Raw genomic sequence first — 57,671 nt, forward strand, 5'->3', positions numbered from 1 at the left:
AGCTGGGCGACGGCCAGATGGTGGAAAGCGTGCTGTTGCCCCGCGATGGCCTGTGCGTCTCGAGCCAGGTCGGTTGTGCGGTTAGTTGCGTGTTCTGCATGACCGGCAAGAGCGGCTTGCTGCGCCAGCTGAGCAGCGCCGAAATCGTCGCCCAGGTGGCGCTGGCCAGGCGCTTTCGCAGCGTCAAGAAGGTGGTGTTCATGGGCATGGGCGAGCCGGCGCACAACCTCGACAACGTGCTGGAGGCCATCGACCTGCTCGGCAGCGAAGGCGGCATCGGCCACAAGAACCTGGTGTTTTCCACGGTCGGCGACATGCGAGTATTCGAGCGCCTGCCCCAGCAGCGGATCAAGCCGGCGCTGGCGCTTTCCCTGCACACCACCGACGCCGAGCTGCGCCGACAGTTGTTGCCGCGGGCGCCGCAGATCGATCCTGAGGAGCTGGTCGAACTGGGCGAGGCTTATGCCCGCACGGTCGACTATCCGATCCAGTACCAATGGACCCTGCTCAAGGGCATCAATGACAGCCAGGAAGAAATGGACGGCATCCTGCGCCTGTTCAAAGGCAAGTTCGCCGTGCTCAACCTGATCCCCTACAACAGCCTGGAAGCCGACGAGTTCCAGCGCCCCGAAGGGGATCGCATCGTACAGATCGTCCGCTACCTGCACAGCCGGGGCGTGCTGACCAAGGTGCGCAACTCGGCCGGTCAGGATATCGACGGCGGCTGCGGCCAGCTTCGCGCCCGGGCCGCAGCGCTGCCCCCCGCCAGCGACGCTCAGACTGAGTCGAACCGCCCGCCTCGCGGAACACCTCAAGGCGCCTGGAGCTCTTGCTTCGCTCAACAGGGGGCGAGTACCCGCGCCTCCTCCTCCAGCCAGTCATGCAACTGCCTCGGCATCTGTACGCCGTAGCCCTGCACGTAATCCACGCCCATCTCCGCCAATCGAGCACGTATCGAAGGGGTCTCGACGTACTCGGCGACCGTTCGCCGCCCAAGGGCATGGGCGATCTCGTTGATCGAGCGGACCATGGCCAGATCGCTCGGCGAGCGCTCGATTTCCTTGACGAAGCTGCCGTCGATCTTCACGTAGTCCACTGGCAGGCGCTTGAGGTAGTCGAAGGAGGAGAACCCGACGCCGAAGTCGTCGATCGAGAATGTGCAGCCGGAGCGCTGCAGATGGCGTACCAGGTCGGCGGTCTTGGCAAGGTTGGCGACGGCGGCCGTCTCGGTCAGCTCGAAACAGATGCGGCGCGGATCGACGGCGTAGCGCTCGAACAGGCTTTCGATGAACCCCAGCAACCTGTCGTCGTTCAAGCTGCTGCCAGACAGATTGATAGAAAGGCCAGAGCAACGCTCCCACAGCTGCGGATGACGCTCCAGCTCGATGAATATCCGCCTGAGCACCCAGCGATCGACCTTGGTCATGCGATGGTAGCGTTCGGCCGCCGCGATGAAATCCTGCAGGGACAGCTCGTTCTGCATTACCAGCAGCAACTCGTAATGCGGCAGCTCCTGGGAGTCGGGCGACGCCGGGGCAATCTGCTGCACGCGCAGCGAGAGATCCTCGCGCTCGACGATATCATCGACCCGCGCGGCAATCGCCAGCAGGCCGGCATGACTATCGTCTTGCGCCGAATTGAAACAATGCACACGGTTGCGCCCGCCCTCCTTGGCACTGTTGCAAGCACTCTGCAGGTCGAAGAACAGATTGGCGACATCGTGCCGCTCGGCGGCCTCGACTACGCCGATGCTCAGCGTCAAACCATGCTTGTGACCCTGCCATTCGAAGCCCTCGGCTTCGATACCCAGCCGTAGCGCCTCGCCAAGCTCGGCGGCGCGTTTCTCTGCGCAAGCCGGCAAAACCGCGGCGAACTCCACCCCGCCGACACGCGCCATGCAGCTGGCAGCAGGCAGATATTCACTCAGTCGGCTGGCGATCTGCCGCAGGCAGGCGTCCCCAGCCACAGGCCCGGCATGGCCATTGATCAGGCTGAACTGGTCGATATGCGCCATCAGGAAGGACGGCGCCACGCTGGCGGACAGGCTTTCCGCCAGCGCCCCTTCGAAGCTACGCCGATTGAGCAGACCGGTGAGCTCGTCATGACTGCGGGCATGGGCTATCTCGCGATAGAGCTTGCCCACCATGTCCTGCAGGGTACGCTGGACCAGGCCCTCATCCGCCCCACCCTTGTCGCCGACCAGCAGCGCACCTTCGGCGAGCTCCCTGGCCAGGCCGGCCAGGCCATAGCTGCCCTTCTCGCTTCCCTGTGCGTCGACGAGTACATAGTGATCCATCTGCGCATTGCGCCAGATCAGCTGCAGAGGCTGGCCGTCAGCGGTACGCAGCCAATCGCCCTGCTTCAACCCCTCGATCTGCTCACGCCAACGCAGCAAGGCGCTGGGCATCGCCGGTTTAGGCTTGGACAAGCGAGGGGGCGCAACCAGCTCCACAGGTTTCATACCGAACAGTTGCTCACGCATCCGCACCAGTACCGAGGCGTGCTGAAAATGCCCGACGCTGAACTCGTCCATGCGCCGACGCAGCACCTTCAGCAAGTGCTCGATCTCATAGGCCCAGCCCGCCTGACTGGCATCACCTTGCGCAGCTTCGGCCTCGCGCAGGCGCTGCATGAGCAACTCCGTGAGGGCCGAATCGCCCCTCCAGGTGTCCTTGTCACTGCCTGCGCTGAGCTCTTCGTGAACCAGCAAATCGCGCCAACCGACGTCCAGCCACTCCAGCATGACCTTGGGAACCTGTTTGCCGCATAGCCGGGCCAGCTTGATGGCTACCTTGCGCTGCGCGGTCTCCAGAATGTCGCGACCGCGATGCGACTGCATCACGCGCTCGGCGCTGCGGCGATAGGCACGTTGCTGCATGTTCAGCAGCTCATCCAGCTCGGCATCGCAGGCGGTGAATGCCGCTAAATCTCCGCGATATTCACCTGCGATGCGCTCCACCAGCTGTTCCAAACGGGCCTCGAGCACCTTGTTCGGCGGCTCACAGTAATCACACAGGCGCAAGATGCGATCGAGTGACGCCCGCACCGGATGCCCGGCATCGGCGATAGCCCCAGGCTCCTGCAAGGTGGCGGTCAGGACCGGCAACAGCAGACGCTGCAACACCGGCTGCAGTGTCGGCGCCACCTCGGCCTGTCGACTCAGCGCCTGGAACACCTCGCTTACCAGATGGGCATCCTCGTGCTGACGAGGGGTCAAAGCGCAGCCTTGCTGGTCGAGCCGCGCCAACACTGCCTCGGCCGCCCAACCACCTTTCGGGGCTCGCTGACTGAGCAGCCCGGTCAGCGCTTCCACGACCGGGACGGGGCTTACCTCTTGTTCCAGCTCCATCGCGCCCGACAGCTCTGTCGAAACCGCACGGCGCAGGTGCCGAATGGCCCGGTAGGTGGCCTCGGAATCTGCGGTGGAAATCGTACGCGGTGCCTGAGGCACAGCTACCAATAGTTTTGGTTGCGCCAGCGGCTGCACCTGGGCGGCGTCGAACTCGGCTACCAGGGCCTGCAGGTATGGCAACAGAGCCGTGGCTAAAACGCGACTGGCCTCCGCCTGGAACAGGACTCGAACGGGCAAAGGCTGTATGCGCATCTGGAGTCCGGCCTGAAGCTGGCGCAGCAGGAATTCCAGCGACAATGGGTGGTCGGCATCCGCCACATAATGGCCGACCAGACGATTGAAACAACCACAAACGCGCCCTTCGAGCTCGCCAACATTCTCCCGCAAGCGGCCGACGACACGTCGAGCCATCAATAGGTCCTCGACCTCCTCGTCGTCCACCAGGCGCCATGCGCTGAGATTGCCCGGCATCGTCGACTCATCCGCGCTCTCCGGTGACAGGCAGCGAAGAACCGACGAGCAAGTGCTCACCAGTACTTGCTTGCCCTGAACCTTGCAGTAGCGCAGGAAGTCCTCGCAGGCCTGCACGTCCTGATTGGACAGCTCCCTGCAGTCCTGATCGACCAAGGCCTGGCTGAGCGCCTGAAGCAACTCGCGCAATGCCTCGGGAAGATGGCGGCGAATGATCGATTCAAGCGCTGACGCTAGCGGAGTGGAAATCAAACGCACGCCCCCTGCATGTCATAGCGTTCCGGCTGAGACTATAGCTGCTTCCAGGCGTCTAGCAGAGCCCTCTGCGAAAGCATAGACGCGCCTCGACCTGCTCGCGACCAGCCTGGCCAGCGTTTCCGCCAACTGAGGATCGACGGCTGGCAAAGCCTCCGATCCCTGGCAATAATGACCGCCCGCAATGCTCATGAAGGTACAGGGAATGACCGAATACAGTGTCCAGGTCGTATGGGAACGTGCCGACCAAAGCTTCCTCGATAATCGCTACAGCCGCGCCCACCGCTGGCACTTCGATGGTGGCCTGGAGGTGCCCGCGTCCTCTTCGCCCCACATCGTGCCGCTGCCCTGGTCTGACGCCCGGGCGGTTGACCCGGAAGAGGCCTTCGTTGCATCACTATCGAGCTGCCACATGCTGTGGTTCCTGTCGCTGGCCGCCGCCCAGGGGTTTCAGGTAGATCGCTACGAAGACCAGCCCCTCGGGATCATGGCCAGAAATGCCGAGGGTCGACTGGCCATGACCGAAGTCGAGTTGCGCCCACGCACCACCTTCGCTGGCGAACAGCAGCCGAGTATCGAGCAACTTCTGGCCCTGCATCACAAGGCCCATGACGAATGCTTTATCGCCAACTCGGTAAAGAGCGAAGTACGCTGTAATCCGGTGATTGGTTAGGGCCGCGCAGCTATCCGGAATTGCGCCCGGCACGCCCAGGCGCGCCGGCTGCGCAAAGGCGCGACGATGGCTCAGGGCGCAACACCCATGCTGGATACCGGGAGGGGACCATGACCGACAAGCACGACCAGGACGCACGACCTCTGACTTGGCGGGAAATGCTGCGCAGCGTGTTGGCCGCCGCCTTTGGCGTTCAGAGCAGCAAGCAGCGGGCCCGGGACTTCAGTCGCGGCAAACCGAGCCACTTCATCATCCTCGGCGTGCTCTGCACTCTGGCATTCGTACTGCTGCTGGTTGCCGTCACCAAGTTGGTGCTGCACTTCGCCGCCCCATGATCACTCCAGCAACGGCTGCACCGAGAAGCTGTAGTTGGTCATGCCGGGCTGCTGGAGGGCACTGAACTTGCGAAAATCGATTCCGTAGCCCGGCACCTGCAGTCGCTTCGACAGGACCGCAGCCTGCTCGGCGTCGAGCAGGCTGAACACCGGATCGACGCGGTCCTTGCCGCCCCGCTGCGCGAAATCCTCTCCGGCATGGTAGTCATGCAGCAGCACCATGGCCCAGCCGCCCAGGGTGAAATGCCCGCCCACCAGCGCCGCCAACTGGCCCGAAGCCCGCGCCTGGAGCACCTCCTGCGAGTTGTTCAATGCGGAAAAATGCAGGTCCTTGCCCGGCTGCCGGCCAAGCTCCTGCGCCGCGCGCATCGCGCCGAAGGCCATTTCATCATTTGCGGCCCACACCAACTGCGTATCGGCGTAACGCGGCAATAGCAACAACGCCTGCTGGTAAGCACGCTGACGGGCCCACTCGCCGTAGACCAGTTGCCGCAGCTTGACTTCAGGATGCTCCGCCAGGGCCCGGTGCAGCCCTTCCTCCCGCAGGGTGGCGGAAGGGGTATGGCGGACACCGGAAAACGCCAGCATCTGCGCGGGACGGCCATCGAGCTTGGCGATCAAAGCCTTGCCCATGAGGTAGCCGGCCTCGCGATCATTGGGGATCAGGCTGCCGATCCAGTGCCGGTAACGCTCGCGCGTACCGCCCATCAGCCCCTGTTGCTCGGGCGTCAGAGTGCTGTGCAGGGCGAACAGCCTGACGGGGCTGTTTGCGAACAGTCGGAGCAACTCCGGCCCGGTATACATTTCATTGACGAAGATCAGGTAGTCCGGTTGCTCGGGTTCGGCCAGCACCTGCCGCGCGTTGTTCAGCAGTCGCTCGCGATCTCGTTCGCCGTAGATCACGCGCAGGCGCATACCAAGGCTGTCGGCAGCCGCCTGCATGAAATCGCTGTAGCCGACCCAGAACGGTTCCTTGGAATAGCCCGGATTGAGAAACACGACGGAGGCATCCGATCCCCCGGAGCCGCCTTTCTCGGTTGCAGCTTGCGCCATGCCCAGCACAGCGGCCAACGCGATGACGAAGAAAACCCTCACCCCTGATACGACCATGCTGCGCGCCCCAAAAATAACCGCGCTCAGTATAAAGGCAGGGTTGGAGGCAGCGTGCCACCTCCCGTCAGACGCGCCAAACAGGGCTGGCTGCCAAACCCGGAAACCCGCCCTGCCCCCACGACAACTATTGCTGGCTGACCCAGAAAACCGCAGTACCGACGACTATCAGGATCAGGACGAAAATGGCCCTGGCGTCGACGACGCTGTCGCGGTTGTCCGGCTGGGTGTGTTCGGTCATTGGCTAGCCCCTTTTTGTGCTTATGGTCGGTTTGCCCCTGCAGTTAAGACCAGCGCAACGCCATGCTCAAGCGGTGGGGTTATGCTCCCCCTCTACTTAGCGTTAAAGGTTCTTTCCATATACTCAAACATCACTTTTGCGCATAACCCTGAGCTGGTATCTTCCCCCGACTCCTTACGGAGAGCGCGGCCGTGCGCGCTGATTTGCTGCAAGCAGCCTGATAACAGGACCCTTCATGTACGTATACGACCAGTACGACCAAACCATCATCGAGGACCGCGTCAAGCAGTTCCGTGATCAAACCCGCCGTTATCTGGCTGGCGAGCTGAGCGGCGAAGAGTTCCGCCCGCTGCGCCTGCAAAATGGCCTGTACATTCAGCGCTATGCGCCGATGCTGCGCGTCGCCGTGCCCTACGGCCTGCTGTCCTCGGCGCAGGTGCGCATGATGGCCAAGATCGCGCGCGACTACGACAAGGGCTACGCCCATATCAGCACCCGGCAGAACGTCCAGTTCAACTGGCCGGAGCTGGAAGATGTGCCGGAGATTCTCGCCGAGCTGGCCACCGTGCAGATGCACGCGATCCAGACCAGTGGCAACTGCATCCGCAACACCACCACCGACCAGTTCGCCGGCGTGGCCAAGGACGAGATCGTCGATCCGCGCCCCTGGTGCGAGATCATTCGCCAGTGGTCGACCTTCCACCCCGAATTCACCCACCTGCCACGCAAGTTCAAGATCGCAGTGAACGGCGCCGTCAGCGACCGCGCCGCGATTGAAGTACATGACATCGGCCTGGAAGCGGTGAAGAACGACGCCGGCGAGCTGGGTTTCCGCGTGTCGGTCGGCGGCGGCCTCGGTCGTACCCCGGTGGTCGGCAGCTTCATCAACGAGTTCCTGCCCTGGCAGCACCTGATCAGCTACCTCGATGCCATCCTGCGGGTCTACAACCGCTACGGTCGCCGCGACAACAAGTACAAGGCGCGCATCAAGATATTGGTCAAGGCCCTGACGCCCGAGGTGTTCGCCGAGCGCGTCAACGCCGAGTGGGCGCACCTGAAGGACGGGCCCACCACCCTGACCGAAGCCGAAGTGGCCCGCGTTGCCGCCCATTTCGTCGACCCGGACTACCGGGACCTGCAGGACCAGGAGGCCAGCCTGGCACAGCTCGACAGCGAGCACCCGGGCTTCGCCCGCTGGCGCCAGCGCAATACCTTCGCCCACAAGAAGCCCGGCTATGTCGCCGTGACCCTGTCACTCAAGCCAACCGGGGTCGCTCCGGGCGACGTCACCGACAAGCAGCTGGACGCCATCGCCGACCTGGCCGACCGCTACAGCTTCGGCGAGGTGCGCAACAGCCATAACCAGAACATCATCCTCGCCGATGTCGAACAGGCGCAGCTGTTCACCCTCTGGGGCGAACTGCGCGAGCAGGGCTTCGCCACGCCGAACGTCGGCCTGCTGACCGACATCATCTGTTGCCCGGGCGGCGACTTCTGCTCCCTGGCCAACGCCAAGTCGATCCCGGTAGCCGAGGCCATCCAGCGCCGCTTCGACGATCTCGACTACCTGTTCGACATCGGCAACATCGACCTGAACATCTCCGGCTGCATGAACGCCTGCGGCCATCACCATGTCGGCCATATCGGCATCCTCGGCGTGGACAAGAAGGGCCAGGAGTTCTACCAGGTCTCCCTCGGCGGCAGCTCCGGTCGCGACGCCAGCCTGGCGCAGATCCTCGGCCCGGCCTTCGCCCAGGACGACATGCCGGACGTGATCGACAAGATCATCAAGGTCTATGTCGAGCAACGCAGCGAAGAAGAAAGTTTCCTCGACACCTTCCGTCGTGTCGGTGTCGCACCGTTCAAGGAGCGCGTATATGCAGCGAATCATTAAGAACGGCCAGATAGTCGACGAAACCTGGCACCTGCTGCCCAAGGACGCCAGCTTCGACGAACTGCCCAACTGCGACGACCTGATCGTGCCCCTGGCCATGTGGGTCGATCATGGCCATGCCCTGAAGGCCCGCGACGGCGGCCTGGGCGTATGGCTGGAAGCTGGCGAGGAGATCGAGGAGATCGCCGATCAGCTGGACAACTTCCAGGTGATCGCCCTGAACTTTCCGGCCTTCACCGATGGCCGTCACTGCTCCACTGCCTACCTGCTGCGCACCCGCTATGGCTACAAGGGCGAAGTACGTGCCATCGGCGACATCCTGCGAGACCAGCTGTTCGCCCTCAAGCGCTGCGGCTTCGATGCCTTCGCCTTGCGTGAAGACAAAGACCCGCAGGATGCCCTGAAGGCGTTCGAGGAGTTCAGCGAGGTGTATCAGGCCTCCAGCGACCAGCCGCTGCCGCTGTTCCGCCGCCGCGCCTGATCGATCCGCCATACGAAGAAGCCCCGCCTTGCGGGGCTTCTTCGTTTCAGGCCCTGACGCTGCCCCGCATCGCGTCGCAATTGGTCGACTTTCGCCCTGGCAACACCATGGCCCGGCGCGGCTCGCAAAGGCTCTGGGCACTGCCTATGCCAGCGATAAAACGGTATCTCGCGGCGACATCACGCCGCACATCAGCCAGGCCTGAAACGCAGAGGCCCGGTCGAACCGGGCCTCTTTTCTTCACGGCATCAATCAGTCGAGCTTGACCAGCACACGGCCAACCTGCTGGCCGCCGAGTATCCGCCCGATGGCTTCCGGCAGTTGCGCCAGGCTGACCTCTGTGACCAGTTGCTCCAGGCCCTCGAGCTTCCATTGCAGCGACAGCTTGTCCCACATGGATGCCTTGACCACCAGGGGCAACTCCACCGAGTCGACACCGAGCAGGTTGACCCCGCGCAGGATGAACGGCAGCACGTTGCCCTTGAAGGCGACTCCGGCCGTCAGGCCGCAACAGGCGACACTGCCGCCGTAGCGCAAGGCCTTGACCACATTGAACAGGATGTCGCCGCCCACGGTATCCACCGCGCCGGCCCACTGCTCCTTGAGCATCGGACGCTCGCCGCCCTCCTGCAGCTCGCTGCGCAGCACGATGCGCTCGGCGCCCAGCTTCTTCAGGAACTCACCTTGCTCCGCCTTGCCGGTGGATGCCGCCACCTGGAAGCCCAGCTTGGCCAGCAGGGCCACCGCGACGCTGCCCACGCCCCCAGTGGCGCCGGTGACCAGAATGGGCCCGGCATCCGGGCTGACGCCTGCCTGCTCCAGCTTGTCGACACACAGCGCCGCGGTCAGGCCGGCGGTACCGAGCACCATGGCCTCGCGCAGAGACAGACCCTTGGGACGCTTGAGCGCCCAGGCCGCGGGAATGCGGATGTACTGGCCGAAGCCTCCCGCCGTATTCATACCCAGGTCGTAGCCGGTGACAATCACCTCATCGCCAGCACCGAACTCGGCGACGCTGGATTCCTCGACCACGCCGGCGGCATCGATGCCCGGCGTATGGGGGAACTGCTTGGTCACCCCGCGATTGCCGCTGGCGGACAACGCATCCTTGTAGTTCAACGAAGAGTACTGGACCCGAATCAGCAGCTCTCCGGCGGGTAACTCGCTGGTGTCACGCTCGACTATCGCCTGCTCGAACTCACCCGCCAGGCCTTCGCAAGCCTGCAATGCCAAGAACTTACCCATGTCGATACTCCTGTGACAGAAAATGGATTACCAGAAGCGCTGCTGGTTGAGGCGACTGAGCCAGTTCAGCAGGAAACGATCCAGGGCCATGCCGGCCGCCAGGCCGATGCGCTCCTGCAGGCTCTTTCTGGCGACGAAGTGCAGGTGGTACAGCTCGGCCTCCCTGGCCCGTGCGGCGAGGTATTCATCGCTGGTCTTGAGCTCATCGACCAGTTCCTTCTCCAGCGCCGCCAAACCCAGCCAGACTTCGCCCGTGGCGACTTCGTCGATCCGCAGTTGCGGGCGATAACGGGAAACGAAGCCCTTGAACAGCTCGTGGATGCTTTCCAGGTCGTCCTGGAACTTCTCCCGCCCCTTCTCGGTGTTCTCACCGAAGACCGTCAGGGTGCGCTTGTACTCACCAGCGGTAAGCACCTCGAAGTCGATGTTGTGCTTCTTCAGCAGGCGGTGCACGTTGGGCAGCTGCGCCACCACGCCGATCGAGCCGAGAATGGCGAAGGGCGCGGAGATGATCTTCTCACCGACGCAGGCCATCATGTAGCCGCCGCTGGCCGCGACCTTGTCGATGCACACGGTCAGGGGCACCCGCGCCTCGCGAATCCGCGCCAGTTGCGAGGCGGCCAGGCCATAGCTGTGCACCATGCCCCCGCCACTCTCCAGGCGCACAACCACCTCGTCCTGCGGCTTGGCCATGCTCAGCACGGCGGTGACCTCATGCCGCAGCTGGTCGACGGCAGAAGCCTTGAGGTCTCCATGGAAGTCCAGCACGAAGACCCGCGACTTGTGCCCGGCGGATTTCTTCGCCAGTTTCTCCGCCTTGGCCTCGGCCTTGTGCAGGCTCTTGAGCTGGTCCTTGTCCAGCACCGCCTGCTCCAGGCGCTGGCGCAGCTCCTTGTAGAAGTCGTTGAGCTTGTCCACCTGCAGCTGCCCGGGAGCCTTGCGCCCTTTGCCGCGCAACGCGACGCCTGCCGCCAGCAACACCAGCACGGCGACCACCAGGGTCACCACCTTAGCCAGAAAGCCCGCGTAATCAGCCAGAAACTCCACGTCCATCCCCCTCGTTGTCCATTCCAGTGCTTGGCCTCGCGCCGCGCCCGTGACGCTCAAGCATACCGACGCCGCCAGCCGCCGGCCACCTGCCTCGCCCGAGCCTCGACGACGCAGCGGACAATTCAAACAAGCGTATGTTTTTTCGTTGACAGCCCCCTGCGTTCCCCATAACCTCGCGAGACTTTCACCGCACCGGGACAGCAGCGGACGTGGGCAGCATCTACCTGATCCGACATGGTCAAGCCTCGTTTGGCGCCGACGATTACGACGTGCTGTCGCCCATCGGCATCCGCCAGGCCGAAGTGCTGGGCGCGCACCTTGCCGAGCTTGGTTTGCGCCTGGACCGCAGCATCAGCGGTGACCTGCGCCGGCAACAGCATACCGCCAACGCCGCCATGAGCCGATTGAGCGAAGCGGGAATCGCCGTACCGCCGCTGGAAATCGATGCAGCATTCAACGAGTTCGATGCCGATGCGGTGATCCGCGCCCTGCTCCCCGACTTGCTCCCCGAACAACCCGAAGCCCTGCAGGTGATGCGCAACGCCGCGCAGAACCGCGCCGAGTTCCAGCGCCTATTCGCTCTGGTGATCGGCCGCTGGCTTTCCGGTGACTACGACCAGCCCGGCCTGCAGAGCTGGCCAGGCTTTGTCGAGCAGGTGCAGGCCGGCTTTGCCCGCCTGCTGGAAAAGGCCGAGCGCGGACAGAACATCGCCCTGTTCACCTCCGGCGGTACCATTACCGCGCTGCTGCACCTGGTTACCGGCGTGGCGCCGGACAGGGCCTTCGAGCTGAACTGGCAGATCGTCAATACCTCCCTGAGTTGCCTGAAATTTCGCGGCAACCAGGTGAGCCTGGCTTCCTTCAACAGCCATGCGCACTTGCAGCTGTTGAAGGCGCCGGAACTCATCACCTTTCGCTGAGTACCGGCCCACTGCGCCCGACAGGGCGCGAGAAAAACTGAAAACAAAGGAAGAAACCATGAGCGTTGCAGACATCGTCCAAACCATGCAGTCCAAGTTCAACGCCGGTGCCGCCGCGGGCCTGGACCTGGTATTCCAGTTCAACATCGAAGACGGCGAGAACCACTACCTGGTGGTCAAGGACGGCACCTGCGACGTGCAGCAAGGTGACGCCGAGAACCCCAACGTGACCCTGATCATGGACACCGAGACCCTGAAGGGCATCACCAGCGGCGAGACCGATGGCATGCAGGCCTTCATGGCCGGCAAGCTGCGCGCCGAAGGCGACATGATGCTGGCGATGAAGCTGGGCGAGCTGTTCCCGGTCTAAGCCTGGGCACTTATCCAGTCGCACGAGAAACCGGAGTCCATGGCTCCGGTTTTTTTTGCCTGGCGTCCAGCCGCTTGCCGCGAATCAGGCAGCTTGATTGCCCGGCAACACGCCCGCCTATAAAGGCGTGTCGCGCTTGAGGCGGCCGAGACACAGCATTAGATTAGCCAATGATCCAGGCCAACGATTATAAGCAGAAGGGATGAACATGGCGCTTACTGACCAGTCGACCGGTATCCGTGAGGGCGAAGAGCTCGACGCCGGCATCATCGACCCTTACCTCAAGGCGCAGATTCCTGGCCTGAGCGGCACGCCACGGATCAGCCAGTTTCCCGGCGGCGCCTCGAACCTCACCTACCTGCTCGAATACCCGGAAAAGGAACTGGTCCTGCGTCGCCCGCCGTTCGGTCACAAGGCCAAGTCGGCCCACGACATGGGCCGCGAATACCGTATCCTCAATCGTCTCAATGCCGGCTTCCCTTATTGCCCGAAGGCCTACCTGCACTGCACCGACGAATCGGTGATCGGCGCCGAGTTCTACGTGATGGAGCGGGTCAACGGCATCATCCTGCGCTCGGACATGCCGGCCGAGCTGAACCTCGACGCCGACAAGACCCGCACCCTGTGCAAGAGCTTCATCGACAAGCTGGTCGAACTGCACAACGTCGATTACCAGGCCTGCGGCCTGGCAGACCTGGGCAAGCCCGAAGGTTACGTGGAACGCCAGATCCGCGGCTGGAGCGAGCGCTACGAGAAAGCCCTGACCCCCGATGCCCCGCTATGGCAGCCGGTCATGGCCTGGCTTAAGGAAAAGCGGCCGGCCGACCATCACAAGCCGGGCATCGTGCATAACGACTACCGCTTCGACAACGTGATTCTCGACCCGCGCAACCCCATGCAGATCATCGGCGTGCTGGACTGGGAACTCACCACCATCGGCGATCCACTGATGGACCTGGGCAATACCCTGGCCTACTGGATTGAGGCCGACGATCCAGCCCCCGTTCAGTTGATGCGCCGCCAGCCGAGCAACGCCCCCGGCATGCTCAGCCGCCGGGAGTTCGTCGAGTACTACGCCGAACGCGCCGGCATAAAGATCGACTGCATCGACTTCTACTACACCTACGGGCTGTTCCGCCTGGCCGGCATCGTCCAGCAGATCTACTACCGCTATTACCACGGCCAGACCAGGGACCCCCGCTTCGCCCAGTTCGTTCAGATGAACAAACTGCTGGAGCAAATGAGCCTGCAAGTCATCAACCAGTCGCAGCTGTAATCCGCCTCGGCACCTTTAGAAGAAGGGAAAGCGCATGTCCAAGACCCAACTGTTCGACCTCGACGGCAAGATCGCCTTCGTCTCCGGCGCCAGCCGCGGCATAGGCGAGGCCATCGCCAAGCTGCTGGCCCAGCAAGGCGCCCACGTGATCGTCTCCAGCCGCAAGCTCGACGGCTGCCAGGCGGTCGCCGACGCGATCATCGCCGACGGCGGCCAGGCCACCGCCATCCCCTGCCATATCGGCGAGATGGAGCAGATTCAAGGCGTCTTCGCGCAGATCCGCGAGCAATTCGGCCGCCTCGACATCCTGGTCAACAACGCGGCCACCAATCCGCAGTTCTGCAACGTGCTCGACACCGACCTGTCGGCCTTCCAGAAGACCGTCGACGTGAACATCCGCGGCTACTACTTCATGTCGATCGAAGGCGGCAAGCTGATGAAACAGAATGGTGGCGGCAGCATCATCAACGTCGCCTCGATCAACGGCGTGTCGCCCGGCGAGTTCCAGGGCATCTATTCTGTGACCAAGGCCGCGGTGATCAGCATGACCAAGGTGTTCGCCAAGGAGTGCGCGCAGTTCGGCATCCGCTGCAACGCCTTGCTGCCTGGCCTGACCGATACCAAGTTCGCCTCGGCGCTGACCCAGAACGACGCCATTCTCAATATCGCCCTGCAACGCATCCCGCTCAAGCGCGTCGCCGCTCCCAGCGAGATGGCCGGCGCCGTTCTGTACCTGGCCAGCGATGCTTCCAGCTACACCACCGGGGTGGCGCTCAATGTCGATGGCGGCTTCCTCTCCTGAGCTGATTCCAAGCCACGAAAAAAAGGGACCCTAGGGTCCCTTTTTCGATTCCTGCTCAGGAGTCTACTGCCAGTCCTGCAACGCCTGTTTGGCTGCCTGGTTCAGCGGCTCCGCCAGCAGACCGGTCGACGTCAGGCTGACGGCGTACACCGCGCCGTCAGCCACCGGCAGGTAGGTCACGCGCAGCGCCTGGGGATCGAACATGAACAAGTCATGTTGGCCCAGCCGCAGCCAACGCCACAGGTCCACCCCATAGGGGCTGCGCGCCAATTCGACCCGGGCATGCTGGGCCTGCGACTGCTGCTCGATGGTGAGGAAACGTCCCGACAGCTTTTCCAGGCGGTAGCCCGGCTGCAGGCCGATCAACGCAGCCAGCCCCTTCCACTGCAGGAGCCGCGCATCCAGCTGCCACAGATCGCCCTGGAAGGTGAAACTGCGCTCGCGACGGCCCTCCAGCAGGCTGGCCCGATAGGCCGCCCCATCGGCCTGGAATGTCAGCGTCACCAGGGGCTTGCCTTCCGCGATCGGCTCGTAGCTGGACAGGTCATAGGCCACCAGGCCGACCACCCCGGACAAGGCGACGAACGCCAGGCCGCAGGTGCCGCGTAACCAGCCGAGCAACCAGCGTCCGCCGAACAGGATGCGCACGGCCACCGCTATCGCCAGCAGCGCCAGTAATGCGGTCGCCCATGCCAGACCGTCGTACTGCATAGATTCCATTCCTTCTACCGGGAAATGCCGGCATTATGCGCTGCCGGGCCGCGTCGCGAACAGCGCGCGCGCCGCACAATAGGACACAGGTCGTCTTTTTATGCCCCTTCCATTCGAGCTGGCCGTCGACCCGAGCGTACTGGCCATTCTCGCCCTGGTCGCCTTCACCGCCGGCTTTATCGACGCCATCGCCGGTGGCGGCGGCCTGCTGACCATCCCGGCCCTGCTGACCGCCGGTCTGCCGCCCCACCTGGTGCTGGGCACCAACAAGCTGTGCGCCACCTTCGGCGCGGCCACGGCCAGCTACACCTTCTACCGGCGCAAGCTGTTCGCCCCGGCGCAGTGGCGCAACGCCCTGATCGGCACGGCCATCGGCGCCCTGCTCGGCGCCGCCGTCGCCCACTGGATGCCGGCGGCCTGGCTGAATCAGCTACTGCCTGCAGTGGTGTTCGCCTGCGGACTCTATCTGCTGTTCGGCCGAGCGCCGGAGGCCTCGGGGGACGCCCCGGCGCCACCGGCCCGCGGTCGTCAGTGGCCACAGGGCCTGGGACTGGGCTTCTACGATGGCATAGCCGGCCCGGGCACCGGTGCCTTCTGGACGGTCAGCAACCTGCTGCTCTACCCCCTGGACCTGCTGCGCGCCAGCGGCGTGGCGCGCAGCATGAACTTCGTCAGCAATGCCTGCGCCCTAGTGGTCTTCATCGGCACCGGACAGGTGGCCTGGGTGCTCGGGCTGAGCATGGGCGTGGCGCTGATGGCCGGCGCCTATCTCGGCGCGCGCACGGCGATCGGCGGCGGCTCGAAGTTCATCCGCCCGGTGTTCATCCTGGTGGTGTTGGCGCTGACCGCGCGCCTAGCCTGGCAGCACTGGTTCGGGCAGGCCTAGACGGCGAGCGACGTAGAGGTCGATCAGGTAGCGGGCGATGGAGCGTGGCGCCGGCAGGGGTGGCAGGCTGTGCACACTGAACCACTGGGCGTCCTCGATCTCCTCCACCTGCATGACGATCTCACCGCCGGCGTACTCGGCGTGGAAACCCAGCATCAGCGAGTGCGGGAAAGGCCAGCCCTGGCTGCCCAGGTACTGCAGGTTGCGGACCTCGACACCGACCTCCTCGCGCACCTCGCGGGCAACGCACTGCTCGACCGACTCGCCAGCCTCGACGAACCCAGCCAGGGTGCTGTAGACGCCGCTGACGAAGCGTGGCGAACGGGCCAGAAGCACTTCGTCGCCGCGGGTGACCAATACGATCATGCTCGGCGATAGGCGCGGGTAGTGCCGCACCTCGCAACGCGGGCAATGCATCGCCCGCTCCCCCGCCAACGCCTGCATGGCTCCGCCGCAGCTGCCGCAGAAGCGATGCTGACGGGCCCAGGTGCCGATCTGGGTGGCGTAGCTGAGCAGGCGGAAGATGTCCTCCTCGCCTTGCAGCATGACCTGGCGCAGGCTCTGCCAGGCACAACCGGGCAGTAGCAGCGGCTGCTCCAGCTCCAGCAGGTAGACCGCCTCACCATCGAAATGACCGATGCCATGTTCGGCGACAATGGGCAGATCCTGCTGCTTCAGCCAGTGACGGGGAAACAGCAGGCCGTTGCTGTCGCCGAGGAACTGCTGCTGGCAGTGCAGCAGCGCCCAGCCGCCGGGCTGCCGACTGTCGAGCAGGGCCGGCTGCCAGTGCCGGCTCATCTAGACGGCCACCTTCATGCCAAGGGCGCGAACGCTGTCGGCAGCCAGGTCGAGCACGCTCGGCTGGGTCTCCGGGCGCAACACTGCGCCGGCTTCCAGGTAGTACTCCAGGCTGCTCAGGGCGTCGGCCAGGGTTTCCAGCATCTGCTCGGATGGCATCTGCGGGGTGTCGAGCATCTGCCGCTGAATGTACTCGGCGCAGGCGCCGACCAGTTCTGCAGCGCGCTCCTGACCGAGGAACCACAGCCCCCCGCGCACCGCCTGCAGGCTGAACGGCACATTGGACAGGTGCATGCGGTCGCCGCTCGACTCCAGGTAGGCGGTGATCGCGCGCTTGGCCAGGGCCAGGCCGGCACGGGCCTCGTCCACCACCACGATGCGCGCCTCGTTGAGCTGGTGCAGGGCGAAGGATTCGGCCTCGTGCCCCGGTTTCGCCTGGGCCGGACGGCTGTCGCGGCGTTCGCCGCTCTCCAGGCTGGCCACCATGCCTTCGACATAGAGCACCGCTTCGGCCAAGCGGTTCAGCTCGGCAGTCGGCGGCACCACCTCCTCGCGCCAGCCGGCAACCGTCTGCAGTTGCGCCGCCAGCGAGTTGCCGGCCGAGCTGAGGCCGACCATGGCGAGGGTCTTGCTCAGCTTGCCGAGCAAGGCGTGCAGACTGCTTAGGCTCTCGGCCTGCACCGTGCCGCGCTCGATCAGATCGAGCATGTCCTTGAGACCGGTCAGCTCTTCGCGAATCGCCGAACTGAGCGAGCGCATCACCGCCTGACCGGGACCGGCCAGGCGCCGGTACTCCTCCTCCAGCAGGTGATCGGTGAATGGCAAGGGCGTGAGGCCGAAGACTTCCCGCACCGGCGTGACTGTGGGCCCACGACTGTCGCCCAGGGCGACCAGATAGAGCAGCTCCTTGAGCAGGCTGCGTGAGGTCTCATGCTGCTCGTTGGCCAGCATCGACTTGAGTTCGCGGTCGACTCTGGAGAACAGCTGCTTGCGCGACTTTCGCGCCAGCATGCGGCCGTCGACCTGGGCCTCCAGGGCCGCCGCGGCGATCCAGCACAGACGCCCGCGCGGCTCACCGCCATACAGGCCGTCCAGACGGTTCATCGCACGCGCCATGAGTTTCAGGCTGGCCTTGGGATTCTGCTCGCGGATGAAGCCGAGCAGGCCCACTTGGTACATATGCCGCAGACGCTTGGCCTCGACGGCCCTGGCCGCCGCATCGAGGGCTGGCGCGTCACGATGCGGGCGCTGCTGGTCGAGGCGCACGCTGAAGAAGAAGCTCTCGGGCAGCCCGGGCTGACCACCGGCCTGACGCAGGTCGTTGATCGCCGGCAACAGCAGCTCGGGCATCTCCTGGCGGTTGGCGTCGACGCTCTCCAGATAGCGGCGCAGCACGTGCAGGGCATTGCTCAGTGCCGAAAGCTGCACGTCGCGCTCGCTGCCGGCGCCGGCGGGAATATCGGTGGCCTGGTCGAGCACTTCCTGGGCCAGCAGCTCCGCCCCGGTCAGTTCGATCAGGTTGAGCGCGCCGCGCACCTGCTGCAGGCCCTCCACCGCCTGCTGCAACAGGCTGCCGTTGTCACGCTCGGCGATGAACTGCTCCAGGCTGGACTCGGCCTCCTCCATGGTGGTGAACAGCTCATCACGCACCAGGCTCAGCGACGTGGCTCCTGAAACCATGGGCTAATGCGCCTCCCGCGCCGATAGAGAAGAGGATCGCGGACAGCGCATCAGTCGGCGAACTCCGGCTTCTGCTTGCTCATGTGGGCGGCCATGGCCACCCGCAGGTCGACGGACTGCAGCATCGCGGCGTTCCAGGTGGCGACGTACTCCAGGCCATCGTCGACCCGATGGTCACGCATGTAGCGGATCATCTCCTTGGTACCGCGCACGGCGATCGGCGACTTGGCGGCGATCTCGCGGGCGATGTCCATCACCCCGTCGAGCAGCGCCGAGGCATCACCGAAGGTGCGGTTGACCAGGCCGATGCGGTGGGCCTCTTCGCCGTCGATGGTCCGCCCGGTGTACGCCAACTCGCGCATCATGCCGTCGCCAATGATGCGCGGTAGGCGCTGCAACGTGCCGACATCGGCGGCCATGCCGATGTCGATTTCCTTGATCGAGAACTGCGCATCGACGCTGGCGTAGCGCATGTCGCAGGCGGCGATCAGGTCGATGGCGCCGCCCAGGCAGTAACCCTGGATCGCCGCCAGCACCGGCTTGCGGCAGCGGTCGACGGCATTGAAGGAGGCCTGCAGTTCGAGGATCTTGCGGCGCAGCGCCTCGGCATTGCGACCGACGTCCTTGCCCAGCTGACTGCCGACCTGGGCCAGCAGCATCAGGTCGATGCCGGACGAGAAATGCTTGCCGGCCCCTGACAGGACCACCACCCGCACCTCGTCGGTGGCATCGGCCCAGCGGAATATCTCGATGATCTCCGACCAGAAATCGGCGTTCATCGCGTTGACTTTTTCCGGGCGATTGATCACGACATGGGCGATCTTATCTGCCAACTCGACGCGGAAGGCTTTGTAGTCGGACACGGCAGTCATCCTCAAGCAGAAGGCGCGGGCGCGCTTAGAAAGATTCTTATGATATGAACCGGCCAACTATAACAAGGACAGTGTCAATGTCGATGCCATCCACTGTGACGCAGGGCACGCCATGCAACTTCAGTCGGAATTTGAGTCCCGGCGTTAAGCATTTGATCTGTCGAGGATACTAGCACCGGTCAGCGCGCCGCACCGGCGCCGCTTGAGGGCCCTGGCGCGGCAGGCGGCGCCTAGGCCTTGATGCAGTCCACCGTGTACAGGGCGCCCTGCGGGCCGTCCTGGCGTTGCAGCCCATGCACGTCCGCATCGAAGCCGGGGAAGCTGTGGTCGAAGGTACGGGCGAACTCCAGATAATCGATGATCGCGCGGGTGGCCGGGGTGAAGCGCTCGCCCGGCATGATCAAGGGGATGCCGGGCGGATAAGGCACCAGCATCACTGCGGCGATGCGGCCGTCGAGCCGGTCGATCGGCACCGCCTCGACCTCGCCGCGCACCAACTGGTCGTAGGCATCGGCCGGTTTCATCGCCACCTCCGGCAGCACCGTGTACATGCGCTTGAGCGCCTTGGCCGTGGCGTTCTCGCGGTAGCAGCCGTGCAACGCGTCGCACAGGTCGCGCAGGCCCATGCCCTGGTACTGCGCGCCGCCTGCCCTGGCGATGGACGGCAGGGCATCGGCCAGTGCCAGGTTGGCGTCGTAACTGCGCTTGAACTCCAGCAACTCGGTCAGCAGGGTGCTCCACTTGCCCTTGGTGATGCCCATGGAGAACAGCACGAGGAAGGAGTACAGCCCGGTCTTCTCCACCACCAGGCCACGCTCCCAGAGGAACTTGCCGACCACGGCAGCGGGTATCCCGCACTGGTCCAGCTTGCCGCCGGCGGTCAGCCCCGGCGTGACCAGGGTGACCTTGATCGGATCGAGCAGCACATAGTCCTCGGCCACTTCGCCGAAGCCATGCCACTCGGCCTGCGGCTGCAGCAGCCAGTCGCCGGTCGCCACCTCCTCGGCGCCCTCGGCCCGCGGCGGCTGCCAGATGCTGAACCACCAGTCGTCGGCCTTGAGGTTCTGCCGCAGATGGGCCAGGGCGCGGCGAAAGCTCAGCGCCTCATCGAAGGTCTCCTGGATCAGCGAGCGCCCGGCCGGCCCCTCCATCATCGCCGAGGCTACGTCGAGCGAGGCGATGATGCCGTACTGCGGCGAAGTGGAGATGTGCATCATGAAGGCTTCGTTGAAGCGGTCGCAGTCCAGCTGACGGCTGCCGCTGTCCTGCACGTGGATCATCGAGGCCTGGCTGAAGGCCGCCAGCAGCTTGTGGGTGGAATGGGTGGTGAACACCAGCGGGCCCTCGGCCTCACGCGAGGTGCCCATGCCGTAGCGCCCGGCATAGAACTCATGGAAGGCCGCATAGGCGTACCAGGCCTCGTCGAAATGCAACACCTCGACACTGTCGCCCAGGACCTGCTTGATCAGCTCGGCGTTGTAGCACAGGCCGTCGTAGGTCGAGTTGGTCACCACGGCGAGCTTGACCTTCGCCGCCGCGCCACCCGCGCGCGCCTGGGCCAGCGGGCTGGCGGCGATCTTGGCGCGGATAGACTCGGCGGAGAACTCGCTGAGCGGGATCGGCCCGATGATGCCCAGCTCGTTGCGTTCGGGGCTCAAGTACAGGGGGATGGCCCCGGTCATGATGATCGAGTGGAGGATCGACTTGTGGCAGTTGCGGTCGACCAGCACCAGGTCGTCGCGGGCGACCATGCTGTGCCAGACGATCTTGTTCGCCGTCGAGGTGCCATTGATCACGAAATAGGTGTGGTCGGCGCCGAAATTGCGCGCCGCACGCGCCTCCGCCTCGGCCAGGGGGCCGGTGTGGTCGAGCAGCGAGCCCAGCTCCGGCACCGACACCGACAGGTCCGAGCGCAGCGTGTTCTCGCCGAAGAACTGGTGGAAGGCCTGCCCCACCGGGCTCTTGCGGTAGGCCACGCCACCGCCGTGGCCGGGCGTGTGCCAGGAGTAGTTGGACTGCGCGGTGTGCTGCACCAGGGCCTTGAAGAACGGCGGCAGCAGGCCGTCCAGATAGTTGCGCGCGGCGCGGGCGACCTGGCGGGCGAGGAAGGGCACGGTGTCCTCGAACAGGTAGAGGATGCCGCGCAGCTGGTTGAGATCGTTCATCGCCTCGGCCGGCGCGTTCTCGATGGTGACCTGCTCGCCGAGGGCGAAGATCGGCAGCTGCGGCGCGCGCGTGCGGGCGATGCGGATCAGCTCGACCATGTCCTCCAGCAGGTGCTTGTTCTCCCCCGCCCCCTCGGCCGTCACCAGGATGCAGGCCAGGCCGTGGTGGGTCGAGGCGACGATGCGCCCTTCGGCGGCACTGGCGGTGGAGACGATGCTGAAGCCGTCCTGCTCCAGCTCCCGGGCGATCGCGCGCACCCGCTCGCCGGCCACGGTGTCGGCCTTGATGTCGCGGTGCACGATGAGCACGGGGAACTTGAGGTCTTTGTACATGGCGGTTCCTGCTCGGCTATGGCGCGCTTGCCTGTCCCTCAGGGTAGAAGGTCCAGGGTGCCATGTGACAAGAAAGTTATAAGACCCGCCGCGTACTGCCGTCCGCAGTCACGACCGGATTCGACTAAACGCATCACAAGCACGTCATATCGACTCACAAGCCAATCTTTTTGATGTTTTATGAGTCTTATTGTCGAACCAACTGCCCTTTAGACTGGCCACATCTGAACGCAACCTTGGAGATAACAACAATGAACGTCCTCCTGCTCGGCGCGGGCCACATCGGCTACACCATCGCCCAACTGCTGCACAAATCCGGCGACTACCGGGTGCTGGTAGCCGACCGCGACGCCACCTCGCTGAAAGCCATCGCCGACCTGGGCATCGCCACCCGCGAACTCGACTCGGCCGACAGCGGCGCCCTGGAAGCCGCCATGCAGGGCCAGGATGCGGTGCTCAACGCCCTGCCCTACCACATGGCCATCGGCGTGGCCAAGGCAGCCAAGGCCACCGCCACCCACTACTTCGACCTGACCGAAGACGTGCACGCGACCAAGACCATCATGGAGCTGGCCAAGGACGCCAAGACCGCGTTCATGCCGCAGTGTGGCCTGGCCCCGGGCTTCATCGGCATCGCCGCCCACTCCCTGGCGCGTCACTTCGACAGCGTGCGCGAGGTCAAGATGCGCGTCGGCGCCCTGCCCGAGTTCCCCACCAACGCCCTGAAGTACAACCTGACCTGGAGCGTCGACGGCCTGGTCAACGAGTACTGCCACCCCTGCGAGGCGATCCGCAACGGCAAGCTGCAGATGGTCCAGCCGCTGGAAGGTCTGGAGCACTTCTCCCTGGACGGCGTCGAGTACGAGGCCTTCAACACCTCCGGCGGCCTCGGCACCCTGTGCGAGACCCTGCAAGGCAAGGTCGAGGTGCTCGACTACAAGACCGTGCGCTACCCGGGCCACCGCGACCTGATGAAGTTCCTCCTGGAAGACCTGCGCCTGTCGGCCAACCAGGACAAGCTCAAGGACATCCTGCGCGGCGCGGTGCCCAGCACCATGCAGGACGTGGTGCTGGTGTTCGTCACCGTCAATGGCCTGCGCGGCGGCAAGCTGGTGCAGGAAGTGTTCAGCCGCAAGATCTTCGCCGCCGAACAGAACGGCCGCCTGACCAGCGCCATCCAGATCACCACCGCCGCCGGCATCTGCGCCGCCCTGGACCTGTTCCGCGAGCAGCGCCTGCCGCAAGCGGGCTTCATCAGCCAGGAGCAGGTGTCCCTGGAGGACTTCCTGGCCAACCGTTTCGGTCAGGCCTACGAGGAGCAAGAGGTGCAGACTCAAGAGGCCGCCTAAGCCTCGGCGAGTCACCGATCCCCGGTCGCCGGCAGCTCTGCCGGCGACCGGGGATTTTTCGTTTGGTCATCCGTTTCCCAGCCCGGCGCAGGCCAGGCGCCCGCCCAACCATTCCTGCCTAGAGCTTCTGTCCGCGATCCAGCTTGCACGACAGGATGATCGAGGTGGTGGTCTTCTCCACCCCGTCGACTTCGCCGATCTCGTCCAGCAACTGGTCGAGGCGCTCCGGCGAGTCGGCCCGCAGCCAGGCGACGAAATCGAACTCCCCACTGACCGTACACAACTGCTGCACCTCGGCCATGCTGGTCAGGCGGCGCAGCACTTCCTTGCCCGAGCGCGGCTGCAGGGTGATGCCCACGTAAGCCTGCAGGCCGCCATCCAGCACACGCTGGCCCAGACGCAGGCCGTAGCCGGTGATGACCTTGTGCTTTTCCAGGCGGGCGATGCGCGAGATCACCGTGGTGCGGGCGATCCCCAACTTGCGCGCCAGCATGGCCACGCTCTCGCGGGCATTGAGTTGCAACGCGGCGATCAGCTGACGATCGATGTCATCCAGGCGCAGCGGGTTCAAATCAGACATTCAGGACCAACCTCAAGAACTCACAAGACAACGAAACGCCGCCCGGCAAGGCCGGCCAGCGTTGGCAAATTACTGATTCCGCTACGACTCGGGCGCCTTCCTAAGGAGGCGCCCGAGTCGTCCTGGCTGACGGCCAGGGCGCCACTGCAGTCTGCTTATCCGCCGGCGCCGCGTAAAGGCACCGGCCGCACCGGGCGCGAGCGGCTCAACGACCCTGACAGGCATCCACCCGCAGACGCCGTTCCAGCAGGCGGAAGGCGTGCACCAGCAGATAGGCCGCCAGCAGGTAGAACATGCCGGCGGCGAAGAAGATCTCCACCGGCTGGTAGGTGCGGGCGATGATGGTGCGCGACATGCCGGTCAGCTCCAGCAGGGTGATGGTGCTGGCCAGGGCGCTGGCCTTGAGCATCAGGATCACCTCGTTGCTGTAGGCCGGCAGGCCGATGCGCGCCGCCCGCGGCAGGACGATGTAGAGCAAGGTCTGCCAGCGCGCCATGCCCAGCGCTCGCGCCGCCTCGATCTCCCCCGGCGGCACGGCCTGGATGGCGCCACGCAGGATCTCGGCGATATAGGCCGCGGTGTGCAGGGTCAGGGTGATGATGGCGCACCAGTAGGCATCACGCAGGTAGGGCCACAGCGGCCCCTCGCGCACCGCCTCGAATTGCGCCAGGCCGTAGTAGACCAGGAACAGCTGCACCAGCAGCGGCGTGCCGCGGAAGAAGAAGATATAGCCGTAGGGCAAGGCGCGCAGCCACCAGTGCCGCGAGGCCCGCGCTATGCCCAGGGGCAACGCCAGGATCAGCCCGGCGATCACCGCGATGCCGACCAGCTCGAGGGTCAGCCAGGCGCCCTCGAGAATCCGCGGCAGCCATTTGATGATCAGTTCCCAGTTCATGCGGCAGCCCTCAGGAAGCCACGGCTGGCACGCTTCTCGAGCAGGTGCAGGCCGATCATGGCGAGGATGGTCAGGCTCAGGTAGATGAACGCGGCCACCAGAAAGAAGGTGAAGGGTTCCTTGCTCGAGGTCACGGCGATCTGCGAACGGCGCATGATCTCCTCCAGGCCGATCACCGAGACCAGCGCGGTGTCCTTCATCAGGATCATGAACAGGTTGCCCAGCCCCGGCAGGGCGATGCGCCACATTTGCGGCAGGATCAGGCGCCAGAAGATTCGTGGCTTGGACAGGCCGAGGGCCTGCCCCGCCTCACGATGGCCCCTGGGGATGGCCAGGATGGCGCCACGGAACACCTCGGTGGCGTAGGCGCCGAAGCACAGGCCGAGGGCGATGGTACCGGCGGCGAAGGGCGACAGCTCCAGGCTGGCCACGCCGAGCAGGTCGGCCAGGCTGCGCATCAGGCTGACCGTGCCGAAGTAGATCAGCAGCACCCAGAGCAGCTCGGGCACGCCGCGCACCAGGGTCGAATAGGTGCCGCCCAGCCACTGCAGCGGCTTGTACGGCGAAGTCTTGGCCAGGGCGCCGAGCAGGCCCAATACCAGGCCCAGGGACAGCGACGCGAGCGCCAGCTTGATGGTCATCAAGGCACCGGCGAGCAGCGCCGGGCCGAATCCGTAGAGATCGAGAGTCATGATTCAAACCACCGCAGGGGGCTGGTACGGCAGCGGCGGCCGCACCAGCCGGTGCCGATCAGTAGATGCTGAAGGGGAAATACTTGTCGTTGATCTGCTTGTAGGTACCGTCGGCGACGATCTCCTTCAAGGCAACATTGAGCTTCTCGCGCAGCGGCTCGCCCTTGCGCACGGCGATACCGATCTTGTCGTTGTCGAACACCGGCTCGCCCTTGAACTCGAAGCCCTTGCCGGCATCGCTCTTGAGCCATTCCCAGTTGACGAAGGTGTCGGCCAGCACACCGTCGAGGCGACCGGACGTGAGGTCCAGGTAGGCGTTCTCCTGGGTGTCGTAGAGCTTGATGTCGACCACGCCGTCGAGGTTGTCTTCCAGCCAGGTACCGGCGATGGTCGCGCGCTGGGCGCCGATCACCTTGTCCTTGAGGCTGGCCTCGTCGGTCTTGAACTCGCCGCCCTTGGGCGCGATGAACTGCAGCTTGTTGGTGTAGTAGGGCTCGGTGAAGTCGACTGCCTGCTGGCGCTCCTCGGTGATCGACATCGAGGCCACCAGGAAGTCGAACTTCCTGGCGTTCAGCGCCGGGATGATGCCGTCCCAGTCGGAGGTGACCACTTCGCATTCGGCCTGCATCTTGGCGCACAGGGCCTGGGCGATCTCGATGTCGAAGCCGACCACCTGGCCATCGGCGTCGATCAGGTTGAACGGCGGGTAGGCGCCTTCGGTGCCGATCTTCAGCTTGTCGGCGGCCACGGCGCTGGTGCCGAAAGCCAGGGTGGCGGCCGCAGCCAGCAGGATCTTCTTGTAGTTATGCATGCGATGTAGCTCCATTTTCAGTGGTTACTGGACATGAACTGCTTGCAGCGTGCCGACTGCGGGTTGTCGAACACCTGTTCCGGCGGGCCCTGCTCCTCGACCAGGCCCTGGTGCAGGAACACCACCTCACTGGACACCTGGCGGGCAAAGTTCATCTCGTGGGTCACCAGCAGCATGGTGCGCCCCTCTTCGGCCAGGGCGCGGATCACGCTGAGCACTTCCTGGACCATTTCCGGATCGAGGGCCGAGGTCGGCTCGTCGAACAGGATCACCTTTGGCTCCATGCACAGGGTGCGGGCGATGGCCGCGCGCTGCTGCTGGCCGCCGGACAGCTGGTTGGGGTAGACATGGCGCTTGTCGGCGATGCCGACCTTGGCCAGCAAGGCCTCGGCGCGCTCGGTGGCCTCGGCCTTGCTCAGGCCCAGTACCCGGCGCGGCGCCTCGGTGATGTTGTCGAGCACGCTCATGTGCGGCCACAGGTTGAAGCTCTGGAAGACGAAGCCCAGCTCGCTGCGCAGGCGGTTGATCTGCTTGCTGCTGGCCGCCTGCAGGTCGCCGGCTGCGCCCTTCTTGAGCAGCAGCTCCTCGCCATTGACGATGATCTGCCCGCGGTGAGGGTTTTCCAGCAGGTTGATGCAGCGCAGGAAGGTGCTCTTGCCGGAACCGGAGGAGCCGAGGATGGAGATCACGTCACCGTCACGGGCATTCAGCGAGATGCCCTTGAGCACCTCGTGATCGCCGTAGCGCTTGTGCAGATCACGGATCTCCAGGGCGAACGGGGAGCTGGTCATGCAGTACCTCTTATTATTCTTTTTAAGCCTGGCAAATACTGCCGGCCGTCACGGCCATCCACCTAACACTCAGGCGTCATCGACGGCCTTAATGGCGTCATTCTTGCCCCGCGAAAGCACTGCTGCAGCCTTTCCAGACCCATCCAGCAGCGCCGCTGGCTACCGATCTAAACAAGGATGGGTACGCGCCTCAAACGAAAAGAAGGACTCGGTTCATTCCAAAATCTATGGAACTGCAAGGACTGCGGCGGTGCCGCCAGAGGCCGGCCAAGCCCTGCCGATCGACGGTAGCAGGCTGGCGAGCACGGGGGCTGCCCCGCGCTACGCTCATAGTGTTGGCATCGTTAAGGAGGTGAGAAATGACCAGCGCATTCTCGATTCACCCATCGGTGGACAACGGCATCCAGCCGGGCGCCGATGACTTCGCCGGCGGCACGCTGGCCTGTCACTGTTCCCAGAATCCGGTCAAGGTCAGGGTCGACGCCCAGTCGGCGCACAATCACGCCTGTGGCTGCACCAAGTGCTGGAAGCCCAGGGGCGCGCTGTTCTCCCTGGTAGCAGTGGTGCCGCGCGACAAACTGCGGGTCAGCGAGCATGCCGAGAAGCTCGAAGTGGTCGACCCCGGCGCTACCATCCAGCGCCACGCCTGCCGCGAGTGCGGCGTGCACCTGTACGGGCGCATCGAGAACAGCGCCCACCCCCTCTACGGACTGGACTTCATCCACACCGAACTGTCGCCGGACAAGGGCTGGTCGGCCCCGCAGTTCGCCGCCTTCGTCTCCTCGATCATCGAGTCGGGCACCGATCCGGCGTTGATGGGCGAGGTCCGCGCCCGCCTCAAGGCGCTCGGCCTGGAGCCCTACGATTGCCTGTCGCCGCCCCTGATGGACGCCATCGCCACCCACCTGGCCAAGGCCTCCGGCGCGCTGAAGAGCTGAATTCGGCCTACCGGCCCGAGGCCGCGGGACGGGCTCGCGGCATTGGCCGGTACGCCGGCAGGTAGCCAAGGCACGGACAGCTCGCGCCCCTCAGCGCGCCTGCAGCCCCGGCCCGCTGGGCTGCGGCTCGGCTTCGTCCGGGCCTTCCTCGGGCTCGACCTGCTTGCGTACGCGTGCAGCATGGCTGTAGGGCCAGGAGTGTATCGCCGAGTCCAGCTCCGGGCTCACCGGCGCCGCCAGTTCTTCCAGATGATTGATCACGTCGGCGGGCTTGAGCACCAGCACGTCGCACTCCAGGCTGTCGAGCACGGTTTCCGCCGTGTTGCCGATCAGCGCCCCCGACAGGCCGCTGCGCGCCACGCTGCCGATCACCGTCAGTGACACGTCCAGCCTATGGGCGACCGCGGGGATCAGCACGTCGGCGGGGCCCTCCTCGATGTGTAAATGTTCGTCGTCGATGCCGTACTCGGCCTGCAGCACCCGGCATTGCTTGCGGTACAGGGCCAGGATGCTGTCCTTGACCTGGAACACCGGATCGGGCGCCAGGAGCTCGGGACAGGGGTGGGCCGACATCAGGTGCAGGGTGCCGCCGGTCATGTTGGCGATGTCATGGCCGTGACCGACGATCCCGGCATGCAGCACGCGGTGATCGACGTCGTCGTTGCCCGCATCGATGGCGGCGAGAATACTGCCGCCCTGCCAGGACGCGGTCGTCTTCACGATCAGCACCGGGCAGGGACAGAAGCGCAGCAGCTTCCAGTCCTCGGAGGGCAGCAGGGTCTTGCTCAGGCGGGTATCGCGCCGGTGCTGCTTGATCACCAGGCCGCAGCCCTGGGCCTGCTGCACGGCGATGATGGTCCGGTGCTGACCGCCATGCCAGGCCTGCTCGGCGCTGACACTGAAGCCCTGGCCCTGCAGGGCTTCGCGGGTCTCGCCAAGGAGGGTCGAATAGTCGTTCTTCTTGTCGCACACCAACACGTGCAGGTGCGACTGCGTGGTGTTGGCGATCAGCTTGGCTCGGTCGAGGACCAGGGCCGGGGACTGCTCTGGATCCATCACCACCAGGGTATTGCGAATGGTTTGCATGACTAACGTCCTGTGCGTAAGGGGATCTGTAGCGCTCGGCGGCAGGTAGCGTCCGGGCCTTGACTCGGGCGCAGCCGCTTGCCGCTTCGTCGAGCGATCTACGGGTCACTGGTTCGGCGAGGACGGCCAGGAAACGACTTCGATGAAATCTGCTTTGAATGCTTGGGCTGGCGAAGCCTACCGCGCGCTCGTCCCGCGGATTCGGGGCGTCGCTACTGGATGTGGATGCCGTCACTCAGGCGCCGCTCTCGCGAACCAGCGCTGTGCTGCGGTGCATCGACTTATGACGTGAAAGAGCGCTGTGCAGTCCATCTGCAGGCACCCTCGGCATGATTCGCGTGCCTGGGCGGTCGGCTGGCGTTGAGTGGAGCGGATTGACCATTCGTCAGGCGTCGCCCGTCGGCGTCCTCAAGCCAGCTTCCGAAGACACCCCGGAGTCAAACCCGGGTATCGATCACGGCGCTCATCGGCGACTGCATTGCAAAACGATGGTTCGTGGGCACGGGTCTGTTTACCCGCCCCACGTTTCAGTGTGGTCGCTGTGCCGCAGCCCGCCACCACCGCTAGTCGATTGGCGCGCTGGCGAGGTGCCACCGGACGGGCCATGAAGGCACTCGCCCGACCCTGTTGCCACGCCTGTCGGCTTTACGCATCCAGGCCGCGCGCCGGGCGCAAAGCGCCCGGCCAGAGGCGCCGACAGGTAGGCGAAGGGCCACGCGTTGTGATCGACGGCGGGCCTCGTCCGCGGCTCAGGCGAGTGCCGGCAGGCCCAGCGCCTCGGCGCATTGCGCCAGCGAGCGCTGCTGGGTTTCGGCGTACAGCGCCAGCTCGTCGAGCACCGGCGCGCCCAGGTCGCGCTCGAAGGCTTCGCGGTTGGCGCTCGCGCCATAGCTGTCGCGGGCGTTGTCGCCGAGGTTGGACTGGAAGATGCCGGCGGCGCTGACCGGCAGGAAGTCCTCGTAGACCAGTGGCTCGCACTGCAGGTGGCCGGCGGCCAGCAGCGCCTCGAGTTCCTGGGCCAGCTCGCCCCGCGCCTTGGCAGCCAGGCCCTGCTCGGTGACGAAGTAACGGAAGTAGGCCAGCCCCTGCCGGCGCAGGCTGGCGTAGTCATCGGGGAACGCCTGGAATTGCTGGCTGAGCGTGGCCATATAGGCCGCCGCGCCCTCCTCGTTCGGCGCGCCACCAGCCACCTTGCGGGTGGCCTCGAGCAGGCGGTCATACAGCGCCCGGCCCCGCGGGGTGAGGGCCACGCCACGCTGCTCGATCTCGCCGAAGCGCGCGGTGTGGCTGCCCAGCGCACCGCTGCCGTCCGCCTCGACGAACGTCACCGCCTCCTGCAGGGCCTTGAAGCTGGTCTGCCGCAGCAGGATCGGGCAGCGCCGCGGTGGCGGCCCTTCGATCACCGCCTTCGGGCTGATGCCGCGACCCTGCATGCCGGCCTGCACCGCGTCGATATCCAGGGTGCGCGGAGTCAGGTGATTGATGTGCGGCCCCTTGAACGCCACCACATCGGCGATCAGCCGGTGCTGGTCGCTCAACTGCTGGTACAGCGCGGCACCGACGGTGGCCTCGCGGTGCCAGCGGAAGGTCTCCAGGGCCTGCTGGACGAACTCGTCCGCCTCGCCCGCGTTCAGGCCGCCGGCCGCCTCGGCCCGCTCGATCAGCTGCAGGGCGCGGGGGGTAAAGATATTGCGCCGCGCGAGGATGCCCGCGGCCAGTTCGCGCAGCTCGCGGTTCTCGATCAGCTCCAGGCGCAACAACGAGGTGAACACGCGGAACGGGCTGTGTTGCAACGACGCCTCATGGGTGGCGCGAAACGCGGTGGAATGTACCGGCACGCCGGCACAGGCCAAATCGTAATAGCCCACCGGATACATGCCCATGACCGCGAACAGGCGGCGCATGGTGGCCAGTTCGGCGGCGCTGCCCAGGCGAATGGCGCCGTGGCGCTCCATGTCCAGGCGCTGGATCTCGCCGGTGGCGCTGAGCCGCGCGGCCAGCTGCCGGTCCTGCGCCAGGGTCTGGGCGTTGACCTCCCCCACTAGCTCCAGCAGCGCGCCGTACAACGGCACCTCGGCCTGGTACATGGCCGACATGGCGCGGGAGAACTGCGCGCGGATCTCATCGGGACTAACCAGCGCATCCGGGTTAGCGGCAGCTTGAACGCTCATGGGAACTCGACTCCTTGCATCGCCTGGACAGGGTGGCCGGCAACCCCCAGGGGGTTGGTATTCCAGCCATTCATGGGAAACATTCTGGCGAGCGGAATAGGCCGTTTCAAACGACTAATCCTCAGCTGTTCATTCCCTTAAAGAATCCACCGGCAGGCGCTGGCAGGCCCAGAAAGCCCGCCGGAAAGTGGCGCAGCCTCGGCGCGTCGCAGCGTGCGCCAATCGCGGACGCCGTGGTGCCCTTGACCGACAGCGAGTCGCCCTCGCCCGCCTAGGTCAGCCGAGACCGGAGCGAACTGACCCCGGCCTCAGCGCCCCGCACCGGACATGCAGGCACGCAGGAAGGCAACCACCAGCGGAACCGGATCGCCCCGCAGCGCCCTGCGCTCGGGTTGAAACAGGGTCGCGACGAAGAAGGGATGGCCCTCGAGCTCGACCGCGCGGACCTCGCCCGCCCCGTCATAGGCCGTAGCTCGCAGCGGACCGGAGACAAGCGCCGCGCGGAACGCTGGATTCAGCCCATAGCTGCATCGATACCCTTCGGTAATCTCATCTGCAGCGTAGGCGGACGCGGCACGGGTATTGGCCTGCAGGCGAATCAGGTCACTCACCTCCACCAATGCGCACGCCAACGGGGCAATCACCTGGCGCGGCGCATCGGGGGCGGTTTCGCCATGCTCGGCGTCGTGCCAGCCCAGCACATTGCGCGCGTACTCCAGCAGCGCATGCTGAAACCCGCCACATGTCCCCAGGAAGGGCATGCCATTGCTGCGTGCATGGCCAATGGCGAGCAGCGCACCGTCCATGTTCCGGTAAGGGCTGGCAGGCACACACCAGAGTCCGTCGAAGCGGCTGATCGAGGCGGCAGAGGTGATCGTTTCGGTCCCGATCCACTCGAACCCCACCTCGACTTCCAGCCCCTGCGCCGCCTGCTGCAGCGCCGGTGGGATGGCCTGATGGGCCGGAACGGCGGCGTCGTAGTCGCCGATCAAGCCGACTGTGATGGTTGCGGGCATGTCCGTGTACGTTCCTTGTCAGTGGCAAACTTCAGCTTCGGGGCGCCCAGTACGGGCGCCCATCAGCGAGTGACGCAGCGAAAACCGAACGTTCTCCGGGCAATCTGCCTATCCCACGCAGCACCCAGGGGAAAACATCGAGCGCAACTGGGAGAAGTAGCCAGACCGCCCTGGGTAGGCGGCGCTGTCGGCGAACAGGCCAACCTGCACCGGCGCCCTGTTGTTCCCGCCCAGGTAGAACGTCTTGAATACCTGATCCCAAATCACCAGGGCACTGCCAAAGTTGACATGGCCTTCGCGCGCGTCACTGGAATGATGCCAGCGGTGCAGTTCGTTGCTGCTGAAGATGAAGTTCAGCCAGCCGCTCTTAAGGTCGATATTCGCATGCTGCAGCATGAGCACCGGCTGGGTGAGCGCCAGATACCCCAGCAGCGCCTCGGGCGAGAACCCCAGGAGCATGGCCGGCAGCATGCCGACGATAAAATTCGTCGCGTGATTGAGCGGATGGAATCGAAAGTTGTTCAGGCTATACAGGCGTTCACTGCTGTGGTGCATGGCGTGCAACCACCAGAGCGGCTTCGCCATGTGATGTAGCCGGTGCGACCAATAGCGCCCAAGCTCGATGAGCAGGGTCGCCGCCAGTATCTGCAACGCAAGGGGCAGGCTCGCCAGAAAGGCCTCGCTTGGCGCGATCGATGCCGCCCCCAGTAATGAGACAAGGGCGACAGGCCCAGCCGCCTTGAGCAACGGCTCCACCATGCCGACCAGCACCACGGCGCTGATGACATCGGTCCCGACATCCCCCCGGTTGCGGCGCCAGTCCTCTCGATAGGGGGCGAAACGCTCGAACAGCATGCCGGCCACCAGCGTCGCGACAGTAGCGGCAACAACCGTCACCTCGAGGTCCAGCCCGGCGTGATAGGCGAAAAAGAAGGCAGCCAGGCTGGCGCAGACGCTGATCAATAAAAAGGTGCGATTCAACAGCTGTTGCATAGTGCGCTCTCCGATCCATGGTGACGGGGCTAACGCGTCGCGTCAGCGCCCAGTTAAGTTGACGAGCGAAATCTCGCTCAACCGCATCCACTTGCCCTGTACATAGAGTCCCGCGCCGCCCCCTGCACGATGCGTTGAACGCAGGGTCTACAAGGAGCCGTCGACGTTATAGACCACCGGCATCTGCCCCTTCCATTTAAGCCAGCCGCCATTGTCGGTGATCAGGTCAGCCATGAAATGTGCCACGTTGATGCGACTGGTTTTGCCTGCATCGAATATCGCGCTTCGGATCGGTGAAGGGTGAACCGCGTATTCGGTTACAACGCTCTCATCAATCAAGGTATCGGGACGAACCACGGCCCATTCGATCACCCCGTCGCCCTGACCAATGCGGGTGCGCAGAAAATCTGCGGCCTGCTCATTATCCAGGTGCGGCGGCAACAACAGGCGAATCAGCCCCATGACCGCTTTCTGGGCCAGGGAAACCGGCTCAGACAGATCGCGATTGCGGTTACCGGTGGTGTTCATCAGCACGAACCTGACCGGTCTAGCCGGCTGGCTTTCGCCGATGGCAGTGCATAAGCGGTTGACCGCCTCGGTCACCAGCCTGCGAGGCTCGCCATAGATCCCCTTCAAGCTCAGGTTGTGCCCCAGGCACGATGCCACTGCCTCACACCCATCGACGTGGCGCGCCAGTTCGCCATCGCTCAACTCCAGGATGCTGCCGGGGATAACCGAGAGGTTTTCGTTGTTCTCAAAGAGCCGGCGAAATGGCTCCGGCGCTCTCACAATCGCCCGGACCTGCTGTCCTCGACTGAGCAACTGCTCGACCAACAACCGCCCCGTCGCGCCACTTGCGCCTACCACCAATGTGGCCATGTCTTGTCTCCTTCCCTGTATCTGGACAACCAAGCGCACAACGATCAAGCCGAGCGACGGGCCATATCCGCTGTCCCTACGCTGAGGCCCTGCACGCCTTCGACCAGGCGCGAACAATCAATCAATTTCGCGGCACTGCGGCAATGTATCCGTTATATCGAACCAGGGTGCCTTACTGCCGACATAAACGTGTCGAGCAGGCTTCACCTTGGGATCATCATCCAAGGTGCCCAGCGGAAAGCCAAGTACCTCAGGTGCCGCATCGAACCTGGTGAACAAGCTGGAACCGCACTCGGAACAAAATCCTTTGTGCTCCCCCTTTGACGACTCATAGAACTTAATGAACCGCTCTCCAGACAACGTTCTCCAGTCTTTAGCCGCTACCCTGGCCCGGGTTCTGAAAGCTGACGCATGCAGCTTTCGGCACATCGAGCAGTGGCAATTGAGTACATCCAGCAACTCGCCAGTAATTTCATACTTCACTCGCTGGCAAAGACAACTTCCCTTCAACACCATTGATCCCTCCTTGAACAAGACCGCGGATGCTGTCCTCATAACAGTTGATGCGTGTACTTTCGGGGCGGAATTCAGCCCGCCCCACCTAACGAGCTATAAGCCAGATCCGGAAAAAAACGCCGCCTCACGCCCCTGAGACCGAGCGGTGACGACTACACATTGAACGAACGGTGCTGGTGCGCTTAGCGATGGATCTGGGCAAGTCCGTTCGCCAAATAGCCGAGAGTGTCCATGTCGGCCGGATGAGTCAGCACAGGCGGCTGCATCGTGAGGCGTATGCCCGATGTATACAGGAGCAGGTGCAGCCGGTCGAGTGGCTGGTGGCGGCCTGTGACAGAGGCCAGCTGGATCGCACCACCCCGCTGAGAACATGCGCCCCATGGGAGCCGGATCGGCGGCGCCCCGCAACGATGGCGCGCCACAGACTCCTTAATCGCCCCGCTTTCTTTTGGCGGAGGGGCGTTCGTTCAGGACACGCACCTCTCTCTGCGGGAAAGGTATTTCGAAGCCATGCTCCTGCAGCGCCTCCAGGATCATCAGCAAGAGGTCACCCCCAACGCGGTTCTTGCCGTCGTCGACGCCCTCCATCCAGAACTCCACGAACATATTGATGCCGGAGTCGCCAAAGCTGTCTATCTCACAGTCAGGCCGCTCCTCGAACGGTACATCCTCACCGCTGAATACCTGCGGGTGGCTGGCCACCACTTCCTTGATGATCTCCACCAGCTTCCTGACATCGGAGTCATAGGAGACCGAAAAGTCCACCCGGTAACGCTGGCTTTTGTCCTTGTGCGTCCAATTGGTGAAGATCTCGGCGATGAACTTTTCGTTCGGTACCACAACATCCTTGCCATCGAAGGTTTCCAGCGTGGTCGAGCGCATATTCAACTCACGCACGATACCGGTGCGGCCGTCTTCGAGTTCGACGTAATCACCAATGGACACCGAGCGGTCGAGCAGGATGATGATGCCGGAGATGAAATTGGAGGCGATGGCCTGCAACCCGAAGCCAAGACCAACACCCAGCGCGCCGCCAAACACCGCGAGCGTGGTGAGGTTGATGCCCATGATCTGTAGCAGCAGCAGGAAAATGAAGAAGAATATCGCCACCTCGAAGAGCTTCGCGGCCACTTCCCGGGTGCGAGCGTCCAGGTTCTCCTGATGGGAAATGAAGTCCCGCCCGGTTCTGCTGCTGACGCGGCCGAGCCAGAACAGCATCGAGCCGAAGATCGCGACCCGGGCGATGCCATAGACCGAAATCTCGATATTGCCGAGACTGACGGAAATCGATTCGAGTATCCCGATCAATCCGTCCAGAAGGCCAACCAGATGCAGAAATAACAACGGGATGCCCAGCCACTTGAAGGTCGAGGCAAGAAACCTGTTGCGGATAAAGTTACGGATGATCGAGTAAAAGATAAGCAGGATGGAAATGGTAAGCGCCGCCTGCACCAGCCACCCCTGACTCAGCAGGTTCTCGCTCACTTCAACGGATATTCGCAACAACAAAATCGCGAGTATCGGGAAAATCAAGCCGCCCAGCCTGCCGATAAATTTACGAAACGGATGAGCGCCCGCCTCATCACCCCCTGCATTCAAAAACGGGGCGTATTTCCTGATGCGATTGGCAACTACCCAGGCGATCGCATAAATCGCAACGACCATACCAATTTGCGTATAGGTTTCCGGCTGGGAGAGCACCGCGCTTACTGTATCAAGAGCCTGTTCTAATTGTTGATCGAGATTACCCAGTTTCATTTTGGAAACCCCACATACCACCCCGATAGGTAGTTCAGGCCATTTAAGTCAACACCAGCAGACAGCCCTCAGCGCAACTACGTCCCCGAGACGCCATAGTAGTATAGGCTCGATTTTCCACCCTGCCCCTCTCATCCGTAAGACCGTGAGTCATTTTCACTACAGCGCTATAAGCGCTTGCTAACTAGATACTGACCCTTATAGCCCGGCATCAGCGGAACTCCGAACAAGCAGGAGCGGCGCAGCAAAGTGCGGCGAGTTCAGCACGCCCCCCGCACAGGGCCAAGTAACCAGAATATGATTTTAGATGGTTGCAACGACTGCTCAGCACTGTCGAAACGGACGAGTCCTACAACAAAACAAGGCCGATAACAATGCTGATCTGTGTGATCGATTGAACGCTGGGCCCCCGCTGTGCGAACTACAGAGTGGCCAGGGCGATGCTGCCCATGACAGGCCGGATATACGAATGCAACCGCACTGACGACAGGCTTGAAAAGCGATTCCTCATCTACTAGCGGGGAGCGTCCATATACATTGTTAGACATGAACTCCCTTGTGCTGATGGAAGTACCCTCTAAGCCAAGTGTAACGCAGGGCTAGCTTGCTGTTTTTTCTGGATTTATGTAGCTCATACTGCTCGCAAATATACGCATAAGCTTGGTTGTAAAGGTCTTTACTCTCGTCGTGGAATACGCTGTTTTTAAATTCTTCTCCGAGGTAGTTGAGGATGTGATAGCCGTCTTGGTCGATAGCTGTCATGTTTATGCACTTGACGGCAAGGTTGTAGTTATAAAGATGAAGCTTGTCTTCAATGTTTGGAGTGTCTTGAAGATAAGTGTTTAAGTAGTTCATGGTGTGCTCGCCAATTACGATTCTTGGGTACTGAGCTACGCTACTTTCTAGAAGATAACTGTTGGCAACGACAGCGCCGTAAAGCTCGTTGTCATGTAACTCCACGCCCCATGATGTTTCTATTGCGCCTCTAATTGGTTGCTTGTCTGCTAAGCCAAGTAAACATAAAGCTCCCGCAAGCATGAATATTTCGATGACTGCATTCATTGGGCACTTGGCATGCTGGGTGTTTAAAGAGTGATAGAAGACCAACCCGTCTGACCAGCGCTGTTGCTTTGCTTTAGGTAGTTTCATTTCGTCATAAAGCTTTTGATCTTCAGGAGATAGTGAGACCCTAAAGGTTGTAGGGTTTTCAGCCTCCTTTCTGAAGTGTTCTGCGTGCAATTGCAGGCGGCCAATGGCTCCGACAGATTGCCTGACTATATCTAGGAATTTTTCTTTGCTGATATCGTCATCAAGAGAGGGCATTAGGTCCTGGCCCTTGAGGGCGTCTCTTTGACCGAGTAAATCAATAAAGCAGGCGCAGAAGTTTGAAATGCTTAGATCTTTGTTGTTCATCGATCTCTCTTGAATGTCTAACGATTAAGCTAAGGGGCGGGCTTTAGCCCGTCCCAGTGAGCGAAGCGAACGGTTTGAATGCTGTAATGGACGCTCCCCGCGCCACGGTTCTATACCCACAACGGTGGTGACTGTGCATTGGGAGAGGTGTGATGAAACGCATAGCAGTTGATCTGGCCAAGTCCGTTTACCAAGTTGCCGAGAGTGTCCGTGCCGGCGTGGTGAGTCAGCGCAGGCGGCTGAGTCGTGAGGCGTTCGGGCGATATATACAGGAGCAGGCCGAGGCGGTCGAGTGGCTGATGGAGGCCTGTGGCACGGCGCACTACTGGGGGCGGCTGATGCAGGCCCGTGGGCACCGGGTGATGCTGCTGCATCCACGCTATGTGCGATCGTACCGGCGGCGTAACAAGACCGACCGCAACGACTGTGAGGCGATGCTCGAAGCGGCGCGCTGTGCCGGCCTGCATCCGGTGCCGGTGAAGAGCCACGAGCAGCAGCAACTGCAGCAGTTGCACGGCCTGCGCGAGACCTGGAAGAAGAGCCGCACCCAGCGTATCAACCTGCTGCGTGGCATCCTGCGCGAAGCGGGTATCGAGGCGCCAGCCAGCACCGCGGCCTTCCTGCGCCGGGCCAACGAACTGATCGAGCGCCCGGAGCTGGCGCGCCTGCGCGGCCTGCTGCAGATCGTCCTGGGTGAGATCAATCTCTATCAGCAGTGCATGGCGGACTGCGAGCGGCAGCTGCAGCAATGGCATGCCGAGGATGAAATCGTGCGCAGGCTGGACGAGGTCAGCGGCATCGGCCTGCTCACCGCCAGCGCCCTGAAGACCGCGGTCGGCAATCCGCAGCGCTTCGCCAGCGGCCGCCAACTCAGTGCCTGGCTGGGCCTGACCCCACGCGAGTTCAGCAGCGGCAACCGGCGCAAGCTGGGCCATATCAGCTGCCAGGGCAACGTCTATGTGCGTACCTTGCTGGTCCACGGCTCCCGCGCCGCCTTGTTGGCGGCCCAGCGCTGCCTGGCCAACACGCCGGAACGACTGACCGCATTACAGCGCTGGGCCACGCAAACGGCGGCGCGCATCGGCCACAACAAAGCGGCGGTGGCGTTGGCCAACAAACTGGTACGAATCTGCTGGGCGGTGTGGTGCCACGAACGACGTTTCAGCGGCAACTGGCAGAGCGTAAGGCCCGCCTGACGGCGGGAGTAACCAGGAGGGAATGAGGGTTTTCGGGTGGTTGTGGTGAGACGCGAGACTGTCGGAACAGGCGAGTCCTGCAGCGGAACAAGGCCGATAACAATCATGATCCACGTGATCGATTGAACGCTGGGCCCCCGCTGTGCGAACTACAGAGTGGCCAGGGCGATGCTGCCCATGACAGGCCGGATATACGAATGCAACCGCACTGACGACAGGCTTGAAAAGCGATTCCTCATCTACTTGTGGGGAGCGTCCATATACGCATTGTTATGTCCCTGCGCACGATGCTGCCTGGGGGATTTTTATAAACTCGCCTTTGTTGTTTTCAAAGAACAACTCTTTGTTTTTATAAGCGACCTTAAGAGTGGAGCTGAAGGCTCCAGGAATAAGCACATTTTCAGGGATTGGCCAAGCTAGAAAGTATTGAATTTCATTGTCGCTCTTTACCGTGATGCACTCTTGATACCAGCTCACTTCTTCTTCAGATCCGGGGCCAATTATCCAGCTAAACTCTGTTTTGAAGGGTGGAACAATAATAACTATATTTTCAGACTTGTTCTTGATGAGGCCGTTGATGCTGACAGGACATCCTGTAAGCGTGAGTGATACGAGTATGATGAGTAGTATGCGATTCATGGCTGGTAGGACATAACTAAAATTAGACACCAAGCGGTGCGTTTAAACGCATCATTTGGTGGATAACATTCCCTGTCGCCTTTGGCTTTCCCTGTCTATTCCGGGGTTCCAGCGGGTCGCTGGGGTCAGAAGGACGTTATGCACCATCGACGGCAAGCCTGGATGCCTCGCCCGCGCTTGGCATTTTCCGGCCGACGCTACTGTTTTGCCATGATCCTGTCCAGCGACTGAGTCTGCCGGCGTCCCCGCGTGGCTGGCGTCCTGCCCGCCTAGCCAGCCTGGGATGCTTCGATCTTGCCGAGTAGCCACTGTAGGCCCGCAAGGTGCTGCTGATCATGGCTGCAGAGATAGTGCACCAGGCTGCGCATCGTTAACGGCCCGTAGCCCTCAAATACCGCAGTTCGACTGAACTGGTAGGGACCAAGGGATTCGATAAGCCTTACCGTCTCGTCCCGCGCGGCACGAAACGCCGCGAAGACCTCCTTTGCGTCGGCGCTCGCATACGCGCGTTCCTTGGCCAGGCTCTCACCGTCGACCGACGCCAGCGTGGGCTCGAACTCGGTTAACGTGCGCCGGAAACGGACGTGATAGCCGTCGATCTCAATGTCACGAACGTGGCAGATCTGTTCGATGGCCGTGAACGGCTCGCTGGGGACACCGGCCCATGAGTCTGGCGCCCAGTTTCTGAACGCCGTGGGGATGGCGTGATAGTAAGTTTCAAGCTGTTCCGGGAAAGTGCGCAAGGCATTGAGCGTTGTACTGAACATTGCCGTCTCCAGTTCGGCCAGGGTTAGCTCCCGGGTAAAGCGGCCGTACACTTTATTCCCAGCGAGGATTCGGGCTCTACTTAGTCCCCATTGGTGACCGCTTCTACCAGAGCACATCTGTATATACAGGCACGGACCGCGGTGGTCGAGGGTTTCGTTGTACTGAAACAGCCATCCCTCGCGCGGCGGCGCAGCCTGCGTCGCAATCCATCGCCCCCCCGCCCGTTGGCAGCTAGTTCCGCCCAAGGGACGTGCACACCACTGCGCCCTGCCCGCCTAGTGCCGGGCCGCTTGCTTCAGGCGCCGCGCCAACAGCAGCAGGGTCAGCAGGAAAAGCGGCGCCAGCAGGGCGAACAGCACCTTTCCGGACAGCGGCGAGCCCAGGGCGCCCAGCCCCTCCAGGGTCATCTTCAGCAGGCCGATCAGGTAGTAGCTGATGGCGATCAGCGAGAAGCCCTCTACCGCCTTCTGGATCTTCAGCTGGGTGTGGGTGCGGGCGTTGAGGCTTTCGAGAATCTTCGAGTTCTGCTCCTCCACTTCCACCTGGGCCTTGGCCTGCAGCAGGTCGCCGAGGTTGGCGATGCCATCGGCCAGGCGGTCCAGGCGCTGTTCGGTGGCGGCGCAGTAGCGCACGCTGGGCTTGAAGCGCCGCTCGAGGAAGATGCCGAGGCGCTGGTGCTCGCCGACGTGGCTTTCGCGCAGCTCGGCGATGCGCTCGAAGACGATCTGCGCGTAGGCCGCGGTGGCGCTGAAGCGCGGCCGGCTGGTGGCCGAGCAGCGCATCAACCGGGCCGACAGCGCGGTCAGGCCATCGAGCAGGGCCTTGGCCTGGTCGTTGTCGGCCTCGGCGTTGCGCTCGGCGAGGCGGATCAGTTCGCGGTCCAGTTCCTGCAGCGTATTGCCCAGCTCCTGTGCCGTGGGCAGGCCGAGGCACGCCAGCATGCGGTAGGTTTCGATCTCCACCAGGCGGCGCACCATGCGCCCGAGGCGGTAGGCATTCAGGCCGCGGTTGACCAGCAGCAGGCGATTGTAGCCCTGGGCCGAGAGGCGGAAGTCGCCCCACACCGTGGCGTCGCCACCGCCGATATGGGAGCCGGCCGGGTCCTTGAAGCCATAGCCGGCCGGCGCCTGCGTCGCGTCCTGCTGATTCTCGACGAGGATCACCAGGGCATCGATGATCAGCTCGCGGTGGGCGTCGAGCAGGCCGCGCAGCGGTTGCGGCACCTCGGCCCAGCGCGTGCCATCGGCCGCCAGCGGCACCACCCAGGTCAACGAGAGGAATTCGCTGTGGCGCTCCCACTTGAAGGCGCAGCCGGCGATGCGCAGCAGGCCATGGCGCTGCACGCCGCGGCCCGGGTTGTCGGCCAGCTCGTCGAGGCGGCGGACGATGGCGTCCAGTGACTGGCCATCGTCCAGCAGGGCGAAATGATAGACATGGGCCGGGCCGTCGAAATAGAGCGACGGGCGCGCGTGCAATTCATCGTGCAGGCTTGCTCTCAGCGGGTGCATCACAGGCTCCAAGACAGAGGGCGCCGCCGCTCGGCCGGCAGCGCCTGAATCTACTGGACTGCCGCCAGCCTCGCCGAGGCACAGGGTGCCGCCGCCGCTTTGCCACTTTCGCCGTGGTGCTGCGCAAGCGGGCGCCGATCGACTCAGTCCAGTTGCGCCAGGCAACGCTCGAAGATGTCGAAACCCTCGCCCAGCCGCTCAGGCTCGGTGGTCAGCGGCGCCAGCAGGCGGATGATGTGGCGCTGCTTGCCGCTGGGCATCAGCAACAGGCCCTGCTCGCGGGCGTTGCCCAGCAGGCTGGCCAGGCGCTCGCTGCCGGGGCCACCGTCGGCGCTGCGCAGCTCGATGCCGCGCATGGCGCCCACGCCGGTCAGGCGGCCGATGGCAGCCGCCCAGGGCGCCTGCTGCCAGCTGCTGTAGCGGGCGAGGATGGTGCGTTCCTGCAGCTCGCCCCAGGTCGCCAGGTTGGCGTCGCTCATCTCTTCCAGGGTGGCCAGGGCCGCGGCGCAGGCGATCGGGTTGCCCGAATAGGTGCCGCCCAGGCCGCCCTTGGGCAGCGCGTCCATCAGCTCGCGGCGGCCGACCACCGCCGCCAGCGGCAGGCCGCCGGCCATGCTCTTGCCCAGCAGCAGCAGGTCCGGCTCGATGCCCAGGCGGCTGAAGGCGAAGCGCTGGCCGCTGCGGCCGAAGCCGGACTGGATCTCGTCGATGATCAGGAGGATGCCGTGGGTATCGCAGAAGCGCCGCAGGTCCTGGGCGAAGGCCGCATCCAGGGCCTGGAAGCCGCCCTCGCCCTGCACCGGTTCGACGATGAAGCAGGCCACCTCGGCGCGGTCGATCTCCACGCTGAACAGCCGCTCCATGGCCGCCAGGGCCTGCTCGCGGCTGACCCCGTTATCGGCACTGGGGTACGGCAGGTGATAGACCGGCCCCGGCAGCACGCCGACCTTCTGCTTGTAGGGCGCCACCTTGCCGTTGAGGTTGAGGGTGGCCAGGGTACGGCCGTGGAAGCCGCCGTCGAAGGCGATCACCGCGGTGCGACCGGTGGCCGCGCGGACGATCTTCAGGGCGTTCTCCGCCGCCTCGGCGCCGCTGTTGGTGAGCATGCCGGAGAGCGGGTAGCTGACCGGAATGAAGCGCGTCAGGGCCTCCATCAGCCGGCCGTAGCCCTCATGGGGCACGGCATTGAAGGCCGAGTGAGTCAGCCGGCCGGCCTGCTCGCGCACCGCCTCGACGATGCGCGGGTGGCAGTGGCCGAGGTTGAGCACGCCGATGCCGCCGACGAAGTCGATGTAACGCTTGCCGGCGCAGTCCCAGACCTCGGCGTTGCGGCCGTGGCTGAGGTTGATGGGGTGGACGATGCCCAGGGCGTTGCTGATCGGTGCCTGGCTCATGGGCGAATATCCTCAGCGCGGCGAAGGTTCGAAGGGCGTGGGCAAGCATTCTCGCGGGCGGGCATGGGGCGTCCTCGTGGCCAGGTTGACTGAGCCACTATGAAAGCGAGAGATGAAGCTAGCCGACAAACGAAAAAAAACGCGCCTGTCATTCCTTTTTTTCCGCCTTGTGCCCACCTCGGCGTGTCGCCCGCTGGGGACGACTCAGCGTGCGGCGTCGCCGTGTTCGAGGCGTACCTGCGCCTCGATCCACTTCACGAAGGCGCGAATCTTCGGCACTTCGGCGGCGTGTTCGGCGTAGGCGAGAAAGTGCCGGCCACTGCTGGGCTGGGCGTGATCCCAGGGCATCACCAGCTTGCCCTCGGCCAGCTCGTCCTCCACCAGAAAACGTGGCACCAGCGCCACGCCGCAGCCGGACTGGGCCGCGCGGATGCACATATAGAAGGTCTCGAAGCGCGGCCCGTGGTAGCTGTGCTCGGTCTGCAGGCCCTGGGCCTCGAACCACTCGTGCCAGGCCTCGGGCCGCGAGGCGCACTGCAGCAGCACCCGCTCACTGAGCTGCAGGGCGCTGTCCAGCGGCGTGGCCGGGAGGATGTCCGGGGCGCACACCGGCACCATTTCCTCGCCGAACAGCTCGAGACACTCGGCCCCCGGCCAGGTGCCCTGGCCGAAGAAGAACACCACGTCGGCCCGCGCCTGGACCAGGTCGAAGGGTTCCAGTTCATTGCGGATGTCCAGGTGGATGTTCGGGTTGGCCGCGCCGAAGCCCTTGAGATGAGGGATCAGCCAGCGCGCGCCGAAGGTCGGTTGGGTCGCCACCTTGAGCACCTCGGTCTCGCCACCGTAGGACAGGATGTAGTGGGTGGACATCTCCACCTGCTTGAGGATCTTGTTCACCTCGGTCAGGTACAACGAGCCGGCCGGGGTCAGCTGCAGGCGCCGGCGGATGCGGCGGAACAGCAGGTGCTGGAGCATCTCCTCGAGCTGCGCCACCTGCTTGCTCACCGCGCTCTGGGTGAGGAACAGCTCCTCCGCGGCGCGGGTGAAGCTCAGGTGGCGCGCCACCGCCTCGAAGCACTGCAGGGCGGCCATGGACGGCATCAGGCGTTTGGACATGGGGAAATCTCGCGAAGGCGTGGGGCGGCGAACAGGGGCGAACGATGAATCCTAGGAATGACATGGCGAATAATGCTCGCTTGCTGCCCTCCAGGCGGAAGATTAATACTGACCCCGAGCATAATTTTCAACCACGACCAGATACAGGAGAGAGCCATGGTTGACGGACTTCTGAGCCGCCTCGGGGTTAGCGCCCACGCAGTAGAGAATGGCAACTACCCGGTACACACCCCGATCGACGGCAGCCAGATCGCTTCGGTCAGCCTGGAAGACCGCGCCGCGGTGCAGGCCAAGATCGCCCGCGCCGAGCAGGCCTTCCTGGCCTGGCGCAGCGTGCCGGCGCCGCGTCGTGGCGAACTGATCCGTCTGTTCGGCGAGGTGCTGCGCAAGCACAAGGCCGACCTCGGCGAGCTGGTGTCCTGGGAAGCCGGCAAGATCACCCAGGAAGGCCTGGGCGAAGTGCAGGAGATGATCGACATCTGCGACTTCGCCGTCGGCCTGTCGCGCCAGCTCTACGGCCTGACCATCGCCTCCGAGCGCCCGGGCCACCACATGCGCGAGACCTGGCAGCCGCTCGGCGTGGTCGGCGTGATCAGCGCCTTCAACTTCCCCGTGGCGGTCTGGGCCTGGAACACCACCCTGGCCCTGGTCTGCGGCGACGCCGTGCTGTGGAAGCCATCGGAGAAGACCCCGCTCACCGCCCTCGCCTGCCAGGCACTGTTCGAGCAGGCGCTGGCCGCCTTCGGCGACGCCCCCGAGGGCCTCAGCCAGCTGATCATCGGCGACCGCGAGGCCGGCGACGCCCTGGTCGAGGACCCGCGCGTGGCCCTGATCAGCGCCACCGGCAGCACCCGCATGGGCCGCGAAGTGGCGCCCAAGGTGGCCGCCCGCTTCGGTCGCAGCATCCTCGAACTGGGCGGCAACAACGCCATGATCCTGGCCCCCAGCGCCGACCTCGACATGGCCGTACGGGCCATCCTGTTCGGCGCCGTGGGCACCGCCGGCCAGCGCTGCACCACCCTGCGCCGGCTGATCGCCCACGAGTCGGTCAAGGACGAGATCGTCGCCCGCCTCAAGGTCGCCTACAGCAAGGTGCGCATCGGGCACCCGCTGCAGGGCAACCTGGTCGGCCCGCTGATCGACAAGCACAGCTTCGAGGCCATGCAGGCGGCGCTGGACAAGGCCCGCGCCGAGGGCGGCAAGGTCTTCGGCGGCGAGCGCCAGCTGGCCGAGCAGTTCCCGAACGCCTACTACGTCAGCCCGGCCATCGTCGAGATGCCGGCGCAGAGCGAGGTGGTGCGCCACGAGACCTTCGCGCCGATCCTCTACGTGATGAGCTACAGCGACTTCGACCAGGCCCTGCGCCTGAACAACGAAGTGCCGCAAGGCCTGTCGTCCTGCATCTTCACCACCGACATGCGTGAAGCCGAGCAGTTCCAGAGCGCCGCCGGCAGCGACTGCGGCATCGCCAACGTCAACATCGGCACCAGCGGCGCGGAAATCGGCGGCGCCTTCGGCGGCGAGAAGGAAACCGGCGGCGGCCGCGAGTCCGGCTCCGATGCGTGGAAGGCCTACATGCGCCGGCAGACCAACACGGTCAACTACTCCCGCGAGCTGCCCCTGGCCCAGGGCATCGTGTTCGACTGACACAAAGCCAGGCCAGAACGAAAAAGCCCCGAGGCCTAAGGTCTCGGGGCTTTTTCATTAGGACGCCGCCCGTAGGGTGCGCCATGCGCACCGAACACCCTGCAACGGCTACTGCGTCAAAACGCTGGTGCGCGCGGCGCACCCTACCGCTCTCAGTGTTCGACCGACGCGAAGCAGGCCTGAACGACAAAGCCTCGAGACCTGCGCTCTCGGGGCTTTTTCATTTGGGCGCTGCCCGTAGGGTGCGCCCTGCGCACCGAACACCCTGCAACGGCTACTGCGTCAAAACGCTGGTGCGCGCGGCGCACCCTACCGCTCTCAGTGTTCGAACGACGCGAAGCAGGCCTGAACGACAAAGCCCCGAGACCTGCGCTCTCGGAGCTTTTTCATTAGGACGCCGCCCGTAGGGTGCGCCCTGCGCACCGAACACCCTGCAGCGGCTACTGCGTCAAAACGCTGGTGCGCGCGGCGCACCCTACCGCTCTCAGTGTTCGACCGACGCGAAGCAGGCCTGAACGACAAAGCCCCGAGGCCTGCGCTCTCGGGGCTTTTTCATTAGGACGCCGCCATAGGGTGCGCCCTGCGCACCGAACCACAATGGCTACTGCGCCATAGCGCTGGTGCGCGCGGCGCACCCTACCCGCGCATGGCGCACCCTACTGCTCTGCTTTTGGCTGTTCCAGCTGCACCCACAGGGGCGGCGCGCCGGCCGACTTCTCGATCACCGCCAGGCGGGCGGCATGGGCGGCCAGCTCGTCTTCGCTGGCGCGGATCACCAGGGTGCGCGCACGCTCGGCGGGCAGGCGGCGGATCGGCGTGGGCTGCCGGCGACCGCTGCTGTCGCCTTCTGAGCCGTCGCCGGCCAGGGACAGGTTGGTCTGCCCGCCGGTCATCGCCAGGTAGACATCGGCGAGAATCTCGGCATCGAGCAAGGCGCCGTGCAGGTCACGCCCGGAGTTGTCGACGTCGTAACGCTTGCACAGCGCATCGAGGTTGTTGCGCTGGCCCGGATGGCGCTCGCGGGCCATCAACAGGGTGTCGAGAATCGAGCAGTGCTCGCCAATGTCGGCGCGCTCCTGCTGCCCCAGCAGGGCGAACTCGTTGTTGATGAAGCCCACGTCGAACGCCGCGTTGTGGATGATCAGCTGGGCGCCCTTGATGAATTCAAAGAACTCCTCGGCCACGTCCTTGAAGCGCGGCTTGTCCTGCAGGAACTCATTGGTGATGCCGTGCACCGCGATGGCGCCTTCGTCGATCTCGCGGTCCGGCTGCAGGTAAACGTGGAAATGCCGGCCGGTCAGGCGCCGGCCCATCAGCTCGACGCAACCGATCTCGATGATCCGGTGACCATCGGTGACCGGCATGCCGGTGGTTTCGGTATCCAGAACGATGCTACGCACGCTTCAACCCCCTCACTTCATCGACGCCACGGTTGGCCAGCTGGTCGGCCCGTTCGTTGCCCGGATGGCCGGTATGGCCGCGTACCCATTGCCAGGTCACGTTGTGGCGATTGACCTGCTCATCCAGCTGCTGCCACAGGTCGGCATTCTTCACCGGCTGCTTGGCGGCGGTCTTCCAGCCGCGCTTCTTCCAGTTCGGCATCCAGTCCTGGATGCCCTGCATGACGTACTGGGAATCGGTGACCAGGCGCACTTCGCAGGCCCGCTTCAGCTCGGCCAGGGCGCGTATCGCCGCGGTCAGCTCCATGCGGTTGTTGGTGGTCTCGGCCTCGCCGCCCCAGAGCTCCTTCTCCACCCCCTTGAAGATCAGCAGCGCGCCCCAGCCACCGACTCCCGGATTGCCCTTGCAGGCACCATCGGTGTAGATCTCGACTTGTTCAGACATGCACAGCCTTTCTCTCAGTAAATATCGCCGGCAGGCTCTAGTGCCCGGTACGGATGATGGGTTGTCGCCAGTTCGACCGGTCAGGTGCTTCTGCGTCGGGCCATGACGAGCAGCGCACCAGCGCGACTGCAGGCGCCGGCATGGGCTGAACGATGCCGCCGCTGGGGCCCCTAGGGCTGCTCGGAATCGCGCCGGCTGACCTTGGCCACCGGCATCGGCACCAGCTTGCCCATCAGCGCGCGCTGGCTCTGGCGCAGTGGCCGCAGGCCGACCACCAGCTTGCGCGCGACCAGCAGGTAGAAGCCGCCACCCGGCGATTGCCAGGCATCGCCCCAGGCCTCCAGCGGCGCCAGGCGAGCCTGCCAGGCATTGGAAGCAAGCGGCGGACGATAGCATCCGAAGCGGCGTTTCTCCAGCGCGAAGCCCAGCAAGTGCAGCCAGTCGCTGACCCGCCCGGGCGCGATGCAGCGGGCCCGGCGCAGGGCGTCGCGGCTGTACAGGCGACGCACGCCCCAGGCGCTCACGGGGTTGATGCCGACGATCAGCAGGTGACCACCGGGCCTGACGCTGCGCGCCGCTTCGCGCAGCAGACCATGGGGCGACAGGCTGAAGTCCAGGCCGTGCTGCAGCAGCACCAGGTCCGCGGCATGCTCGCTCAGCGGCCAGGCCTGCTCCTCGCAGACAATCTCCACACCCTGGAACGGCGCGCCGAGGCGCACGCTGCGCTGGATCTGCACAGCCCCTGGCACCGCCTGCGCCGAGGGCCCGTAGTGCACCAGATAGCCGCCGAAGAAGCGCGCCAGCTCGTGCTCCAGCAGGCGCTGCTCCTCGGCCAGCAACAGCTGTCCGTGAGGGCCGTTGAACCAGTTGCGCGCCTCGCCGATCAGCGCAAGCCAATCGGCATCGGCCTGAGCGAAAGGATGATCCGCCATAAGGTTTGCCTGCGTAGCCGTCATTGCCAATGAGGCCTAAGATGCACCTTTGTGACCCGCTTAGCGACCCACTCCATGATAAAGATCGATGCCCTTCCCGCCTTTACCGACAACTATATCTGGTTGTTGCAGGATCCCGAGACGCGCCGCTGCGCGGTAGTCGACCCCGGTGACGCCGCGCCGGTGCTGGCCTGGCTGGACGAACATCCCGACTGGCAGCTGAGCGACATCCTGATCACCCATCACCACCCCGACCATGTCGGCGGGGTGGAGCGGCTGAAATCGACGAGCGGTGCCCGCGTGCTCGGCCCGGCCGCGGAGCGGATCCCCGGACGCGACCTGGCCCTTGGCGAAGGCGAGCAGGTCGAGGTGCTCGGCCAGCGCCTGCGCGTCCTCGAGGTCCCCGGCCACACCCTTGGCCATATCGCCTACTACCAGGCCGAGCAGCACTGGCTGTTCTGCGGCGACACCCTGTTCGCCGCCGGCTGCGGCCGCCTGTTCGAAGGCACCCCCGAACAGATGCATGACTCGCTCAGCCGCCTGGCGGCGCTACCCGGCGAGACCCAGGTGTACTGCACCCATGAATACACCCTGAGCAACCTGCGCTTCGCCCAGGCGGTCGAGCCCGACAACCGGCAGATCGCCCAGCGCCTGGAGCAGGTCAGCGAATGGCGACAGACGGGGCGGATCAGCCTGCCCTCCACGCTGCAACTGGAACGCGCCACCAACCCCTTTTTGCGCAGCGACCAGCCCTCGGTGCAGGCCCGCATCGCCGAGCTCGAGGGCGAAAAAACGCGTTCGCCCAGCGAAGTGTTCACCAGCCTGCGCGCCTGGAAGGATCGCTTCTAAAAAGTCGACGACGGCGCAAAAGGGGCGCCGCAAACTTGACCCCCCCGGTCACGGTTTCTAGAATCCCTCGCTCTTTTGCCTGGGAAGTGCGCGCCGACCAATGCCTATACCACCACGCAAGCCATTGATTTGTAAGGCATTAGCACAAGGCGCCGCGGCGCTCGTGGTGGTGTTCAGCCTGCTCCTGAGCGGCTGCCAGAGCAGGGGCGGCGCCGAGGACGACGGCCGCGACACGGACCGAACGATCAGCCTCGAGCGGGAGCCGGAATGGTTGACCGCCAGCATCCAGCCGGACGAGCCGGTCGATATCTGGGAACGGGTCCGCGACGGTTACCAGCTGCAGGACGAGATCGGCATCAACCCGCGCATCGAACAGCAGCGCCTGTGGTTCGCCAGCAACCCCGCCTTCGTCGAGAAGGCCGGCGAGCGCAGCAGCCCCTACATCCATTACATCGTCGAGCGCCTGGAAGAACGCGGCATGCCGATGGAGCTGGCGCTGCTGCCGATGATCGAAAGCGCCTACAACCCCTTCGCCTATTCACCGGCCGATGCCGTTGGCCTGTGGCAGTTCATCCCCTCCACCGGTCGCCATTTCAACCTGCGCCAGACCAGCTGGTACGACGGCCGTCGCGACGTTTTGGCCTCGACCAACGCGGCGATGAACTACCTGTCACGCCTGCATCAGATGTTCAACGGCGACTGGCTGCTGGCCCTGGCCGCCTACAACGCCGGCGAAGGTCGGGTCAGCCGCGCCATCGAGCGCAATCAGCAGCTCGGCCTGCCGACCGACTACTGGAACCTGCCGCTGCCGGACGAGACGCGCAACTACGTGCCCAAGCTGCTGGCCTTGTCCCAGGTGATCATGAGCCCCACGGCCTATGGCGTCAGCCTCGCGCCCATCGCCAACGAGCCCTATTTCGAAAAGGTCAAGCTCAAGCAACGCATGGACCTGTCCCGGGTCGCCACCCTGGCCGAGCTCGACGAGGAGGAGCTGTATCAGCTCAATCCGGCCTTCAAGCGGCGCATCACCCTCGACGGCCCGCAGCATCTGCTGGTGCCGACCGACAAGGCCGAGATACTCACGGCCAACCTGGCCCTGATCAAGCCCCAGGAGCTGGTCGACTGGCAGCAATACCGCGTGCGCAGCGGCGACAGCCTGCACGCCATCGCCAATCGCCACCAGGTCACGGTGCGTACGCTCAAGGACATCAATCGACTCAGCAGCAATCGGCTGAGTGTCGGCCAGGTCCTGAGCATCCCCGCGCAGCCCGGTGCGCACGCGCCGCAACCGCTGTTCCAGAAGGTCGCCAGCCGAACGCCGAACGCGGCACCGGCCGCGCGCAGCTATCGGGTGAAGAACGGCGACACCCTGTGGCAGATCGCCAGGAGCCACGGTGTTTCGGTCAAGGATGTGCAGCGCTGGAACAGGCTCCAAGGCAACAGCCTGCGGGTCGGCCAGACGCTGGCGCTGCAATCGCCCAGCGCCAGTACCGGCAGCGCCGCGCAACAGCGTGATGCCGCCACCTACTACAAGGTGCGTCGGGGCGATTCGCTGTACCTGATCGCCAAGCGCTTCAAGGTGCAGATGGAACACCTGCAGCGCTGGAACCCACGCACCGGTAGCGCCCTCAAGCCGGGCCAGACCCTGACCCTGTACCTGCCGCGCTGATCAGCCGCGCCGGCTCAGCGCTTCCAGGCAGCGCCCGGTGAGCTGGGTAAAGCGCTGAAAGGCGACGAACTGCTCATGACTCAAGGCACGCCCGGATAGCCGGCTGTCGGCATACAACACGCCTATTTCGCGCTTGCCCGCCACGAGCGGGGCGATGAAGAACATGCCCTGGCCGAGCAGCTGGCGAATCGGCTCGGTCACCAGTTCGCTCAGGCCATAACTGGCGGGCACGCCCATCCAGACCGGCTCCTTGTGGCGCAGCACATAGCTGAAGATGTGGCTCTGCGCGCCGGCTCCGGCCGGCAGCTCGAAGCCATGCATCCAACCGCCGGTGCCTTCGCCGACGACCCGCTTGGCGCGGAAACAGCGCTGCCCATCGGCCAGCACCACCAACATCACCCGCTCCAGGCCGGCCCCGCGGTGCACTCCGCTGAACAGAGCGTCGAGAATCAGGCCAAGGTCGCCCTTGTGCTGCGCCATCTCGCCAAGCTCCTGCAGGGCGCGCTGCAGCGTCTGCAGGTCGGGCTGCAGCAGCCGCGCCTTGCGTTGTTCCTGCTGCAGGCGAATCTGCTCCGGGTCGGTGTCGGGGATCAGCCGGGACAGCTGGCTGGCACCGAAGGTGGCGGCCACCCTGACCGCCTCATCGGCGCTGTCCAGCACCTGCTGCATCGCCTCCTCGCGACTGATGCCGACGAAACTGGCCAGCTGCCCGACCAGTTGCTCCATCGGCGGCGATTCCCAGCCCTCCAGCGCCGCCTCGCTGATCCGCGTACCGAGCGTGACGGCATACACCGCCGGATCATTCTGCGTGGCATTGCCCTGCGCCAGGCTGGCGATCTCGCCGAGGTTCCAGGTCCTGACCAGGCCCTGGGTCAGCTGGCGAAAGCTGGTGCCGAGCACCGTGCGCACGGCCGTTTCGGCATCGGCGCCTGGTTGCGCCAGGGCATGGGCCAGTTCATCGGCCTGCTCGCCGCCGCAGCCCCAGAATGCCAGCTCGCCCAGGTGGAACAGCAGGGCGGCGATGAACACCTCTTCCTGGTGCCGCGAGAGCACGTAACCGGCGATGTTGCGCGCCTGCACCGCGGCATGGAAGGAGCGCGCCAGCAACGCCTGCACCTGCTCCCGCGGCGCCTTGGTCAGCAGACCGTCGATCAGCGTCACCGCCAGGCCGATCAGCCGCACATTGTCGAAGCCGATCAGCACGATGGCCCGTGAGATAGTGCGGATGGTCTCGCGCGAAGGGTTGTAGTATGCGCTGTTGCCGACCCGCAGGACCTTGGAGGTCAGCGAGGCATCGCGCAACAGGACATCGGCCAGTTGCTTGACCGACGAGTCATCCGAATGTGCCAGCCGGTGCAAATCCTGCACCACCGAGGCCACCGCAGGCAGCTCGGCCTCGTTCAGGCGCTCAATCCATGACTGCAAACCATGACTTCTTGTACCCAAGATCGAGGCCTCGTTATGCGTTGTCCAGATGTCGTCGATAAGCGTCCAGGCCCTGCTCCCGGGCCCGGCCTTTTTCCAGCGGATACAAGCTGTTACTGTACCGGACAAGAAGCCCAAAAGCCGCCACGGATCGGATAATTCACTTGATACGTCCCCTCCTCTCGTTACTACTAGGCCTGGTCATCAGCCTGCCGGCCTGGGCGGCCATCCGCGAAAGCCATGGCTACGCGCAATTCGGCCTGCTCAAGTACCCCGCCAGCTTCAGCCATTTCGACTGGGTCAATCCCGACGCCCCCAAGGGCGGCACCATGCGGATGATGGCGCTGGGCTCGTTCGACACCCTCAACGCCTACACGCTCAAGGGCACCAGCCCGATCTCCACCGCCAACTTCCTGCAGTACGGAATCACTGGCCTGAACGAGCCGTTGATGGTCGGCACCGACTCCTACGACCCCTCCGGCGACGAACCGGCCTCCAGCTACGGCCTGATCGCCAAGTCGATCGAATACAGCGACGACCGCAGCTGGGTGGTGTTCAACCTGCGTCCGGAGGCGCGCTTTCACGACGACAAGCCGATCACCGCCTACGACGTGGCGTTCTCCTACCGCTTGCTGCTCAAGGATGGCCACCCGCAGTACCGCACCCACCTGCAGGAGGTGAAGCGGGTCGACATCCTCAACCGCCATCGTATTCGCTTCGTCTTCAAGCGCTCCGGCAACCCGCTGCTGATCCTGCGCCTCGGTGAACTGCCGGTGCTGCCGCAGCACTACTGGAAGGATCGCGAGTTCAAGACCACCACCTTCGAGCCACCGCTGGGCAGCGGTCCCTATCGCATCACCCAGGTCAACCCAGGACGCAGCCTGACCTTCGAGCGAGTCGAGAACTGGTGGGGCGAGAAGCTGCCGGTCAACCGCGGCAAGTACAATTTCGACCGGGTCGAAGTGGAGTTCTACCGCGACAGCCACGTCGCCTTCGAAGCCTTCAAGGCCGGCGAGTTCGACTTCTATATCGAGCAGCAGGCGAAGAACTGGGCCAGCGGCTACCGCTTCCCGGCGGCGGAACGGGGCGAGGTGATCCAGGCCAATATTCCGCACCAGATTCCCACCCAGACCCAGGCGCTGTTCATGAACACGCGGCGTGGGACCTTCGACGATCGCAAGGTTCGCGAGGCCATCGGCCTGATGTTCGATTTCGAGTGGACCAACCGCGCGCTGTTCAACAGCGCCTACACCCGGGCCCAGAGCTACTACCCGAACAGCGAGTTCTCCGCCCGCGGAAAACCCCAGGGTGCCGAGTGGCTGCTGCTGTCCCCGTACCGCAAACAACTGCCGGCGCGGCTGTTCACCGAACCTTTCAAAATGCCGCAGACCAACGGCCGCGGCATCCCGCGCGACACCCTGCGCCGCGCCCTGACATTGCTCGGCGAGGCGGGCTGGAAGCCAAGCGGTCAGCGTTTGCTCGACCGCGATGGCCATCCGCTGCGTTTCGAGATCCTGCTGGTCAACCCCAGGCTGGAGCGGATCCTCCAGCCCTTTACCGAAAACCTTGCGCAAATAGGCATAGAAGCCCAGCTACGCACCGTCGACCGCGCCCAGTACAAGCAGCGCCTGGATCAGTTCGACTTCGACATGATCCTGCTGACCCTGCCGCAGACCCTGAGCCCGGGGCTGGAGCAGTGGCTGTATTTCCACTCCAGCCAGGGCAAGGTCAAGGGTGGCAAGAACTACGCCGGGATCGACCACCCGGTGGTCGACGCCCTGCTCGACAAGCTGCTGGCCGCCCAGACCCGCGACCAGCAGGTGGCCGCGACCCGCGCCCTCGATCGCGTGCTGCTGTGGCAGCACTACACAATACCCAACTGGTACATCAGCCATCATCGCCTGGCGTACTGGAATCGCTTCGCCTTCGTCGCCACGCCGCCCTACACCCTGGGCCTGCGCACCTGGTGGCTGAAATCCCTGGAGACCACTCGATGACGCATCCACTGCGCTCATTCCTCGCCCACGGCAGCGGCCTGTTGCTGCTGGCCCTGGCCGGCCTCGGCCAGGCCGCACCTCAGCATGCCCTGACCCTGTATGACGAGCCGCCCAAGTATCCGGCCGACTTCCAGCACTTCGACTATGTGAACCCCGATGCGCCCAAGGGCGGAACCCTGCGCCAATCCGGTTCTGGCGGCTTCGATAGCTTCAACCAGTTCATTATCAAAGGGGTTGCCGAAGAAAACATCGGCCTGATCTATGACACCCTGACCCGCCACAGCCTGGACGAGCCGTTCACCGAGTACGGCCTGCTCGCGGAGAAGATCGAGAAGGCCCCAGACAACGCCTGGGTGCGCTTCTATCTGCGCCCCGAGGCCCGCTTCCACGACGGCCAGCCGGTTACCGCGCAAGACGTCAAGTTCACCTTCGAGACCCTGATGAAGGACGGCGCCCCCGCCTACCGCGCCTACTACGCCGATGTCGACAGGGTCGAGGTGGAAGGCCCGCGCCAGGTGCGCTTCGTCTTCAAGCACAGCGGCAACCGCGAACTGCCGCTGATTCTCGGCCAGCTCCCGGTACTGCCCCAGCACTGGTGGGCGGAACGCGACTTCGCCAAGGGCAGCCTGGACATTCCCCTGGGCAGCGGCGCCTACCGCATTGCCGAGATGCAGGCGGGTCGCACAATCCGCTACGAGCGGGTCGAGGACTGGTGGGGCAAGGACCTGCCGGTGAACCGCGGCTTCTACAACTTCGACAACATCCGAATCGACTACTACCGCGACAATACGGTCGCCCTGGAGGCGCTGAAGGCCGGGCAGTTCGATTTCTGGCTGGAGTCCAGCGCGAAGAACTGGGCCACCGCCTATGACATCGACGCGGTGACCAATGGCCAGCTGATCAAGGAAGAGCTCGCCAACCACAACCCTACCGGCATGCAGGGCTTCATCTTCAACACCCGCCGGCCGCTGTTCCAGGACCGCCGGGTGCGGGAGGCGCTCGGCCTGCTGTTCGACTTCGAGTGGGCCAACAAGCAGCTGTTCAATGGCGCCTACACGCGCACCCGCAGCTATTTCGACAACTCCGAGCTGGCCTCCAGCGGCCTGCCGGACGAGGCCGAACTGAAGATCCTCGAACCGCTGCGCGACAAGGTTCCGCCCGAGGTCTTCAGCAAGGCGTTCAGCGTGCCGGTCACCGATGCCAGCGGCATCATCCGCGAACAGCAACGCCGTGCCTATCAGTTGTTGCAGGAAGCCGGCTGGCGGATCGAGGGCGACCACATGCTCGACGCCGAGGGCAAGCCGGTCAGCATCGAGTTTCTCCTCGCGCAGGCCGAGTTCGAGCGGGTGCTGCTGCCATTCAAACGCAACATGGCCGACCTGGGCATCGAACTGGTACTGCGCCGGGTCGACGTGTCGCAGTACATCAACCGCCTGCGCTCACGGGACTTCGACCTGATAGTCGGCAGTTTCGGCCAGTCCAATTCGCCAGGCAACGAGCAGCGCGAGTACTGGCATTCGAGCAGCGCGGACAAGCCCGGCAGCCGCAACTTCATCGGCCTGCAGGATCCGGCCATCGACCAACTGGTCGACGGCCTGATCAACGCCGACTCGCGGCAGAGCCTGGTCACCCATACCCGCGCCCTCGACCGGGTACTGCTGTGGGGCCATTACGTCATCCCCAACTGGCACATCAAGACCTGGCGCGTAGCCTACTGGAATCGCCTGGCCCACCCGCAGACCACGCCGCTCTACGACATCGGCCTGCACACCTGGTGGGTTCGCGAGCAAGCGCCAGACGAGCCGCCAACCGAGGCCGAAGCGCCGAGCACGGAGCCTTAACATGCTGGCGTATATCATTCGTCGCCTGCTGCTGATCATCCCAACGCTGTTCGGCATCCTGCTGCTCAATTTCATCATCATCCAGGCCGCCCCCGGCGGCCCGGTGGAACAGATGATCGCCCAGCTGGAAGGCTTCGAGGGCGCCACCAGCCGCATCGCCGGCGGCGGCGCCGAGGTCGCCGTGGCCAGCTCCAACTACCGCGGCGCCCAGGGCCTCGACCCCGAGCTGGTCGCCGAAATCGAGCGTCTGTACGGCTTCGACAAACCGGCGCCGGAACGCTTCTGGATCATGCTGAAGAACTATGCCCAACTGGATTTCGGCGAGAGTTTCTTTCGCGATGCCCAAGTGATCGACCTGATCATCGAGAAGATGCCGGTTTCGGCATCCCTCGGGCTGTGGAGCACCCTGATCATGTACCTGGTGTCCATCCCCCTGGGCATCGCCAAGGCGGTGCGCCATGGCAGCGCATTCGACGTCTGGACCAGCTCGGCGATCATCGTCGGCTATGCCATTCCCGCGTTCCTGTTCGCCATCCTGCTGATCGTGCTGTTCGCCGGCGGCAGCTACTTCGACTGGTTCCCCCTGCGCGGCCTGACCTCGAACAACTTCGACCAGCTCAGCCTCGGTGGCCAGATACTCGACTACTTCTGGCACCTGGCCCTGCCGGTCACCGCCCTGGTGATCGGCAACTTCGCCACCCTGACCCTGCTGACCAAGAACAGCTTCCTCGACGAGATCAACAAGCAGTACGTGACCACCGCCCGGGCCAAGGGCCTGTCGAAGAACGGCGTGCTCTATGGCCATGTGTTCCGCAACGCCATGCTGATCATCATCGCCGGCTTCCCCTCGGCGCTGATCGGCATCTTCTTCACCGGCTCCTTGCTGATCGAGGTGATCTTCTCCCTCGACGGCCTCGGCCTGATGAGCTTCGAAGCCGCCATCAACCGCGACTACCCGGTGGTCTTCGGCACCCTGTTCATCTTCACCCTGCTGGGGCTGGTCTTGAAACTGATCGGCGACCTCACCTACACACTGG

Annotated in this window: 48 protein-coding genes and 3 pseudogenes (2 of these 51 running past the window's edge); 20 read left to right on the plus strand and 31 right to left on the minus strand. The window is 64.2% G+C overall.

Annotated features, from left to right (window positions below; all coding sequences use genetic code 11):
* Window positions 1–749 (plus strand): annotated as a pseudogene (locus LPB260_RS01940) (RNA methyltransferase) (its annotated part extends 247 nt beyond the left edge of the window); the annotation flags it as partial.
* An 89-nt stretch (window positions 750–838) separates the two neighbouring features.
* Here the strand turns inward: LPB260_RS01940 and LPB260_RS01945 are convergent.
* Window positions 839–4,081 carry a DUF1631 family protein gene (locus LPB260_RS01945; protein WP_208706967.1) on the minus strand — a complete coding sequence of 1,081 codons (3,243 nt, stop codon included), beginning with the start codon at window positions 4,079–4,081 and terminating at the stop codon, window positions 839–841.
* A gap of 202 nt (window positions 4,082–4,283) precedes the next feature.
* On the opposite strand from LPB260_RS01945, the gene LPB260_RS01950 reads away from it, so the two are divergent.
* The gene (locus tag LPB260_RS01950) at window positions 4,284–4,751 is read left to right on the plus strand and encodes an OsmC family protein (RefSeq protein WP_208706968.1); all 468 of its coding nucleotides are present in this window, start codon (window positions 4,284–4,286) and stop codon (window positions 4,749–4,751) included.
* A gap of 110 nt (window positions 4,752–4,861) precedes the next feature.
* Window positions 4,862–5,086 carry a DUF2970 domain-containing protein gene (locus LPB260_RS01955; RefSeq protein WP_208706969.1) on the plus strand — a complete coding sequence of 75 codons (225 nt, stop codon included), beginning with the start codon at window positions 4,862–4,864 and terminating at the stop codon, window positions 5,084–5,086.
* Here the strand turns inward: LPB260_RS01955 and LPB260_RS01960 are convergent, their stop codons facing one another.
* Window positions 5,087–6,139 (minus strand): ABC transporter substrate-binding protein, encoded by a 1,053-nt coding sequence (locus LPB260_RS01960; protein WP_208710013.1) that lies wholly within the window; start codon window positions 6,137–6,139, stop codon window positions 5,087–5,089.
* Between the two features lie 533 nt (window positions 6,140–6,672).
* Here LPB260_RS01960 and LPB260_RS01965 point away from each other — a divergent pair.
* The gene (locus tag LPB260_RS01965; protein WP_208706970.1) at window positions 6,673–8,331 is read left to right on the plus strand and encodes a nitrite/sulfite reductase; all 1,659 of its coding nucleotides are present in this window, start codon (window positions 6,673–6,675) and stop codon (window positions 8,329–8,331) included.
* Entirely contained in the window at window positions 8,315–8,812 is a 498-nt protein-coding gene (locus tag LPB260_RS01970; protein WP_208706971.1) for a DUF934 domain-containing protein, read from the plus strand. Before LPB260_RS01965 ends, LPB260_RS01970 begins: the two co-directional genes overlap by 17 nt.
* 252 nt (window positions 8,813–9,064) lie before the next feature.
* Here the strand turns inward: LPB260_RS01970 and LPB260_RS01975 are convergent, their stop codons facing one another.
* Window positions 9,065–10,057 (minus strand): YhdH/YhfP family quinone oxidoreductase, encoded by a 993-nt coding sequence (locus tag LPB260_RS01975; RefSeq protein ID WP_208706972.1) that lies wholly within the window; start codon window positions 10,055–10,057, stop codon window positions 9,065–9,067.
* A 27-nt stretch (window positions 10,058–10,084) separates the two neighbouring features.
* Window positions 10,085–11,104 carry a protease SohB gene (sohB, locus tag LPB260_RS01980; protein WP_208710015.1) on the minus strand — a complete coding sequence of 340 codons (1,020 nt, stop codon included), beginning with the start codon at window positions 11,102–11,104 and terminating at the stop codon, window positions 10,085–10,087.
* Window positions 11,105–11,316: 212 nt separating this feature from the next.
* Here sohB and LPB260_RS01985 point away from each other — a divergent pair, with 212 nt between their 5' ends.
* The 4 genes from LPB260_RS01985 to LPB260_RS02000 all read left to right on the plus strand — a co-directional run bounded on the left by LPB260_RS01985 (window position 11,317) and on the right by LPB260_RS02000 (window position 14,475).
* Window positions 11,317–12,027 carry a histidine phosphatase family protein gene (locus tag LPB260_RS01985; RefSeq protein WP_208706973.1) on the plus strand — a complete coding sequence of 237 codons (711 nt, stop codon included), beginning with the start codon at window positions 11,317–11,319 and terminating at the stop codon, window positions 12,025–12,027.
* Window positions 12,028–12,085: 58 nt separating this feature from the next.
* Window positions 12,086–12,397 carry an SCP2 sterol-binding domain-containing protein gene (locus LPB260_RS01990; RefSeq protein ID WP_208706974.1) on the plus strand — a complete coding sequence of 104 codons (312 nt, stop codon included), beginning with the start codon at window positions 12,086–12,088 and terminating at the stop codon, window positions 12,395–12,397.
* Between the two features lie 208 nt (window positions 12,398–12,605).
* Window positions 12,606–13,673: a phosphotransferase family protein gene (locus LPB260_RS01995; RefSeq protein ID WP_208706975.1), complete on the plus strand. Its 1,068-nt coding sequence runs from the start codon at window positions 12,606–12,608 to the stop codon at window positions 13,671–13,673.
* Between the two features lie 34 nt (window positions 13,674–13,707).
* Window positions 13,708–14,475 (plus strand): SDR family oxidoreductase, encoded by a 768-nt coding sequence (locus LPB260_RS02000; protein WP_208706976.1) that lies wholly within the window; start codon window positions 13,708–13,710, stop codon window positions 14,473–14,475.
* 63 nt (window positions 14,476–14,538) lie between these two features.
* Here LPB260_RS02000 and LPB260_RS02005 read toward each other — a convergent pair whose 3' ends face one another.
* Window positions 14,539–15,186, minus strand: coding sequence for a hypothetical protein (locus tag LPB260_RS02005; protein ID WP_208706977.1), 648 nt, complete (start codon window positions 15,184–15,186; stop codon window positions 14,539–14,541).
* 100 nt (window positions 15,187–15,286) lie between these two features.
* On the opposite strand from LPB260_RS02005, the gene LPB260_RS02010 reads away from it, so the two are divergent.
* On the plus strand, window positions 15,287–16,072 hold the full coding sequence (locus LPB260_RS02010) for a TSUP family transporter (RefSeq protein WP_208706978.1): 786 nt from the start codon (window positions 15,287–15,289) through the stop codon (window positions 16,070–16,072).
* On the opposite strand, the gene nudC is transcribed toward LPB260_RS02010, so the two are convergent.
* The 4 genes from nudC to LPB260_RS02030 all read right to left on the minus strand — a co-directional run bounded on the left by nudC (window position 16,040) and on the right by LPB260_RS02030 (window position 21,920).
* Window positions 16,040–16,870, minus strand: coding sequence for an NAD(+) diphosphatase (gene nudC / locus LPB260_RS02015; protein ID WP_208706979.1), 831 nt, complete (start codon window positions 16,868–16,870; stop codon window positions 16,040–16,042). The two genes, LPB260_RS02010 and nudC, sit on opposite strands and share 33 nt — an antisense overlap.
* Window positions 16,871–18,550 (minus strand): ferrous iron transporter B, encoded by a 1,680-nt coding sequence (locus LPB260_RS02020; protein ID WP_208706980.1) that lies wholly within the window; start codon window positions 18,548–18,550, stop codon window positions 16,871–16,873. It abuts the gene before it with no gap.
* 50 nt (window positions 18,551–18,600) lie between these two features.
* Window positions 18,601–19,413 carry a crotonase/enoyl-CoA hydratase family protein gene (locus LPB260_RS02025; protein WP_208706981.1) on the minus strand — a complete coding sequence of 271 codons (813 nt, stop codon included), beginning with the start codon at window positions 19,411–19,413 and terminating at the stop codon, window positions 18,601–18,603.
* Between the two features lie 239 nt (window positions 19,414–19,652).
* Complete coding sequence (locus LPB260_RS02030) at window positions 19,653–21,920, minus strand: arginine/lysine/ornithine decarboxylase (protein WP_208706982.1); 2,268 nt, start codon at window positions 21,918–21,920, stop codon at window positions 19,653–19,655.
* Between the two features lie 251 nt (window positions 21,921–22,171).
* Here LPB260_RS02030 and LPB260_RS02035 point away from each other — a divergent pair, with 251 nt between their 5' ends.
* Window positions 22,172–23,269 carry a saccharopine dehydrogenase family protein gene (locus LPB260_RS02035; protein ID WP_208706983.1) on the plus strand — a complete coding sequence of 366 codons (1,098 nt, stop codon included), beginning with the start codon at window positions 22,172–22,174 and terminating at the stop codon, window positions 23,267–23,269.
* A 118-nt stretch (window positions 23,270–23,387) separates the two neighbouring features.
* Here the strand turns inward: LPB260_RS02035 and LPB260_RS02040 are convergent, their stop codons facing one another.
* The 5 genes from LPB260_RS02040 to LPB260_RS02060 form a co-directional block, all read right to left on the minus strand.
* Window positions 23,388–23,849 carry an Lrp/AsnC family transcriptional regulator gene (locus LPB260_RS02040; protein WP_208706984.1) on the minus strand — a complete coding sequence of 154 codons (462 nt, stop codon included), beginning with the start codon at window positions 23,847–23,849 and terminating at the stop codon, window positions 23,388–23,390.
* 205 nt (window positions 23,850–24,054) lie between these two features.
* Window positions 24,055–24,744 carry an ABC transporter permease gene (locus LPB260_RS02045; RefSeq protein ID WP_208706985.1) on the minus strand — a complete coding sequence of 230 codons (690 nt, stop codon included), beginning with the start codon at window positions 24,742–24,744 and terminating at the stop codon, window positions 24,055–24,057.
* The gene (locus LPB260_RS02050) at window positions 24,741–25,436 is read right to left on the minus strand and encodes an ABC transporter permease (protein WP_208706986.1); all 696 of its coding nucleotides are present in this window, start codon (window positions 25,434–25,436) and stop codon (window positions 24,741–24,743) included. The genes LPB260_RS02045 and LPB260_RS02050 overlap by 4 nt, the downstream gene beginning before the upstream one ends.
* A 58-nt stretch (window positions 25,437–25,494) precedes the next feature.
* Window positions 25,495–26,247 (minus strand): ABC transporter substrate-binding protein, encoded by a 753-nt coding sequence (locus tag LPB260_RS02055; RefSeq protein WP_208706987.1) that lies wholly within the window; start codon window positions 26,245–26,247, stop codon window positions 25,495–25,497.
* Between the two features lie 17 nt (window positions 26,248–26,264).
* Window positions 26,265–27,038 (minus strand): ABC transporter ATP-binding protein, encoded by a 774-nt coding sequence (locus LPB260_RS02060; protein ID WP_208706988.1) that lies wholly within the window; start codon window positions 27,036–27,038, stop codon window positions 26,265–26,267.
* A gap of 359 nt (window positions 27,039–27,397) precedes the next feature.
* Here LPB260_RS02060 and gfa point away from each other — a divergent pair, with 359 nt between their 5' ends.
* A complete protein-coding gene (gene gfa, locus LPB260_RS02065) occupies window positions 27,398–27,976 on the plus strand; it encodes an S-(hydroxymethyl)glutathione synthase (protein ID WP_208706989.1) in 579 nt (192 codons plus the stop codon).
* 231 nt (window positions 27,977–28,207) lie between these two features.
* Here gfa and LPB260_RS02070 read toward each other — a convergent pair.
* From LPB260_RS02070 to LPB260_RS02095, 6 genes and pseudogenes are all read right to left on the minus strand, one after another.
* Window positions 28,208–29,062 (minus strand): annotated as a pseudogene (locus tag LPB260_RS02070) (universal stress protein); the annotation flags it as partial.
* Between the two features lie 749 nt (window positions 29,063–29,811).
* Complete coding sequence (locus LPB260_RS02075; protein WP_208706991.1) at window positions 29,812–31,233, minus strand: VOC family protein; 1,422 nt, start codon at window positions 31,231–31,233, stop codon at window positions 29,812–29,814.
* Between the two features lie 308 nt (window positions 31,234–31,541).
* Window positions 31,542–32,249, minus strand: a complete 708-nt coding sequence (locus LPB260_RS02080) for a CTP synthase (RefSeq protein WP_208706992.1) — start codon at window positions 32,247–32,249, stop codon at window positions 31,542–31,544.
* Between the two features lie 108 nt (window positions 32,250–32,357).
* Window positions 32,358–33,242, minus strand: coding sequence for a sterol desaturase family protein (locus LPB260_RS02085; RefSeq protein ID WP_208706993.1), 885 nt, complete (start codon window positions 33,240–33,242; stop codon window positions 32,358–32,360).
* Between the two features lie 147 nt (window positions 33,243–33,389).
* Entirely contained in the window at window positions 33,390–34,121 is a 732-nt protein-coding gene (locus LPB260_RS02090; RefSeq protein WP_208706994.1) for an NAD(P)-dependent oxidoreductase, read from the minus strand.
* A 117-nt stretch (window positions 34,122–34,238) separates the two neighbouring features.
* Window positions 34,239–34,676: a GFA family protein gene (locus LPB260_RS02095; protein WP_371926104.1), complete on the minus strand. Its 438-nt coding sequence runs from the start codon at window positions 34,674–34,676 to the stop codon at window positions 34,239–34,241.
* Between the two features lie 149 nt (window positions 34,677–34,825).
* On the opposite strand from LPB260_RS02095, the pseudogene LPB260_RS28965 reads away from it, so the two are divergent.
* Window positions 34,826–34,969, plus strand: a pseudogene (locus LPB260_RS28965) (IS110 family transposase); the annotation flags it as partial.
* Window positions 34,970–35,066: 97 nt separating this feature from the next.
* Here LPB260_RS28965 and LPB260_RS02100 read toward each other — a convergent pair.
* Both LPB260_RS02100 and LPB260_RS02105 read right to left on the minus strand, forming a co-directional pair.
* Window positions 35,067–36,395, minus strand: coding sequence for a mechanosensitive ion channel family protein (locus tag LPB260_RS02100; protein WP_208706996.1), 1,329 nt, complete (start codon window positions 36,393–36,395; stop codon window positions 35,067–35,069).
* 540 nt (window positions 36,396–36,935) lie between these two features.
* The gene (locus tag LPB260_RS02105; protein ID WP_208706997.1) at window positions 36,936–37,808 is read right to left on the minus strand and encodes a hypothetical protein; all 873 of its coding nucleotides are present in this window, start codon (window positions 37,806–37,808) and stop codon (window positions 36,936–36,938) included.
* Between the two features lie 152 nt (window positions 37,809–37,960).
* Here LPB260_RS02105 and LPB260_RS02110 point away from each other — a divergent pair, with 152 nt between their 5' ends.
* Complete coding sequence (locus LPB260_RS02110; protein WP_208706998.1) at window positions 37,961–39,004, plus strand: IS110 family transposase; 1,044 nt, start codon at window positions 37,961–37,963, stop codon at window positions 39,002–39,004.
* Between the two features lie 270 nt (window positions 39,005–39,274).
* Here LPB260_RS02110 and LPB260_RS02115 read toward each other — a convergent pair whose 3' ends face one another.
* From LPB260_RS02115 to LPB260_RS02135, 5 genes are all read right to left on the minus strand, one after another.
* Window positions 39,275–39,643 (minus strand): hypothetical protein, encoded by a 369-nt coding sequence (locus tag LPB260_RS02115; RefSeq protein WP_208706999.1) that lies wholly within the window; start codon window positions 39,641–39,643, stop codon window positions 39,275–39,277.
* Window positions 39,644–39,912: 269 nt separating this feature from the next.
* A complete protein-coding gene (locus LPB260_RS02120; protein ID WP_208707000.1) occupies window positions 39,913–40,410 on the minus strand; it encodes a DinB family protein in 498 nt (165 codons plus the stop codon).
* Window positions 40,411–40,686: 276 nt separating this feature from the next.
* On the minus strand, window positions 40,687–41,919 hold the full coding sequence (locus LPB260_RS02125) for a DUF3422 domain-containing protein (RefSeq protein ID WP_208707001.1): 1,233 nt from the start codon (window positions 41,917–41,919) through the stop codon (window positions 40,687–40,689).
* Between the two features lie 143 nt (window positions 41,920–42,062).
* Window positions 42,063–43,313 (minus strand): aspartate aminotransferase family protein, encoded by a 1,251-nt coding sequence (locus LPB260_RS02130; RefSeq protein ID WP_208707002.1) that lies wholly within the window; start codon window positions 43,311–43,313, stop codon window positions 42,063–42,065.
* A gap of 204 nt (window positions 43,314–43,517) precedes the next feature.
* Complete coding sequence (locus LPB260_RS02135; protein ID WP_208707003.1) at window positions 43,518–44,429, minus strand: LysR family transcriptional regulator; 912 nt, start codon at window positions 44,427–44,429, stop codon at window positions 43,518–43,520.
* Window positions 44,430–44,585: 156 nt separating this feature from the next.
* On the opposite strand from LPB260_RS02135, the gene LPB260_RS02140 reads away from it, so the two are divergent.
* The gene (locus LPB260_RS02140; protein ID WP_208707004.1) at window positions 44,586–46,076 is read left to right on the plus strand and encodes an aldehyde dehydrogenase family protein; all 1,491 of its coding nucleotides are present in this window, start codon (window positions 44,586–44,588) and stop codon (window positions 46,074–46,076) included.
* Between the two features lie 656 nt (window positions 46,077–46,732).
* Here the strand turns inward: LPB260_RS02140 and dnaQ are convergent.
* The 3 genes from dnaQ to LPB260_RS02155 form a co-directional block, all read right to left on the minus strand.
* Window positions 46,733–47,476, minus strand: a complete 744-nt coding sequence (gene dnaQ / locus LPB260_RS02145) for a DNA polymerase III subunit epsilon (protein ID WP_208707005.1) — start codon at window positions 47,474–47,476, stop codon at window positions 46,733–46,735.
* Window positions 47,469–47,921, minus strand: a complete 453-nt coding sequence (rnhA, locus tag LPB260_RS02150; RefSeq protein WP_371926105.1) for a ribonuclease HI — start codon at window positions 47,919–47,921, stop codon at window positions 47,469–47,471. Before rnhA ends, dnaQ begins: the two co-directional genes overlap by 8 nt.
* Window positions 47,922–48,091: 170 nt before the next feature.
* On the minus strand, window positions 48,092–48,853 hold the full coding sequence (locus LPB260_RS02155) for a class I SAM-dependent methyltransferase (protein ID WP_208707006.1): 762 nt from the start codon (window positions 48,851–48,853) through the stop codon (window positions 48,092–48,094).
* 75 nt (window positions 48,854–48,928) lie between these two features.
* Between LPB260_RS02155 and gloB the strand changes: the two genes are divergently transcribed.
* Window positions 48,929–49,702, plus strand: coding sequence for a hydroxyacylglutathione hydrolase (gene gloB, locus LPB260_RS02160; protein ID WP_208707007.1), 774 nt, complete (start codon window positions 48,929–48,931; stop codon window positions 49,700–49,702).
* A 100-nt stretch (window positions 49,703–49,802) separates the two neighbouring features.
* Window positions 49,803–51,371, plus strand: coding sequence for a LysM peptidoglycan-binding domain-containing protein (locus LPB260_RS02165; protein WP_208707008.1), 1,569 nt, complete (start codon window positions 49,803–49,805; stop codon window positions 51,369–51,371).
* Here LPB260_RS02165 and LPB260_RS02170 read toward each other — a convergent pair whose 3' ends face one another.
* Window positions 51,372–52,817, minus strand: coding sequence for an HDOD domain-containing protein (locus LPB260_RS02170; RefSeq protein WP_208707009.1), 1,446 nt, complete (start codon window positions 52,815–52,817; stop codon window positions 51,372–51,374).
* Window positions 52,818–52,963: 146 nt separating this feature from the next.
* Here LPB260_RS02170 and LPB260_RS02175 point away from each other — a divergent pair, with 146 nt between their 5' ends.
* The 3 genes in view from LPB260_RS02175 to LPB260_RS02185 are tightly spaced (at most 1 nt apart) and all read left to right on the plus strand, a layout consistent with a single transcriptional unit that may run on beyond the window.
* Window positions 52,964–54,793 carry an extracellular solute-binding protein gene (locus LPB260_RS02175; protein ID WP_208710019.1) on the plus strand — a complete coding sequence of 610 codons (1,830 nt, stop codon included), beginning with the start codon at window positions 52,964–52,966 and terminating at the stop codon, window positions 54,791–54,793.
* A complete protein-coding gene (locus LPB260_RS02180) occupies window positions 54,790–56,634 on the plus strand; it encodes an extracellular solute-binding protein (protein ID WP_208707010.1) in 1,845 nt (614 codons plus the stop codon). The genes LPB260_RS02175 and LPB260_RS02180 overlap by 4 nt, the downstream gene beginning before the upstream one ends.
* Before the next feature lies 1 nt (window position 56,635).
* A protein-coding gene (locus tag LPB260_RS02185; RefSeq protein ID WP_208707011.1) for a microcin C ABC transporter permease YejB crosses the window boundary here: on the plus strand, window positions 56,636–57,671 show its 5' portion. It continues 38 nt past the right edge of the window; 1,036 of the gene's 1,074 nt are visible here — the first part of the coding sequence; it begins with the start codon at window positions 56,636–56,638; the stop codon falls past the right edge of the window.

It is taken from the genome of Pseudomonas sp. LPB0260 (assembly GCF_013388395.1).

Coding starts and splice junctions, on each gene's coding strand:
- LPB260_RS01950 (WP_208706968.1), top strand. CDS start 4,284: ATGACCGAATACAGTGTCCAGGTCGTATGGGAACGTGCCGACCAAAGC.
- LPB260_RS01955 (WP_208706969.1), top strand. CDS start 4,862: ATGACCGACAAGCACGACCAGGACGCACGACCTCTGACTTGGCGGGAA.
- LPB260_RS01960 (WP_208710013.1), bottom strand. CDS start 6,139: ATGGCGCAAGCTGCAACCGAGAAAGGCGGCTCCGGGGGATCGGATGCC.
- LPB260_RS01965 (WP_208706970.1), top strand. CDS start 6,673: ATGTACGTATACGACCAGTACGACCAAACCATCATCGAGGACCGCGTC.
- LPB260_RS01970 (WP_208706971.1), top strand. CDS start 8,315: ATGCAGCGAATCATTAAGAACGGCCAGATAGTCGACGAAACCTGGCAC.
- LPB260_RS01975 (WP_208706972.1), bottom strand. CDS start 10,057: ATGGGTAAGTTCTTGGCATTGCAGGCTTGCGAAGGCCTGGCGGGTGAG.
- LPB260_RS01990 (WP_208706974.1), top strand. CDS start 12,086: ATGAGCGTTGCAGACATCGTCCAAACCATGCAGTCCAAGTTCAACGCC.
- LPB260_RS01995 (WP_208706975.1), top strand. CDS start 12,606: ATGGCGCTTACTGACCAGTCGACCGGTATCCGTGAGGGCGAAGAGCTC.
- LPB260_RS02000 (WP_208706976.1), top strand. CDS start 13,708: ATGTCCAAGACCCAACTGTTCGACCTCGACGGCAAGATCGCCTTCGTC.
- LPB260_RS02005 (WP_208706977.1), bottom strand. CDS start 15,186: ATGCAGTACGACGGTCTGGCATGGGCGACCGCATTACTGGCGCTGCTG.
- LPB260_RS02010 (WP_208706978.1), top strand. CDS start 15,287: ATGCCCCTTCCATTCGAGCTGGCCGTCGACCCGAGCGTACTGGCCATT.
- nudC (WP_208706979.1), bottom strand. CDS start 16,870: ATGAGCCGGCACTGGCAGCCGGCCCTGCTCGACAGTCGGCAGCCCGGC.
- LPB260_RS02020 (WP_208706980.1), bottom strand. CDS start 18,550: ATGGTTTCAGGAGCCACGTCGCTGAGCCTGGTGCGTGATGAGCTGTTC.
- LPB260_RS02030 (WP_208706982.1), bottom strand. CDS start 21,920: ATGTACAAAGACCTCAAGTTCCCCGTGCTCATCGTGCACCGCGACATC.
- LPB260_RS02035 (WP_208706983.1), top strand. CDS start 22,172: ATGAACGTCCTCCTGCTCGGCGCGGGCCACATCGGCTACACCATCGCC.
- LPB260_RS02040 (WP_208706984.1), bottom strand. CDS start 23,849: ATGTCTGATTTGAACCCGCTGCGCCTGGATGACATCGATCGTCAGCTG.
- LPB260_RS02045 (WP_208706985.1), bottom strand. CDS start 24,744: ATGAACTGGGAACTGATCATCAAATGGCTGCCGCGGATTCTCGAGGGC.
- LPB260_RS02050 (WP_208706986.1), bottom strand. CDS start 25,436: ATGACTCTCGATCTCTACGGATTCGGCCCGGCGCTGCTCGCCGGTGCC.
- LPB260_RS02055 (WP_208706987.1), bottom strand. CDS start 26,247: ATGCATAACTACAAGAAGATCCTGCTGGCTGCGGCCGCCACCCTGGCT.
- LPB260_RS02060 (WP_208706988.1), bottom strand. CDS start 27,038: ATGACCAGCTCCCCGTTCGCCCTGGAGATCCGTGATCTGCACAAGCGC.
- gfa (WP_208706989.1), top strand. CDS start 27,398: ATGACCAGCGCATTCTCGATTCACCCATCGGTGGACAACGGCATCCAG.
- LPB260_RS02075 (WP_208706991.1), bottom strand. CDS start 31,233: ATGAGCGTTCAAGCTGCCGCTAACCCGGATGCGCTGGTTAGTCCCGAT.
- LPB260_RS02080 (WP_208706992.1), bottom strand. CDS start 32,249: ATGCCCGCAACCATCACAGTCGGCTTGATCGGCGACTACGACGCCGCC.
- LPB260_RS02085 (WP_208706993.1), bottom strand. CDS start 33,242: ATGCAACAGCTGTTGAATCGCACCTTTTTATTGATCAGCGTCTGCGCC.
- LPB260_RS02090 (WP_208706994.1), bottom strand. CDS start 34,121: ATGGCCACATTGGTGGTAGGCGCAAGTGGCGCGACGGGGCGGTTGTTG.
- LPB260_RS02095 (WP_371926104.1), bottom strand. CDS start 34,676: ATGAGGACAGCATCCGCGGTCTTGTTCAAGGAGGGATCAATGGTGTTG.
- LPB260_RS02100 (WP_208706996.1), bottom strand. CDS start 36,395: ATGAAACTGGGTAATCTCGATCAACAATTAGAACAGGCTCTTGATACA.
- LPB260_RS02105 (WP_208706997.1), bottom strand. CDS start 37,808: ATGAACAACAAAGATCTAAGCATTTCAAACTTCTGCGCCTGCTTTATT.
- LPB260_RS02110 (WP_208706998.1), top strand. CDS start 37,961: ATGAAACGCATAGCAGTTGATCTGGCCAAGTCCGTTTACCAAGTTGCC.
- LPB260_RS02115 (WP_208706999.1), bottom strand. CDS start 39,643: ATGAATCGCATACTACTCATCATACTCGTATCACTCACGCTTACAGGA.
- LPB260_RS02120 (WP_208707000.1), bottom strand. CDS start 40,410: ATGTTCAGTACAACGCTCAATGCCTTGCGCACTTTCCCGGAACAGCTT.
- LPB260_RS02125 (WP_208707001.1), bottom strand. CDS start 41,919: ATGCACCCGCTGAGAGCAAGCCTGCACGATGAATTGCACGCGCGCCCG.
- LPB260_RS02130 (WP_208707002.1), bottom strand. CDS start 43,313: ATGAGCCAGGCACCGATCAGCAACGCCCTGGGCATCGTCCACCCCATC.
- LPB260_RS02135 (WP_208707003.1), bottom strand. CDS start 44,429: ATGTCCAAACGCCTGATGCCGTCCATGGCCGCCCTGCAGTGCTTCGAG.
- LPB260_RS02140 (WP_208707004.1), top strand. CDS start 44,586: ATGGTTGACGGACTTCTGAGCCGCCTCGGGGTTAGCGCCCACGCAGTA.
- rnhA (WP_371926105.1), bottom strand. CDS start 47,921: ATGTCTGAACAAGTCGAGATCTACACCGATGGTGCCTGCAAGGGCAAT.
- LPB260_RS02155 (WP_208707006.1), bottom strand. CDS start 48,853: ATGGCGGATCATCCTTTCGCTCAGGCCGATGCCGATTGGCTTGCGCTG.
- gloB (WP_208707007.1), top strand. CDS start 48,929: ATGATAAAGATCGATGCCCTTCCCGCCTTTACCGACAACTATATCTGG.
- LPB260_RS02165 (WP_208707008.1), top strand. CDS start 49,803: ATGCCTATACCACCACGCAAGCCATTGATTTGTAAGGCATTAGCACAA.
- LPB260_RS02180 (WP_208707010.1), top strand. CDS start 54,790: ATGACGCATCCACTGCGCTCATTCCTCGCCCACGGCAGCGGCCTGTTG.